Source organism: Azonexus hydrophilus (assembly GCF_001956855.1).
GTDB classification, from domain to species: Bacteria; Pseudomonadota; Gammaproteobacteria; order Burkholderiales; family Rhodocyclaceae; genus Azonexus; species Azonexus hydrophilus_A.
This window is the reverse complement of the sequence record NZ_MTHD01000002.1, coordinates 454,256-511,926: the sequence shown is the minus strand read 5'-3', so window position 1 is coordinate 511,926 and position 57,671 is coordinate 454,256. Positions and strand designations below refer to the sequence as shown.

At 61.0% G+C, this 57,671-nt stretch carries 48 protein-coding genes and 2 tRNA genes (2 of these 50 running past the window's edge); 14 read left to right on the top strand and 36 right to left on the bottom strand.

Features of this window, described 5'->3' with window-relative positions; all coding sequences use genetic code 11:
• Positions 1-1,837, top strand: partial view of a CHASE2 domain-containing protein gene (locus BJN45_RS06975; RefSeq protein WP_076093410.1) — the 3' portion only. Its footprint begins 290 nt before the window's first position; 1,837 of the gene's 2,127 nt are visible here — the last part of the coding sequence; its start codon lies off the left edge, out of view; the stop codon is at positions 1,835-1,837.
• Here BJN45_RS06975 and BJN45_RS06970 read toward each other — a convergent pair.
• Positions 1,824-2,408: an OmpA family protein gene (locus BJN45_RS06970; RefSeq protein WP_170873044.1), complete on the bottom strand. Its 585-nt coding sequence runs from the start codon at positions 2,406-2,408 to the stop codon at positions 1,824-1,826. The two genes, BJN45_RS06975 and BJN45_RS06970, sit on opposite strands and share 14 nt — an antisense overlap.
• On the bottom strand, positions 2,401-2,859 hold the full coding sequence (locus tag BJN45_RS06965; protein ID WP_076093406.1) for a FecR family protein: 459 nt from the start codon (positions 2,857-2,859) through the stop codon (positions 2,401-2,403). Before BJN45_RS06965 ends, BJN45_RS06970 begins: the two co-directional genes overlap by 8 nt.
• Positions 2,860-2,882: 23 nt before the next feature.
• Between BJN45_RS06965 and BJN45_RS06960 the strand changes: the two genes are divergently transcribed.
• Positions 2,883-3,293, top strand: a complete 411-nt coding sequence (locus tag BJN45_RS06960; protein WP_076093404.1) for an ATP-binding protein — start codon at positions 2,883-2,885, stop codon at positions 3,291-3,293.
• 48 nt (positions 3,294-3,341) lie between these two features.
• Here the strand turns inward: BJN45_RS06960 and BJN45_RS06955 are convergent, their stop codons facing one another.
• From BJN45_RS06955 to BJN45_RS06940, 4 genes are read right to left on the bottom strand one after another with little or no spacing between them, the layout of a single operon-like run.
• The gene (locus BJN45_RS06955) at positions 3,342-5,822 is read right to left on the bottom strand and encodes an ABC transporter permease (RefSeq protein ID WP_076093401.1); all 2,481 of its coding nucleotides are present in this window, start codon (positions 5,820-5,822) and stop codon (positions 3,342-3,344) included.
• Positions 5,819-7,177, bottom strand: coding sequence for a DNA repair protein RadA (radA, locus tag BJN45_RS06950; RefSeq protein WP_076093399.1), 1,359 nt, complete (start codon positions 7,175-7,177; stop codon positions 5,819-5,821). Before radA ends, BJN45_RS06955 begins: the two co-directional genes overlap by 4 nt.
• Positions 7,178-8,272, bottom strand: coding sequence for an alanine racemase (gene alr, locus BJN45_RS06945; RefSeq protein ID WP_076093396.1), 1,095 nt, complete (start codon positions 8,270-8,272; stop codon positions 7,178-7,180). It abuts the gene before it with no gap.
• A complete protein-coding gene (locus tag BJN45_RS06940; protein ID WP_076093394.1) occupies positions 8,269-9,171 on the bottom strand; it encodes a LysR family transcriptional regulator in 903 nt (300 codons plus the stop codon). The genes alr and BJN45_RS06940 overlap by 4 nt, the downstream gene beginning before the upstream one ends.
• Positions 9,172-9,377: 206 nt before the next feature.
• On the opposite strand from BJN45_RS06940, the gene lplT reads away from it, so the two are divergent.
• Complete coding sequence (gene lplT, locus BJN45_RS06935) at positions 9,378-10,640, top strand: lysophospholipid transporter LplT (protein WP_076093392.1); 1,263 nt, start codon at positions 9,378-9,380, stop codon at positions 10,638-10,640.
• Between the two features lie 47 nt (positions 10,641-10,687).
• Here the strand turns inward: lplT and BJN45_RS06930 are convergent, their stop codons facing one another.
• Genes BJN45_RS06930 through BJN45_RS06920 form a run of 3 tightly spaced genes read right to left on the bottom strand, consistent with a single transcriptional unit; the run spans position 10,688 to position 15,478 of the window.
• A complete protein-coding gene (locus BJN45_RS06930; RefSeq protein ID WP_076093389.1) occupies positions 10,688-13,828 on the bottom strand; it encodes a DUF3427 domain-containing protein in 3,141 nt (1,046 codons plus the stop codon).
• Between the two features lie 37 nt (positions 13,829-13,865).
• A complete protein-coding gene (locus BJN45_RS06925) occupies positions 13,866-15,155 on the bottom strand; it encodes a type II toxin-antitoxin system HipA family toxin (RefSeq protein WP_076093387.1) in 1,290 nt (429 codons plus the stop codon).
• Complete coding sequence (locus BJN45_RS06920; RefSeq protein ID WP_076094188.1) at positions 15,155-15,478, bottom strand: helix-turn-helix domain-containing protein; 324 nt, start codon at positions 15,476-15,478, stop codon at positions 15,155-15,157. Before BJN45_RS06920 ends, BJN45_RS06925 begins: the two co-directional genes overlap by 1 nt.
• A 254-nt stretch (positions 15,479-15,732) precedes the next feature.
• On the opposite strand from BJN45_RS06920, the gene mutS reads away from it, so the two are divergent.
• Complete coding sequence (gene mutS / locus BJN45_RS06915; protein WP_076093385.1) at positions 15,733-18,312, top strand: DNA mismatch repair protein MutS; 2,580 nt, start codon at positions 15,733-15,735, stop codon at positions 18,310-18,312.
• A complete protein-coding gene (locus tag BJN45_RS06910) occupies positions 18,309-19,271 on the top strand; it encodes a metallophosphoesterase (protein WP_076093383.1) in 963 nt (320 codons plus the stop codon). Before mutS ends, BJN45_RS06910 begins: the two co-directional genes overlap by 4 nt.
• Before the next feature lie 18 nt (positions 19,272-19,289).
• Here BJN45_RS06910 and BJN45_RS06905 read toward each other — a convergent pair whose 3' ends face one another.
• From BJN45_RS06905 to BJN45_RS06880, 6 genes are all read right to left on the bottom strand, one after another.
• Positions 19,290-19,790 (bottom strand): FKBP-type peptidyl-prolyl cis-trans isomerase, encoded by a 501-nt coding sequence (locus BJN45_RS06905; protein WP_083650971.1) that lies wholly within the window; start codon positions 19,788-19,790, stop codon positions 19,290-19,292.
• The gene (locus tag BJN45_RS06900) at positions 19,787-20,257 is read right to left on the bottom strand and encodes a peroxiredoxin (protein WP_076094183.1); all 471 of its coding nucleotides are present in this window, start codon (positions 20,255-20,257) and stop codon (positions 19,787-19,789) included. The genes BJN45_RS06905 and BJN45_RS06900 overlap by 4 nt, the downstream gene beginning before the upstream one ends.
• A 90-nt stretch (positions 20,258-20,347) precedes the next feature.
• Positions 20,348-20,638: a cell division protein FtsB gene (gene ftsB, locus BJN45_RS06895; RefSeq protein ID WP_076093381.1), complete on the bottom strand. Its 291-nt coding sequence runs from the start codon at positions 20,636-20,638 to the stop codon at positions 20,348-20,350.
• Between the two features lie 7 nt (positions 20,639-20,645).
• Entirely contained in the window at positions 20,646-21,929 is a 1,284-nt protein-coding gene (gene eno / locus BJN45_RS06890; RefSeq protein ID WP_076093379.1) for a phosphopyruvate hydratase, read from the bottom strand.
• 49 nt (positions 21,930-21,978) lie between these two features.
• Positions 21,979-22,818 carry a 3-deoxy-8-phosphooctulonate synthase gene (gene kdsA / locus BJN45_RS06885; protein ID WP_076093377.1) on the bottom strand — a complete coding sequence of 280 codons (840 nt, stop codon included), beginning with the start codon at positions 22,816-22,818 and terminating at the stop codon, positions 21,979-21,981.
• Positions 22,818-24,455 (bottom strand): CTP synthase, encoded by a 1,638-nt coding sequence (locus tag BJN45_RS06880; protein ID WP_076093375.1) that lies wholly within the window; start codon positions 24,453-24,455, stop codon positions 22,818-22,820. The genes kdsA and BJN45_RS06880 overlap by 1 nt, the downstream gene beginning before the upstream one ends.
• A 123-nt stretch (positions 24,456-24,578) precedes the next feature.
• Between BJN45_RS06880 and BJN45_RS06875 the strand changes: the two genes are divergently transcribed.
• Genes BJN45_RS06875 through BJN45_RS06865 form a run of 3 tightly spaced genes read left to right on the top strand, consistent with a single transcriptional unit; the run spans position 24,579 to position 27,880 of the window.
• A complete protein-coding gene (locus BJN45_RS06875) occupies positions 24,579-25,439 on the top strand; it encodes a tetratricopeptide repeat protein (RefSeq protein WP_076093373.1) in 861 nt (286 codons plus the stop codon).
• 17 nt (positions 25,440-25,456) lie between these two features.
• On the top strand, positions 25,457-26,356 hold the full coding sequence (locus tag BJN45_RS06870) for a histone deacetylase family protein (RefSeq protein WP_076093371.1): 900 nt from the start codon (positions 25,457-25,459) through the stop codon (positions 26,354-26,356).
• Positions 26,357-26,365: 9 nt separating this feature from the next.
• Complete coding sequence (locus tag BJN45_RS06865) at positions 26,366-27,880, top strand: bifunctional ADP-dependent NAD(P)H-hydrate dehydratase/NAD(P)H-hydrate epimerase (protein ID WP_076093368.1); 1,515 nt, start codon at positions 26,366-26,368, stop codon at positions 27,878-27,880.
• On the opposite strand, the gene BJN45_RS06860 is transcribed toward BJN45_RS06865, so the two are convergent.
• Entirely contained in the window at positions 27,846-29,327 is a 1,482-nt protein-coding gene (locus BJN45_RS06860; protein ID WP_076093366.1) for an FMN-binding glutamate synthase family protein, read from the bottom strand. The genes BJN45_RS06865 and BJN45_RS06860 overlap by 35 nt on opposite strands.
• Positions 29,328-29,381: 54 nt before the next feature.
• Between BJN45_RS06860 and nadC the strand changes: the two genes are divergently transcribed.
• Positions 29,382-30,245, top strand: coding sequence for a carboxylating nicotinate-nucleotide diphosphorylase (gene nadC, locus BJN45_RS06855; protein ID WP_076093364.1), 864 nt, complete (start codon positions 29,382-29,384; stop codon positions 30,243-30,245).
• 13 nt (positions 30,246-30,258) lie between these two features.
• Positions 30,259-31,602, top strand: a complete 1,344-nt coding sequence (locus BJN45_RS06850) for a sensor domain-containing diguanylate cyclase (RefSeq protein WP_076093362.1) — start codon at positions 30,259-30,261, stop codon at positions 31,600-31,602.
• 9 nt (positions 31,603-31,611) lie between these two features.
• Here BJN45_RS06850 and thrC read toward each other — a convergent pair whose 3' ends face one another.
• From thrC to BJN45_RS06825, 5 genes are all read right to left on the bottom strand, one after another.
• Positions 31,612-33,039, bottom strand: coding sequence for a threonine synthase (thrC, locus tag BJN45_RS06845; protein WP_076093359.1), 1,428 nt, complete (start codon positions 33,037-33,039; stop codon positions 31,612-31,614).
• A gap of 33 nt (positions 33,040-33,072) precedes the next feature.
• Positions 33,073-34,197, bottom strand: a complete 1,125-nt coding sequence (locus BJN45_RS06840; protein WP_083650968.1) for a hypothetical protein — start codon at positions 34,195-34,197, stop codon at positions 33,073-33,075.
• A 1-nt stretch (position 34,198) separates the two neighbouring features.
• Entirely contained in the window at positions 34,199-34,468 is a 270-nt protein-coding gene (locus BJN45_RS06835) for a DUF2249 domain-containing protein (RefSeq protein ID WP_076094179.1), read from the bottom strand.
• Positions 34,469-34,607: 139 nt separating this feature from the next.
• On the bottom strand, positions 34,608-35,918 hold the full coding sequence (locus BJN45_RS06830) for a homoserine dehydrogenase (protein ID WP_076093357.1): 1,311 nt from the start codon (positions 35,916-35,918) through the stop codon (positions 34,608-34,610).
• A 2-nt stretch (positions 35,919-35,920) separates the two neighbouring features.
• Positions 35,921-37,168 carry a pyridoxal phosphate-dependent aminotransferase gene (locus BJN45_RS06825; RefSeq protein WP_076093354.1) on the bottom strand — a complete coding sequence of 416 codons (1,248 nt, stop codon included), beginning with the start codon at positions 37,166-37,168 and terminating at the stop codon, positions 35,921-35,923.
• A 69-nt stretch (positions 37,169-37,237) separates the two neighbouring features.
• Here BJN45_RS06825 and BJN45_RS06820 point away from each other — a divergent pair, with 69 nt between their 5' ends.
• Entirely contained in the window at positions 37,238-37,609 is a 372-nt protein-coding gene (locus tag BJN45_RS06820; protein WP_076094177.1) for an Mth938-like domain-containing protein, read from the top strand.
• Positions 37,610-37,614: 5 nt separating this feature from the next.
• Here the strand turns inward: BJN45_RS06820 and BJN45_RS06815 are convergent, their stop codons facing one another.
• The 4 genes from BJN45_RS06815 to BJN45_RS06800 form a co-directional block, all read right to left on the bottom strand.
• On the bottom strand, positions 37,615-39,570 hold the full coding sequence (locus BJN45_RS06815) for a bifunctional diguanylate cyclase/phosphodiesterase (RefSeq protein WP_083650967.1): 1,956 nt from the start codon (positions 39,568-39,570) through the stop codon (positions 37,615-37,617).
• 58 nt (positions 39,571-39,628) lie between these two features.
• Entirely contained in the window at positions 39,629-40,135 is a 507-nt protein-coding gene (locus BJN45_RS06810) for a hypothetical protein (RefSeq protein ID WP_076093349.1), read from the bottom strand.
• Positions 40,136-40,309: 174 nt separating this feature from the next.
• Positions 40,310-42,379, bottom strand: a complete 2,070-nt coding sequence (locus BJN45_RS06805; RefSeq protein ID WP_076093347.1) for an EAL domain-containing response regulator — start codon at positions 42,377-42,379, stop codon at positions 40,310-40,312.
• 7 nt (positions 42,380-42,386) lie between these two features.
• Positions 42,387-43,580, bottom strand: coding sequence for a transglycosylase SLT domain-containing protein (locus BJN45_RS06800; protein ID WP_076093345.1), 1,194 nt, complete (start codon positions 43,578-43,580; stop codon positions 42,387-42,389).
• A gap of 247 nt (positions 43,581-43,827) precedes the next feature.
• On the opposite strand from BJN45_RS06800, the gene BJN45_RS06795 reads away from it, so the two are divergent.
• Entirely contained in the window at positions 43,828-44,517 is a 690-nt protein-coding gene (locus BJN45_RS06795; protein WP_076093343.1) for a transglutaminase-like cysteine peptidase, read from the top strand.
• A gap of 7 nt (positions 44,518-44,524) precedes the next feature.
• Here BJN45_RS06795 and BJN45_RS06790 read toward each other — a convergent pair whose 3' ends face one another.
• From BJN45_RS06790 to BJN45_RS06755, 8 genes are all read right to left on the bottom strand, one after another.
• Positions 44,525-45,184 (bottom strand): hypothetical protein, encoded by a 660-nt coding sequence (locus BJN45_RS06790; protein ID WP_076093341.1) that lies wholly within the window; start codon positions 45,182-45,184, stop codon positions 44,525-44,527.
• Positions 45,177-45,902 (bottom strand): tyrosine-protein phosphatase, encoded by a 726-nt coding sequence (locus BJN45_RS06785; protein WP_076093339.1) that lies wholly within the window; start codon positions 45,900-45,902, stop codon positions 45,177-45,179. Before BJN45_RS06785 ends, BJN45_RS06790 begins: the two co-directional genes overlap by 8 nt.
• 29 nt (positions 45,903-45,931) lie before the next feature.
• Complete coding sequence (locus BJN45_RS06780; protein WP_076094174.1) at positions 45,932-48,178, bottom strand: GumC family protein; 2,247 nt, start codon at positions 48,176-48,178, stop codon at positions 45,932-45,934.
• Positions 48,179-48,245: 67 nt separating this feature from the next.
• Positions 48,246-48,794: a polysaccharide biosynthesis/export family protein gene (locus BJN45_RS06775; protein WP_205750553.1), complete on the bottom strand. Its 549-nt coding sequence runs from the start codon at positions 48,792-48,794 to the stop codon at positions 48,246-48,248.
• A gap of 53 nt (positions 48,795-48,847) precedes the next feature.
• The gene (locus BJN45_RS06770) at positions 48,848-50,266 is read right to left on the bottom strand and encodes an outer membrane beta-barrel protein (RefSeq protein WP_240494526.1); all 1,419 of its coding nucleotides are present in this window, start codon (positions 50,264-50,266) and stop codon (positions 48,848-48,850) included.
• A gap of 264 nt (positions 50,267-50,530) precedes the next feature.
• Positions 50,531-51,541, bottom strand: a complete 1,011-nt coding sequence (gene galE / locus BJN45_RS06765) for a UDP-glucose 4-epimerase GalE (RefSeq protein WP_076093332.1) — start codon at positions 51,539-51,541, stop codon at positions 50,531-50,533.
• Between the two features lie 67 nt (positions 51,542-51,608).
• The gene (locus BJN45_RS06760; protein ID WP_083650953.1) at positions 51,609-54,215 is read right to left on the bottom strand and encodes a hybrid sensor histidine kinase/response regulator; all 2,607 of its coding nucleotides are present in this window, start codon (positions 54,213-54,215) and stop codon (positions 51,609-51,611) included.
• Positions 54,216-54,289: 74 nt separating this feature from the next.
• Positions 54,290-54,922 carry an arylesterase gene (locus tag BJN45_RS06755; RefSeq protein WP_076093328.1) on the bottom strand — a complete coding sequence of 211 codons (633 nt, stop codon included), beginning with the start codon at positions 54,920-54,922 and terminating at the stop codon, positions 54,290-54,292.
• Between the two features lie 59 nt (positions 54,923-54,981).
• On the opposite strand from BJN45_RS06755, the gene BJN45_RS06750 reads away from it, so the two are divergent.
• Positions 54,982-55,686 carry a hypothetical protein gene (locus tag BJN45_RS06750; RefSeq protein WP_076093326.1) on the top strand — a complete coding sequence of 235 codons (705 nt, stop codon included), beginning with the start codon at positions 54,982-54,984 and terminating at the stop codon, positions 55,684-55,686.
• A 33-nt stretch (positions 55,687-55,719) separates the two neighbouring features.
• Here the strand turns inward: BJN45_RS06750 and BJN45_RS06745 are convergent.
• Both BJN45_RS06745 and BJN45_RS06740 read right to left on the bottom strand, forming a co-directional pair.
• Positions 55,720-55,796, bottom strand: a tRNA-Arg gene (locus BJN45_RS06745).
• 34 nt (positions 55,797-55,830) lie between these two features.
• Positions 55,831-55,907: transfer RNA gene (locus BJN45_RS06740), tRNA-Pro, on the bottom strand.
• A gap of 166 nt (positions 55,908-56,073) precedes the next feature.
• Between BJN45_RS06740 and dksA the strand changes: the two genes are divergently transcribed.
• Positions 56,074-56,499, top strand: coding sequence for an RNA polymerase-binding protein DksA (dksA, locus tag BJN45_RS06735; RefSeq protein WP_076093324.1), 426 nt, complete (start codon positions 56,074-56,076; stop codon positions 56,497-56,499).
• Positions 56,500-56,589: 90 nt separating this feature from the next.
• Here dksA and pnp read toward each other — a convergent pair whose 3' ends face one another.
• Positions 56,590-57,671: the 3' portion of a polyribonucleotide nucleotidyltransferase gene (gene pnp, locus BJN45_RS06730; protein ID WP_076093322.1), read on the bottom strand. Its footprint extends 1,045 nt past the window's final position; the window shows 1,082 of its 2,127 coding nt (coding positions 1,046-2,127); its start codon lies beyond the right edge, outside the window; the stop codon is at positions 56,590-56,592.

The window sequence follows — 57,671 nt, the reverse complement described above, 5'->3', positions numbered from 1 at the left end:
CGGGCCGCTGGCGGTCGGCCTCGACTTCGTCTTTGCCGAGCGCGACCAGCACGCGCCGGACCTGATCGCCCGCCGCCTGCCCGCCGCTTCCGCCGAGCTTCTGCACAAGTTGCCGGACCCGGATCGTGCGCTGGCCAATGTCATCGCCCAGGCCCCCACGGCGCTCGCAGTGGTCGGACTGAGCCGCGAGCTGCCCGGCGCCCGTAACCCGATTCACCCGCTGCCCACACTGCACATCGACCCGGATGCAGACACCGCCCTGCCCCGTTTTGCCAGCGCCTTGTCCAGCCGTCCGGAGCTGCAGCTCGCCGCCGCCGGCGAAGGCTTCATCAATGCCAGCCCGGACGGCCTGATCTCGCACAGCGAGCGTGGCATCCTGCGCCGGGTACCGACGCTGGCCCATATCCAAGACCAGCCCTATCTGTCGCTACCGCTGGAAATGTTCCGCCTGGCCCTGGGTGGCGGCCAGGTTGTTGTCGAAGGCGGCGCGTCCGGCATGCAGGCGATCCGCATCGGCGACTACCGCCTGCCAACGCAGAAAAACGGGGAGTTGCTGCTGCATTTCGGCAAGGCCAGCGCGAACTACTACCTGTCAGCCGCCGATGTCCTGGCCGGCGTGCATCCGCCGGAAATATTCGCCTCACGGTTCGTCATCGTCGGCTTCAACGGCATCGGGCTGCAGGACCGGGTCATCAGCCCGCTCGGCGACAGCCTGCCCGGCGCCGACATCCACGCCCAGGTCATCGAAAGCCTGCTCGAACAGACGGCATTGCGGCGTCCGCACTGGATGCCGCTGCTGGAAATGACGGCGCTGCTCGCCGGTGGATTGCTGCTGATCAGTGCCGTGCCGGCGCTACGCCCGCGTTATGCCGTGTTCACCTTTGCCGGTGTCGGCGCAGTGCTGGTCGGTACCGGCTACCTCGCCTTCGTCACCGGCCGCTGGCTGTTCGACGGGCCATCGCTGACGCTGCTGCTCAGTCCGGTTTTCATGTCGCTGCTCGGCAATACGCTGATCGTTGCCGACGGTCGCCGGCGCTTAGCCGAACAACAGTTGCAGGCCAGCCGTGAAGACGCTGCGCGGGTCGCTGGCGAACTCGACGCCGCCCGACGCATCCAGATGGGCCTGCTACCAGATCCCGGGAAAATCTTTGCCGGCGAGACGCGTTTCGCCATCGCCGCCATCCTCGAACCGGCCCGCGCTGTCGGCGGCGATTATTACGATTGTTTCATGCTCGACGCCAGCCACCTGTGCATCGCCATCGGCGACGTCTCGGGCAAGGGCCTGCCGGCCAGCCTGTTCATGGCCATCGCGAAAACCCTCAGCGGCACGCTGACCCGCCGCCATGACGATCTGGCCGCTGCGGTCTGCGACATCGAACGCGAACTCAGCCGGGAAAATCCAGGCTTCCTGTTCGTCACCGCTTTTATCGCCATTCTCGATGTCGACCGAGGCACGCTCGACTACGTCTGTGCCGGCCACGATGCCCCCTTGATCAAACGCCAGGGCACAGTCATGCGCATCGAAACCGCCGATATCGCCGGCCCGCCGCTGTGTGCGCTCGGTGATTACCCCTACCCGAGCGGCCGGACCCAGTTGCAGGCGGGTGACCTGCTGTGCCTGTTTACTGACGGCGTCAGCGAAGCCTGCCACGGCGAACAGCTGTTCGGCAGCGAGCGGCTGATCGCCTGCCTGGCCGATTTGCCGCTGGCACCGGTAGACACCCTGTGCCGGCAGATCCGCGATGAAGTCCGCCGTTTCGAAGCCGGCGAAGCACCCGCCGACGACCTGACGCTACTGCTGCTGAGCTGGCCGGGACCGAAGCTCAGCGAACGTTGATCTCGACACGACGGTTGCGCGGCTCATCGACCTCGTCGGCGGTCGGCACCAGCGGCTCGCGCTCACCGCGCCCGGCCACTTCGAGCTTCTCCGCCGGAATCCCCTCGCCGATCAACAATTCACGCACCGCTTCCGCCCGCTTCGCAGACAAGGCATCGTTGGCGGCCAGCGAACCGACACGGTCGGTATGGCCGATGACCATGATTTCAGATGCCTGCCAGTTGGCAATCTGCTGGCGCAAGGCGGAGAGCTCTGCCAACGACGCCTGGGTCAGGCGATCGCCGCCGGTCTCGAAATAAAGCACATGGCTGACCGCACCGCGCGGCAAAGCCTGCAAGACCGCTGCATAGCGCGTTTCGACATATTCGGGATTGGCACGAAAATCGAAGGGTGCCGCCAGGGCTTGGGTATTGGTTGCGGCATATGGCCGGTCAAGCACCCGCTCGCCCGATGCGTCGCGGACCACCAGTGCCGTCTCTGCGCCATCGGGCGACGGCAGCAGGACGACACGGTCGCTGACGCAACCACTGAGCAAACCCACCAGCAGCAGGAGATGGCCTGGCTTAATCATCGCGACCATTTTCCACTTCGACGATGAATTCCGTGCCGCGTACGCCGAGCACCGAGGTCGGCGTATGGAAATCCACCGATTCCGGCGTGCGTTTGGCAATCTTGCCGGTCGCCACGGACAGCGTTCCCTTGCGCACACCGACCGACATGTTGCCGTCGTGCGTCGAGCTGTTGAAGGCGAACTTTTCGATGACGATCAGCGAATTCGGACCGGCCGACAGACGGGTGTTATCGCGCAAGGTCACGCCGACTGCGCCATCACCACCGGTACGCAACTTGTCGGCCACCAGCACACGGGTGCCTACGGTAGCCGCGAGTTTCTCGCCGTTGCGTTCGATGACAGCCTGGCCGCTGCTGGTCTTGATCATGCCGGCGACTTCGGCCGCCCAGGCTGGATAGCAAAAAGCCATGCCGGCGAGCATGAAAGCGGTGACGCGATGTGATTTAATCATTGCCGTACTTTCCCTCCGATGTCATGACTCAGCATTCTACGGAAATTTCTGTCACAGCGTGCCACAGCGCACTGGCGGACCTGTTCGCAGGTCTGGTCGTTGCCTGCGCGCAACTCTCGGTCAGCGACGGCGACAGCCTGCGTCTGCAACTGCTGGCGGAAGAATTGTTCATCAATACGGTCGACCACGGCTTTTCCGGAAAAACCGGCGCGCCGGTCCATCTCCGGCTAACCCGCGACAAGCGCGGACTGACGCTGCATTACGAAGATACCGCCCTCGCCTTCGATCCACGCCAGCCACCACCAGCCACGGACGACAACACAATCGGCGGCCTCGGGCTGGCCCTGTTGCAGGGCATGAGCCAGGAAATCGGCTACCGCCGCGATGGCAACCGCAACATCATCGAACTGCTGCTGCAGGAAACTGCTGATTGACCCGACACCAACGTCATTGCGAGCGCAGCGCGACAATCCAGCATTTCCCTAAGCGCCCTGGCGCAAGGCCTCCAGTGGCGGCACGCCGAGCAGGCGGCGCATGCCCAGCCAACCGGCAAAGGTCGTCGCCACGGCACAGCCGGCGGCAGCCAGCAACGGCGACGTCAGCGAGAACGCCGGTTCGATCTGGAACACCTGACGCGCCAGCAACTGGCCGACCCCGGCCGCGCCCAAAGCGGCAATCAGGCCGGCCAGACCGCCGATCGCCGCCAGTTCGACCAGCAAGGCGGCGCGCAACTGCTCGCGGCGGGCGCCGAGCGCGCGCATCACCGCCAGTTCGAAGCGGCGCTCGTCAATCGCCGACAGGAAAGCCGCGTAGAGCACCACCGCCCCCGCCGCCAGCGTGAACAGGAAGACGAACTGGACAGCGCCGACCACCTGCCCGACCACCGACTGGATCTGCGCCAGGATGGCGTCGATGTCGATCACCGTCAGATTGGGAAAAGCTTCGACCATTTGCCCGGCCGCCGCGCGCTTTTCTGCCGGCAGATGGAAGCTGGTGATGTAGCTGGCCGGCGCATCGTCGAGCACGCCGGGCGGTGTCAGCACGAAGAAATTGACGCGCATCGAATCCCAGTCCAGCTTGCGCAGGCTGGTCACGGTGACATTTTTTTCCATACCGGCGACCGAAAACACCAGCCGGTCACCGAGCGTCACGCCGAGCGTCTGCGCCAGACCGACCTCGACCGAGGCCTCACCCGGCTTGCCGGAAAACCAGCGGCCATCGACCACCTCGTTGCCGGTTGGCAATTCCGCGCGCCACGACAGGTTGAACTCGCGCTCGACCAGGCGCTGCGCCCGGTCATCGTCCGGAAAATCGGCGGCACTGACTGCGCGGTCGTTGATCCGCAGCAGCCGCGCCCGCACCATCGGTGCCAGCTCGGCGGCAATCTGGCGAGCGGCCAGCCAGTCGGCGACCGCCTGCCGCTGCTCCGGCTGGATGTTGATGACGAAGCGGTTCGGTGCATCGACCGGCACCGATTTCTGCCAGGCATCAACCAGTTCCAGGCGGGTCACGCCAAGCAGCAGCAAGGCCATCAGGCCAATGCCCAGGGCCACGATCTTCAGCGTGTTGGCCGTACCGTGACGGGCCAGCGTCGCCAGTCCCTGGCGCCAGCCAAAACCGGCACCGCCGCGCAGGCGGCCGGCCAGACGAACAGACAGCCAGGCCAACAGCCAGAACAGCGCCAGCGCCGCAGAAAAACCGGCCACCGCCAGCCCGCCCAGGCGCAGGTCGCCGGCGGCCCGGACGATCAGGCCGCACAACAGCAGGAAACCGACAACGTAGCCGATGACAGCAAGCGGCGCCGGTGGCCCGAGTTCGCGCCGGAGCACGCGCAGCGTCGGCACCCGGGCCAGTTGCAGCAAGGGCGGCATGGCGAAACCGAACAGCAGCACGCCGGCCACCAGCGCGCCTTCTAAAGCCGGCCCGGCACCGGGCAGCGGCAGATCCGCCGTCACCAGCCCGGCCATTGCCGAAACCAGCACGAAATGCGCGGCAAAACCGAGCAGCGCGCCAAGCACGGCGGCCAGCAGCGCCATGATCAGGAAGGACAGCGCATGCAGGCGCAGCAGGCGGCCCTGTGTCGTGCCCAGGCAGCGCAGCACGGCGCAGGCGTCGAGATGGCGCTGCATGTAGCGGCGGGCAGCCAGCGCCACGGCAATCGCCGACAAAATCACGGTCAACAGCGTCGCCAGCCCGAGAAAACGCTGCGCCTTGTCGAGCGCATTGCGGATTTCCGGCCGGGCATTTTCGATGCCTTCAAGGCGTTGACCGCGATCGAGCCGGGTTTCAACCCAGCCGCGCCAATCGGCGAGCGCCTGGTCGGGGCCGGCGAGCAGCAGGCGGTAACGGACGCGGGCGCCGAACTGGATCAGGCCGCTGGCCGGCACGTCGTCGATGTGCATCAGCAGACGCGGCGCCACCGAAAACAGGTTCAGGCTGCGATCCGGCTCGCGCGTCAGCAGCGCCGTCACCGGCAGGTGCAACTGGCCGACGCCGAGCGGCATCGACGGTTTCAGGTCGAGACTGCTGAACAGGCGCTCGTCGCCCCACGCGGTTTTTGCCGCCGGACCGCCGTCGACCGCAACATCCGCTGCATCCAGCCCCGGCGCCGTGCGCAACTGGCCGCGCAAGGGATATTCGCTGCTGACCGCCTTGATTTCGACCAGCTGGGCCCGGCCGTCGGCGAACACCATGCTCGGAAAAATCATTGTCCGTGCCGTGCGCAAACCGAGCCGATGCGCTTCTTCGACGAATGCATCGGACAACGGCTGGTCGGCGACAACCACCAGATCGGCGCCGAGCATCTGCCGCGCCTCCAGTTCCAGCGCCCGGCCGACCCGGTCGGCGAGAAAACCGACCGCCGACACTGCCGCCACGGCGATCAGCAGCGCCACGAACAGCAGGCGCAATTCGCCGGCCTGCAGTTCGCGCCGGAGCATGCGCCAGGCCATGGTGAACATCATTGCAGATCCCGGATGCGCGTGACGGCTTCCTCGACGCGCTTGACGGCAATCACTTCCATGCCCGGGATCGGTTGCCGCGGCCGGTTGGCTTCCGGAATCAGCGCGCGGGTGAAACCGAGCTTGGCGGCTTCCTTCAAACGCTCCTGACCACGCGGTGCCGGGCGGATCTCGCCGGCCAGACCAACTTCACCAAACACTATAAGTTTCTCTGGCAATGCCTTGTTTTTCAAGGACGATGTAATTGCCAGAAGCACCGCCAGATCACCGGCCGGCTCGCCGATCTTGACGCCGCCGACAGCATTGACGAAGACATCCTGATCGAAGCAGACGATGCCGGCGTGACGATGCAGCACCGCCAGCAACATCGCCAGGCGTTGCGCATCCAGCCCGACCGTCAGCCGGCGCGGATTGCCGTGCGCTGTGTCGACCAGCGCCTGGATTTCCACCAGCAGCGGCCGCGTCCCTTCCTGCGTCACCATCACGCAGGAACCGGCAACCTCCTGCCCGTGCTGCGACAGGAACAGCGCCGACGGATTGCTGACGCCCTTCAAGCCGGTTTCGGTCATCGCGAAAACGCCCAACTCGTTGACTGCGCCAAAACGGTTCTTCACCGCCCGCACCAAACGGAAGCTGGAATGCGTGTCGCCTTCGAAATAGAGCACGGTATCGACGATGTGTTCGAGCACGCGTGGCCCGGCCAGCGCGCCTTCCTTGGTCACGTGGCCAACCAGCACGACGGTGATGCCGGCCTGCTTGGCCAGCCGCGTCAGCTGCGCCGCGCATTCGCGCACTTGCGCCACCGACCCCGGCGCGCTCGACAATTGATCGGACCACAGCGTCTGGATCGAATCGATCACCGCCACCTGCGGCCTTTCCGCCTGCAGCGTCGACAGGATACGTTCCAGGTTGATCTCGGCCATCAGCGGCAGCGAGCCGGTCTCCAGGTTCAGCCGGCGGGCGCGCAGCGCAACCTGTTCGCCGGATTCCTCGCCGGTCACGTAAAGCACCTTGTGTCCCTGCGCCAGATACGCCAGCGCCTGCAACAGCAGCGTGCTCTTGCCGATGCCCGGATCGCCGCCGATCAGCACGACGCCGCCGGGCACCAGCCCGCCGCCGAGCGCCCGGTCAAACTCGCCGATGCCGGTCGGAATGCGATCGGTCTCGCGCGCCTCGATATCGGCCAGGTTCTGCAAGCGGACCGTCGGCGCCAGCGATTCGAAACGATGCCCGCCCGGCTTCTCGGCCACCGTTTCGACCAGCGTGTTCCAGGCATTGCAGCCGGGACACTGGCCCTGCCATTTCGGGCTGGTCGCACCGCATTCGGTGCAACTGTACTGAGTCTTGGTTTTTGCCATTTATTGCCCGTCGACCGCAACAGGCACGCGCGGCGCCAGTGCACAGAACAGTTCGTAGGCGATGGTCCCGGCAGCGGCAGCGACTTCGTCGGCCGGCACGTAACCGGCGGCGCCGCGTCCCCACAAGGTCACCGGCGCGCCGATGCCGGCCTCGGGCAGATCGTTGAGATCGCAGGCCAGCATGTCCATCGAGACCCGGCCGAGGGTACGCGTCATCTGGCCGGCAACGGCAATCGGCGTGCCGGTCGGCGCCGAGCGCGGATAGCCGTCGGCGTAACCGCAGGCGACGATGCCGATACGCATCGGCCGTTCCGCCGTGTAAGTGCCGCCATAACCGATGCGGTCACCGGTCTTCACCGTCTGCACGCCGATGATCCGGCTCTCCAGCGCCATCGCCGGCTGCAGGCCGAAACTGTCGGCCGATTGATCGGCAAAGGGACTGGCACCGTAGAGCATGATCCCGGGGCGCACCCAGTCGCCGTGCGCCAATGGATGGCGCAGGATGGCGGCGGAATTGCCCAGGCTGACCGGGCCGTGCCATTCGCCGGCCAGCGCCTGGAAGCGCTCCAGTTGCCAGAGCACGCCGCGCTCGCCGTCGGCTTCGGCAAAATGTGTCATCAAGGTCAGGTTGACCGCAGGAATGCGCTTGAGCCGCTCCCAGGCCAGTGGCAGCGTGGCTTCATCGAAACCGAGCCGGTTCATGCCGGTGTTCAACTTGAGATAGATGCTCAGCGGCCGGTCGGCGCGCGCGTGGGCGACCAGCATGTCGATCTGTTCCAGGCAATGGACGGCGCTGTGCAGGCCGTGCTTGACCACCTGCTGGGCATCGCGCTCGCTGAAGATGCCTTCGAGCAGCAGGATCGGCTGGCGCACGCCGCTTTCGCGCAGGGCGACGGCGTTTTCGCATTCGAGCAGGGCAAAACCATCGGCCTCGCCCTGCAGCGCTTCGACAGCGCGCAACTGGCCGTGACCATAGGCATCGGCCTTGACCACCGCCCACGCCCAGGCATCCGGGGCACTAGCCTTGGCCTGGCGGTAATTGTGCAGAATGGCCGCGGGCGAAATGCGCGCGCGAATGGGCCGGGAGGTATTCATACTGCCCGCTCCTTGAGCTTGCGCCGGGCAAAGTCGATGAAGGTAACGAGCAGGCGCGACTGGAAGCGCTCCTGCGGATGCACCAGATAAAGGCTGCGCTTGAGCGGCGGGTCGAGCGGAATGCTCAGCAATTCACCGAGCTGCTTTTCCTTGGCAGCAACCGCCCGCGACACGATGGCAAAACCGAGCCCGGTGGATACCACCCCCTTCAACGCCTCCGGGCTACCCAGTTCCATCTGCGTCTTCAGCGATTCCGGCGCGATGCCGTGATTGCGGAAATAGGCATCAGTTATTTCGCGCGTACCGGAACCGGGCTCACGCGAGATGAATTCATAGTCGGCCAGATCAGCCGGCCGCAACACAGCGAACTCGGCCAGCGGATAATCCGGCACGCAGATGACCTCCAGTTCGTCCTCGCAGCAGATCTGGCTGTTCAGACCGGAGACTTTGGCCGGCGCTTCGATCAGGCCGACATCAAGCGTGTGCTCGGCAACCCGGTTCTCGATGCTTTCCGAATTGGCGACGATCAGCCGCGCCCGCACCTGCGGATAAAGCGCGTTGAACTCGCCGAGCACGCGCGGCAGCATGAATTCGGCGATGGTCGTGCTGGCGCCAACCAGCAAGGGGCCGCGCATCTCGCCAGTCATCTCGCCGATGCGGATATCCATCTCATCGGACAGGGCGAGGATCTTCTCGGCGTATTCAAGCACCAGTTCGCCGGCCGGCGTCAGCGCGATGCTGCCGTGCCGGCGTTCGAACAGGCGGGTACTGTACTGCTCTTCCAGTTGCTTGATCTGGAAGGTCACCGCCGGCTGTGTCATGAACAAGGCATCGGCGGCGCGCGTAAAGCTGAGCTGTTTGGCTACGGCATGAAAAACCTGCAAACGCCGGTCAGCCATGGGAAATCTCCAGTATGCGGAAGAGCGATATTCAACCACACTCAAGCCTGCCGCCACGTAACGGCGTGTATTTTTTGCAGATTTTCCCGGTCGACCGCGTCATCGGCGCGTAAACTGCCTGCTGCAGACTGCACCAACCCGATTCACCAACGGCAATCCGTGGTATAAACCACGCCCAAAGTAATACAAAAAAGAGACATCGCTTCGTGCCGTTCGGCTTCTACATCATCATGGCCGCGCAGTTTTTCTCCGCGCTGGCCGACAACGCCCTGCTCATTGCCGCCATCGCCGCGTTGCGCGAGATGCAGGCACCGGCCGAATACGAACCCCTGCTCAAGACCTGCTTCACCCTTTCCTACGTCGTCCTGGCCGCCTTCGTCGGCGCCTTTGCCGATTCGATGGCCAAGGGTCGGGTCATGCTGATCAGCAACACGATCAAGATATTCGGCTGCAGCCTGATGTTCTTTGACGTACACCCGCTGATTGCCTACGCCGTCGTCGGCCTCGGCGCCGCCGCCTATTCGCCGGCCAAATATGGCATCCTCACCGAATACCTGCCACCTCGCCTGCTCGTCGTCGCCAACGGCTGGATCGAGGGACTGACGGTCGGCGCCATCATCATCGGCGTGGTCGTCGGCGGCCTGTTGATCCAGCCCGCCGTCGCCTACAACCTGCTCGCCTTCGACTTCCCGTTGATCGATACCGGCATCGACACCTCCGGCGAAATGGCGGTCGCCATCATCGCCGTCCTCTACCTGACGGCTGCACTGTTCAATCTCTATGTCCCGAATACCGGCGTGGATCACAAGCCGCTGAAGAAGAATCCCTTCTACCTGCTGCACGAATTCAACCACTGCCTGGCGCTGCTCTGGCGCGACCGCCTCGGCCAGATCTCGCTGGCCGTCACCACGCTGTTCTGGGGTGCCGGTGCAACGCTGCAATTCATCGTCATCAAATGGTCCGAAGTCGCCCTCGGCCTCGACCTGTCCAAATCCTCAATGCTCCAGGGCGTCGTCGCCTTTGGCGTCGCCGGCGGCGCGATCGTTGCCGCCAAGTTCATCACGCTGCGCAAATCGGTGAAGGTCATCCCGCTCGGCATCGCCATGGGCGTCATCGTGCTGATCATGAATTTCGTGCACGACATGTGGCTGGCTGTCCCGCTGCTGATCCTGATCGGCGGCCTGTCCGGCTTCTTCGTCGTGCCGATGAACGCGCTACTGCAACATCGCGGCCACATCCTGATGGGCGCCGGCCACTCGATCGCCGTGCAGAACTTCAACGAGAACCTGTCGATCCTCGTGATGACCGGCCTCTACTACGTGATGATCCGCGCCGACATGTCGATCTACTGGGTCCTCACGCTATTCGGCCTGTTCGTCAGCGGCATCATGTACCTGATCCGCGAACGCCACTTCGCCAACCAGCGCGACCGCGACGATGTGAAGCATCTGGACGATACGGCGCACTGATCTAGGCGCCTAGATAGGCACCAGCAAAGCCACAAGCCAACCTCCAATTACTCCCCGCGCAGAATACTGAATTCCCGGAACAAGCTTCCCGGCAATGGCACCGACAGACGCCACTGAATATTCATCGGTTTCTGCCCTTCCGCACGCTCCAGCATGACCGGGCCACAAGCGCGATAGGGTGTCCCTTTCGTCGTCCGGACAAAAAGCTGGAAACGCCAGCCGTTATCGGGGCTTTCCAGGTAGCGCCGCCCCGCCATCGTGTTCGGGCCGGCAGCATTCTGCGACTGCCAATGGAACAAATCAGCGCTGATGGCATAGTCGTGATAAGCGATCTGCGCGTGGTAGCCCTCGCTTTTATCGAGGGTTACAAACAGCAGTTCGACCTTGCGATCCTGTAGCGCAAGGACACCCGCCTGGAAAGGGGCGCGTTTGTTCGGTGTCAACCAGCCGACTGCGGTAAGGATTTCGCGGATTCCATAAGCCCCATGCAGACAGAGGGAAACATCTTCCAATCCAGGCACAGCGCGCTGCCTCAACACGCTTCTGGCTTGCAACACCTCGCCAATTTCCGCCAACTCGGCAAGATGCGCCGGGTGAGCCCGCAATCTTTCAAGAAACGCTTCGCCAGTACCCAGTTGCTGCTGTTGCGCATCCACCTGATAGGCAAGCATCTGCAGCAGGCGTTGCTCTCGTGCATCAACACATTGGTAAATCGCCGTCGGCTCGGCAATCCTGAAAAGCATGTCGGTACGCGCAGGATCATCCATGTGCAAAAGGTCGCTGAAACGACGGCCGAAATAATCGTCTTCGTCCCCCACCGGCATCGTCAGCAGGCCAGCATCGCGTTTGAGATTGGCCCACCCGGAACGACCGGTGCTGCGGTAGATGTCATCCAGTTCAATCCCCTGTTCCCTCAGAAAAGTGGCCAGGCGGATATTGCTGCGCCCGCGCAAAGCGGCGAAAGCCTGCAACTCGGTGCGCAGCCGGCGCCAGTTCTGCTGCACCAGCTTTCTCAGGCTGCGCAGCACTTGCTCTCGCGTCTGACGTTGCAACTGGATATGGCAGCCAGGCGGTAGTGTCCCGAAGCCTTTTTCGACCGATTCAACCAGTTGACCGCGCGAAAGCCCGGTAATCGTCGACAGCAGGCGATCGAAGCGGAACTCCTCCCGATGGCGTCCGACGAAATCGAGGATCAGGCAACTTTCCTTGCCTTTGGCCAAACGCAGCCCGCGGCCGATCTGTTGCTGGAACAGCACCGGGCTTTGGGTCGGACGAAGGAGCAACAGCGTATCGACCAGCGGCAGGTCCACGCCCTCGTTATAGAGGTCACAAGTAACGAGCGCCGCCACCTCGCCCCTGGCTAGCCTTTCCGGTGCGCGTCGCCGTTCTTCAAGGGGTGTATCGCCGACCACGCACAAGGACTTGATACCGGCTTGATTCAGCTTCGCCGTCATGAACTGCGCGTGAGCCACCGAAACGCAGAACAGCAGCGCCCGGCCACGGGTCAGATCGCCCGCCAGACGGCGCCATTCATTGAGCACCAAACGGGCGCGGGCGTCGTTACCGGTCACCAGCTTATCTACCGCCGCAAGTTCCCCGGGCTGCTGCCAAGGCACTTCGGAAAAGTCGGTCTCGTCATCACAGGCGTAGTACTCGAAGGGCGCCAGCAATTGTTGTTCGAGGGCATGCCAGAGCCGCAATTCAACGGCAGGTGAGCCATCCGGCCGATTGCTGAAATACCCAAGAATCGGCTTGCCATCGCTACGTTCCGGCGTCGCCGTCAGCCCCAGCAGGATGCGCGGCCGAACCGTGGTGACAAACGCGTCGAAACGGTCCGCCGCCAGGCGATGACACTCATCCACCACGACAACGTACCAGTGTTCAGCACCGCAACGCGCCAGCAAATCCCGCGCCGCTATGCTGTCGATGGTGGCAAAAAGGTGATCAAAACTTTGCGGAATCGCGCCACCGAGCAGCAACTCACCGAAAGCGTGATCGCGCAGCACCTCGCGGTAAGTCCGCAGGGCCTGCTTGAGGATTTCCTCGCGATGCGCGACGAACAGCAAGCGCGGCCGCCCGCCCTCCTGCTGACAGATGCGCCGGTAGTCGAAGGCGGCCACCACCGTCTTACCGGTACCCGTCGCCGCCACCACCAGATTGCGCCAGCGGTCGTGTTCCCGCTCGACGTACAGTTGATCGAGCATTTCCTGCTGATAGGCCTTGGGCTCAAGATCAAAATAGGTCGGACGGGCGACGATATCCTCGCCCGACTCGCGCTTGAGCGCCTCGCCCAGCGCCTGGCGGTGCGCCGGATTGGCCGGGTCATAGCGCTGGAATTCGCTGTCTTCCCAGAGCGTTTCAAAGTGTGCCCGGGCTCGTTCAAACAGGTCTGATTGCCCGCGCTCGGTGAATTTCACCGTCCATTCCAGACCGCCCATCAAGGCGGCGCCTGACAGATTGGCGCTACCCACATAGGCTGCACCAAAGCCGGTCCGACGTCGGAACAGCCACGCTTTGGCATGTAGCCGGGTCCGCCGGCCATCAAGGGAAACCCGGATTTCACAACCAGGCAGACGAGCCAGTTCATCGAGTGCCAGAATTTCCGTGGCGCCGGTGTAGGTCGTGGTCAACACCCGCAGACGAGTGCGCGGGAGACCGTCAGCGCCCTGAGCAGTGACCGACTGCAGGATGTCGAGCAGCTTGCGCACCCCGGAATGGGTAATGAAACTGACCAGGATATCCACCTGATCGCAAGCTGCCAGTTCCCGACGCAACTCGGTCAATAGCGAGGGAGAACCCTTGCCCGCCGTGAACAACCACGGTAGTGCCAGGCCGGTTGCCGGCATCTCGGGTGGCACCGACTGCCGATAGATGGCCCGCAGCACCTGCGGCGGAGTGGCCAACATATCCACCGCGGCGACGGCAGTTTCAGGCTCAAGACGCTGGCGCAAGCTGACGAGTAGGGAATTGACCAGATCCAGCTGACCGAGGAGTTTTTCTTTTCCCTCCCCTTGCATGTCTTCCAGAATTTTCTTGAGCTGGTGTGCCAAGGCATCGGTCAGGCAAGCAGGCGCATCTTGTGCCGTGAGCGAATCGAGCAGCCGGCTATCAGCGTCGGCCGTCCGGGAGAGCGTCTGCCATAGGGTCTCGGTAAGCAACTGATCATAGAGCCCCAGAGGTAGCGTCATGTCCGATTCCCGGATGATGAAAATGCCATTTTCACAATCATCGGAGCAAGCTGTCTACCAGAGTCATCTGCTCATGCTCGAAAGCCGGCGCGAAGTCATCGAGCTCCTCCTGCCGCAAGCCCACTTCCGCACTGAGTGCCACCTGCCGCCAGTTCGCCACTGCAGCATGTACTTCAGCCAGCACGGTGCGGGCCTGCGCTTCGTCCAGCCCGAAATAGGCGGCACGCGCCAGCAGCATGCCGACATCGGTGATCGGCCCATCCTGCTCGGACAGCCAGGTCTTAGATTCCCGGTCCTTTTCCGGAAACGGATTGATGTCGAAGGCCGGCGCCAAACGCCATTGGCCATGTGCCACATGCAGAAAGCCGTGGTTCTGCAGGTGGTCGTCCACATTGGTGATCAGTAGATTGAAAACCAGCCGGCGCCAGAGTTGCCGCACATCCTGCGTTGGAGCATGGCCGTGGGCGCGGATGGCGTCGGCGATCTCGGTGTAGCTGCGATCTTCGTCGCGCGAAGCCTGCAGTAGCGACGCGGCGGATTGATACGGGATGCGTCCATCCGCTTGGTCTCGATCGAATCGACCGATAACGGCCACCGGCACCTCGCCCAGCAAAACGACCCGTGCCGGTGCCGCATCAATGCCTGCCAATGCCGCCAGCTTCAAGGCCAGAACCTCACCACTGGTGACACTGCGAGCGTCGCCCACGCTCGGGAACTTGCCGATGGCGAGCCGGCCATCCTCGTCAATCAGTGTGCACTTGGGGCGCATGCCACCCAGTGACGTGCCCCTGCCTTGCAGATAGCGCAGATCTTCGGCAGTCTCATCACCGCGCTCCACAGCACGGCTGGCCAAAAATACCCGCTCCAGTTCGATCAACGGCGGTGTGCTGCGCTGCCCACTCATCGTCATCCGTTGCCAGGTGCCATTCGGGTCGCGCAGGCGCAGCGCGCCAACCCGGCTGAAGTCATCCACCGCAAGCAGGTAGTCCAGTTCCGTCAGGGCAGGCAGTCGCGGATCGTCCTTGCGCCGTTTGGCGTGATCTCGGGCGATGACGCGGCGGCCCCAGGCATCGGGCGCGGTGTCAGCGATAGCGCCGTGGAATACCGAATCATGGAGCGAGGCCGCCTTGTGTGACTGGTGCCCAGCCATCAGTTGCAGATCGGCCGAGACGTTGAAACGTGCCGTGCTCGCCAACCAGTCCTCGTCATAGGCAAAGGCACTGTTCTCGCGCCGTCCCTGGCGGACATAAACGAGCGAACCCACGGGCAGACCGACCTTACCGATACAGAGCTGTACCTGTCGGCGGATCGTGGCAACGACCGCCATCACAGCGCTCCCGACGAAGCTGGCTTGCTGCGCACTCGCTTGGGCAGGCGCTCATCCATCAGAGTCAGGCCGATATCGTCTTTAGCCGTATCCAGGAGGTTTTCCAACGCCTGGATTTCACCGAAGACATGCAGCGCGCGGGCGAAGAAGTGGATGGGCACTCGCACATCGCCTTTCTCCATGCGTCGTACGGTAGACACCGAGGCGCCCATGCGCTCGGCCAGCGAGACCTGGGAGATATGCCGGCGTCGACGCGCCAGGGAAATGTCGGCACCGAATTTCTGTATGGCCCGTTCGACGGGCAGCGGGATGTGGGAGTCCATGTCAGGCGTTCCGATGAGAGCGATCATGCTCCGTAAAAATTTTTTACAGGATCAATTCTATACAAGCAATGACGAACTTGAAACAACAACTCCTATCAGACTGCTTATTAAACAATAGAGACCTTATGGGAGCGTTATACGAAAACAAACCCTGATCTGTGCGGTCACCATGAACAAACCATAATCAACTCTCGCATGCGCTCACCGCTTAGTGCGCCCCTGTTAAAATCACCACCTTTTCCTCCCCTAGCACCATGAGCAAAACCGCCGACAGCCCCAAGCACACCCCGATGATGGTCCAGTATCTCGGGCTCAAGGCGAAGCATCCGAACACCCTGCTCTTCTACCGTATGGGCGACTTCTACGAGCTGTTCTACGAGGACGCCGAGAAGGCGGCGCGGCTGCTCGACATCACGCTGACCACGCGCGGGCAGTCGGCCGGGGTGCCGATCAAGATGTGCGGCGTGCCTTTCCATTCGCTGGAGCCTTACCTGGCGCGGCTGGTGAAGTTGGGCGAGTCGGCGGTGATCTGCGAGCAGATCGGCGATCCGGCGACCAGCAAGGGGCCGGTCGAGCGGGCGGTGGCGCGCATCGTCACGCCGGGCACGCTGACCGACGCGGCGCTGATCGACGACAAGCAGGACATCTGGCTGCTCGCCGTGACGACGCTGCGCAACACGGCCGGCATTGCCCGGCTGAATCTGGCCAGCGGTGAATTCATCCTGATCGAGGTGCCGGCCGAGCAAATCCCGGCGACGCTGGAGCGTATCCGCCCGGCGGAAATCCTCTACCCGGAAAGCTGGACGCCGAACTTTGGCGTCGATGTGGCACGTACACGCCAGCCGGACTGGTATTTCGATTTCGACTCGGCCCGGCGCCTGCTCTGCGACCAGTTCGAAGTCGCCTCACTTGCCGGTTTCGGTGCCGAAGGCCTGAAGCCGGCGATTGCCGCGGCCGGAGCCCTGCTCCAGTACGCGCAGGCAACGCAGTCGGGCAAATTGCCGCATTTGCGCGGGTTGACCGTAGAAATTGAAGGCGCTTACCTCGGCCTCGATCTCGCGACGCGGCGCAACCTGGAACTGACTGAAACCCTGCGCGGGCAGCCGTCACCGACGCTGTTCTCGCTTTTGGATAACTGCGTCACCAGCATGGGCTCGCGCCTCCTGCGCCACACGCTGCACCACCCGCTGCGCGACCGCGCCGTGCCGGCCGCCCGCCATGGTGCGGTCGAAGCGCTGCTCGACGATTACGGTCGACTGGCCGGCGAGACGAGAAAAGCCTTGCGCGGGATCGCCGACATTGAACGCATCGCCGGCCGCATTGCCTTGCGCAACGCCCGCCCGCGCGACCTCGCCAGCCTGCGCGAATCGCTCGCCCGCCTGCCGGAACTGCGCGCGCCGCTGGCCGGCACGCCGTCGGCTTTGCTGCAGCAATCCTTCGCCGAACTCGAAACGCCGGCGGAAGCCCTCGATCTTCTGGTCCGCGCCATCGCCGCCGAACCGGGCGCCCAGGTGCGCGACGGCGGCGTCATCGCGCCAGGCTTCGACGCCGATCTGGATGAGCTGCGCTCGCTCAACGACAACTGCGGCGCCTTTCTGGTCGACATGGAAGTGCGCGAACGCGAGCGGACCGGTATCGGCAGCCTCAAGGTCGAATTCAACAAGGTTCATGGCTTCTACATCGAGGTCACGCACGCCCACGTCGACAAGATTCCCGACGACTACCGCCGCCGGCAGACGCTGAAGAACGCCGAGCGCTACATCACGCCGGAGCTGAAGGCTTTCGAGGACAAGGCGCTGTCGGCGCAGGAACGTTCGCTGGCGCGCGAGAAGCTGCTCTACGAACAGATCCTCGACGTGCTGCTGCCGGTGGTGCCGACGCTGCAGACCATCGCCCGCGCCGTCGCCCAGCTTGATCTGCTCGCCGGCTTTGCTGAATCCGCCTTGAAGCGCAACTGGTGCAAGCCGGAATTTGCCTTGGAAACGCAGTTGACCGTGGAGGGCGGCCGTCACCCGGTGGTCGAGAACGAACTGGCGCAAAGCGCCGAGACTTTCATCGCCAACGACTGCCTGTTGGCCGAAAGCCGGCGCCTGTTGCTGATCACCGGCCCGAACATGGGCGGTAAATCGACCTACATGCGCCAGGTCGCGCTGATCGCCCTGCTCGCCCACATCGGCAGCTTCGTGCCCGCCGACCGCTGCGTCCTCGGCCCGCTCGACCGCATCTTCACCCGCATCGGCGCTTCCGACGATCTGGCGTCCGGCCGCTCGACCTTCATGGTCGAGATGACCGAAGCCGCCGCCATCCTGCACCACGCGACGAACCAGAGCCTGGTGCTGATGGACGAAATCGGCCGCGGCACCTCGACCTTCGACGGCATGGCATTGGCCTTCGCCATCCTGCGCCACCTGATCGACAAGAACCGCAGCCTGACGCTGTTCGCCACGCATTATTTCGAGCTGACCCGGCTGTCGCACGAATACAGCGAACTGGCCAACGTGCATCTCGGCGCCGTCGAGCATAACGACCGCATCGTCTTCATGCACGCCGTCGAGGAAGGCCCGGCCAACCAGAGTTACGGGATTCAGGTCGCGGCGCTGGCGGGAATACCCGCCGCCGTCGTGCGGGCCGCGCGCAAGCAGTTGCGCGAATTCGAGCAGCGCGCCGTCGCCGACCCGTTGCAGCCGGACCTGTTCGCACAGGCACCGGAGCCGGAAATCATCGAGCCCGAACCACATCCCGTCGTCGAACACCTGGCCGCCATCGATCCGGACAGCCTGACGCCGCGCGAGGCGCTTGATGCCCTGTACGCGCTGAAAGGCCTGCTCAAGTGAAGCGCTGGCGCAATCCTGCGGTCGACCTGCTTTTTTGCCTGAAAACCGCGTTGACCGCAGCATGCCTCGTTTTCGTATTGCCGGCGGCTGCCGAAACCTGGCGCTTCGGCCTGATCGGCGACGTGCCCTACTCGGATCGCGAACGCGCCGAACTGCCGAAAATGCTCGACGCCATCGCCGACAGCAATGTCGATTTCGTTGCCCACATCGGCGATATCAAGCATGGCGCCGATCGTTGCGACGATGCGGTATTCGCGGACCGCTACCAGCTTTTCGAAAGCAGCCGGGTGCCTTTCGTCTTCCTGCCAGGCGACAACGAATGGACGGATTGCACGCGCCTGAACAACGGTTCCTACGATCCGCAGGAGCGCCTGAACAAATTGCGCAGCCTGTTCTGGCGGGACAATTTCTCGCTCGGTCAGCGCAAGCTGGCACTGGAACGCCAGTCAGACGCCTATCCCGAACATTCGCGCTTTCGCCTCGGACCGGTGCTGTTCGTCACCTTCAACCTGCCTGGTGGCAACAACAACTGGGGCATGACGAGCGAGCCACGGCCGGAGTTCCTCGCCCGCAATCCGATGGTACTGGCCTGGCTGAAGGACAGTTTCGCGCTGGCCCGGCGGGAAGAACTGCGCGGCATCGTGCTGATGTTCCAGGCCAACCCGGGTTTCATCCATCAGGCGCAGGGGTTTCCGCACAGCGGCTACCGGGATTTCCTGACCACGCTGCGTCATGAAACGCTGCACTTTGCCGGCCAGGTGGTCGCCGTTCATGGCGACACCCACATCAGCCGCATCGACCACCCACTGCGCGACGCCAAGGGCCAGCGGATCGCCAATTTCACCCGGGTCGAAACCTTTGGTTACCCGCTGATGGGGTGGACGCGCGGCATCATCGACAGCGATGCGCCGACGCTGTTCCGCTTCGAAACCAGCGCCTGGCCGCCGGCCGGACGCTGATTTCCTGTGGCTGCTGCCTTAGTGGCATCCTTCCTCGTCGTCTTCCGGATTGTGCACGTGGCCGTGTTCGAGTTCGTCGGCACTGGCCGGGCGAATTGCCGTCACGGTGCAGGTGAACACCAGCGCGCTGCCGGCCAGCGGATGATTGCCGTCGAGCACGACCTTGTCGCCTTCGATGTTGGTCACGCGGTAGATGATGAAATCATCGTCGCCGCCCTCTTCCGGACCGCCCTCGAACTGCATGCCGACCTGGAGTTCCTTGGGGAAGTCCTTGCGCGGCTCGACCTGGACCAGCTCCGGATCGTATTCGCCAAAGGCTTCGTCCGGCTGCAGCTTGACCTGCACGGATTCGCCGATGCCCTTGCCCTGCAGGGCTTCCTCGATCTTCGGAAAGATGTCGTCGTAACCGCCATGCAGATAAACGAGCGGATCGCGCCCTTCATCCACGACTTCGCCGTCGGGGTCGGTCACATGGTAGTCGAGCGTGATGACTGTGTTCTTGGCAACCTGCAGGTTCATGAATTGAGTTCCTTCACGAGGCCCAGCACTTCCTGTGCATGGCCCTTGTAATTGACGTTGTAAAGCGCATGGCGGATGACGCCGCTGCGATCGATGACGAAGGTTGAACGGACGATGCCGAACTTCTGCTGTCCATCCACCTCCCTGGCCTGCCAGACGCCGTACTGGCGGCAGACCTCGCCTTCGGCGTCGGACAGCAAACCGATGCCGATGCCTTCCTTGTCCCGGAAATCCTGGTGTTTCAGACAGTCTTCCCGGTTGATGCCAAGCAGGATGCAACCCTGCTTGCTGAAATCCCCCTCGTGATCGGCAAAGTCGGTGACTTCGCGGGTGCAGCACGGGGTGCCGTCCTTGGGATAGAAAAGCAGGACGACGTGTTTGTCGTTGAGACAATGCGCCAGATCGACAGTCTCCATATCGGCATCCGGCAATACAAACAATGGGGCCTTATCGCCATTCTTGAGCAGCATGATGTTCTCCTTGAGCGCTCGGGGCGGGACTGCTGAGAACGATTCTAGCTGACGAAAATGGTGATGACTACTGCGGTCGACAGGTATTTACGGGCGTTTTTCGACGGGCCGCTCGGGGATCTGGACGAAGGTTTCATCCTGCTTCACCATGCCCAGTTCGAAGCGCGCGCGCTCCTCGATGGCGTCGTAGCCCAGCTTCAGGTCGCGGACTTCGGCATCGAGGCCCGCGTTCCGGATTTCCAGCTTGCGTGTTTCTTCCTTCTGGTACTTCAGCTGCCGGTCGTACTCCCATACCTTCAGCCATCCTCCCTTGCCCAGCCACAACGGGTACTGGAGGAGGACGATCAAGGCGAGGAAGCCGACCGTCAGCCAGCGCATTCAGCGATCAGCGCAGGTTGTAGAAGGTTTCGCGACCGGGGTAGGAGGCGGTATCGCCGAGATCTTCCTCGATGCGCAGCAACTGGTTGTACTTGGCGATGCGGTCCGAGCGCGACAGCGAACCGGTCTTGATCTGGCCGGCATTGAGGCCGACGGCGATGTCGGCGATGGTGCTGTCTTCGGTTTCACCGGAGCGATGCGAAATCACTGCGGTGTAGCCGGCGCGCTTGGCCATTTCGATGGCGGCAAAGGTTTCCGACAGCGTGCCGATCTGGTTGATCTTGATCAGGATCGAGTTGCCGATGCCCTTCTGGATGCCTTCCTTGAAGATGCGGGTGTTGGTGACGAAAACGTCGTCGCCGACGATCTGCACCTTGTCGCCGAGGCGGTCGGTGAGCAGCTTCCAGCCGTCCCAGTCGGCTTCCGACATGCCGTCTTCGATCGAGACGATCGGGAACTGGTCGGCCAGGTTGGCCAGGTAGTCGGTGAACTGGGCCGAGGTCAGCTCCAGGCCTTCACCGGCCAGCTTGTACTTGCCGTCCTTGTAGAACTCGGAAGCGGCGCAGTCGAGCGCCAGCAGCACGTCCTGGCCCGGCACGTAACCAGCAGCCTCGATTGCCTGCATGATCAGTTGCAGCGCTTCGGCATGGCTGCCGAGGTTCGGGGCAAAACCGCCTTCGTCGCCGACGGCGGTCGAGTGACCGGCCTTGTCCAGCAGCTTCTTCAGCGCGTGGAAGATTTCGGCGCCACAACGCAGGGCTTCGCGGAAGGTATTGGCACCGACCGGCATCACCATGAATTCCTGGATATCCAGGCTGTTGTTGGCGTGCTCGCCACCATTGATGATGTTCATCATCGGCACCGGCATCTGCATCGGGCTCATGCCGCCGAAGTAGCGGTACAGCGGCAGGCCGGATTCTTCGGCAGCAGCCTTGGCGACAGCCATCGAGACGGCCAGGATGGCGTTGGCGCCGAGACGCGACTTGTTGTCGGTACCGTCGAGTTCGATCATGGTCTGATCGATGAAAGCCTGTTCCTGGGCGTCGAGGCCGATGATCGCCTCGGAGATTTCGGTATTGATGTTCTCGACGGCCTGCATCACACCCTTGCCGAGGTAACGGCTCTTGTCGCCGTCACGCAGCTCGATGGCTTCGCGCGAACCGGTGGAGGCACCGGACGGCACAGCCGCACGGCCCATGACACCGGACTCCAGCAGCACGTCGGCTTCGACCGTGGGATTGCCGCGGGAATCCAGGATTTCGCGGGCAACGACATCAACGATAGAACTCATGTCTCTTCCTTGTAATCAAAAGGTTGAAATGGATTTTTAAAGCAGATTATTAAAACTTCAATTCTTCAAAACCAGCGGCTTTTGCCGCGCGGTCGAGCGCCACCAGCGTCGCCAGCAGGCTTTCCATGCGCTCCAGCGGCCAGGAATTCGGGCCGTCGGAGAAGGCCTTTTCCGGGCAGGGATGGGTTTCCATGAACAGGCCGGAAATGCCCACCGCCACCGCCGCCCGCGCCAGCACCGGAACGAATTCGCGCTGCCCGCCGGAAACCGTGCCCTGCCCGCCCGGCAACTGCACCGAGTGGGTGGCATCGAAAACCACCGGGCAACCGGTCTCGCGCATGATCGCCAGCGAGCGCATGTCGGAAACAAGGTTGTTGTAGCCGAAGCTGGCACCGCGTTCGCAGACCATGATGTTGTCGGCGCCGCCATTGACTTCACGCGCCTTGTCGACGACGTTCTTCATGTCGCCCGGCGCCAGGAACTGGCCCTTCTTGATGTTCACCGGCTTGCCGCAGGACGCCACGGCATGGATGAAATCGGTCTGCCGGCACAGGAAGGCCGGCGTCTGCAGCACGTCGACGACGCTGGCGACCTGCGCCACGTCGTTACCGTCATGGACATCGGTCAGCACCGGCACACCGACCTGGGCACGCACGCTGTCGAGGATCTTCAGGCCGCCGTCGAGGCCGGGGCCGCGCACCGACTTGCCGGAGCTGCGGTTGGCCTTGTCGTAGGACGCCTTGAAAATGTAATGAATGCCGAGTCGACCGCAGACTTCCTTCATGTGCGCGGCAACATCGACGCACAACTGTTCGGATTCTGCGGTACACGGGCCGGCGATGAGGAAAAAAGGCTGGTCAAGACCAGCCTCGAAACCGCAGAGTTTCATCAGTTCTTGCCCTGCTTGCTGGCCAGCGCAGCCTTCACATACGACGTGAACAGCGGGTGGCCCTGACGCGGGTTGGAGGTGAATTCCGGATGGAACTGGCAACCGACGAACCACGGATGGACGTCGGCCGGCAGTTCGACCATCTCGCACAGATCGGTACCCGGTGCCCGGCCGGCGACGACAAGGCCCTTTTCTTCCAGCTGGGCCAGCAGCGTGTTGTTCACTTCGTAGCGATGACGGTGACGCTCGGTGATTTCCGGCGCACCGTAGATCTGGCGGGCCAGCGAACCTTCCTTCAACTGGCAGACCTGGGCGCCGAGACGCATGGTGCCGCCGATGTCGGAATCCTCGCTGCGCTTCTCGATCTTGCCGGAAGCATCCAGCCACTCGGTGATCAGGCCGATCACCGGGTACGGCGTGTCGGCGGCGAATTCGGTCGAGTGCGCAGCGGTCATGCCGGCAACGTCACGGGCGAACTCGACGACGGCGAGCTGCATGCCGAGGCAGATGCCAAGGTACGGCACCTTGTTTTCGCGGGCATAACGGATCGCGGCAATCTTGCCTTCCGTGCCACGCCGGCCGAAACCGCCCGGCACCAGGATGGCGTCGAGGTCTTCGAGGACGCCGGTACCGTTCTTCTCGATGTCTTCCGAGTCGAGATAGACGATGTTCACTTCGCTGCGTGTATGGATGCCGGCATGCTTGATGGCTTCGATCAGCGACTTGTAGGACTCGGTCAGATCGACGTACTTGCCGACGAAGGCGATCTTCACCTGGTGCAGCGGATGCTCCAAGGCGACGATCAGGTTCTCCCAGACGGTCAGGTCGGCGGCCTTGGCCAGGATGCCGAGCTTGTGGCAGACGATCTCGTCGAGCATCTGTTCGTGCAGCATGCCCGGGATCTTGTAGATCGAATCGGCGTCCAGGCACTCGATGACGGCTTCCGGCATGACGTTGCAGAACAACGCGATCTTGCGCCGTTCCTCGACCGGAATCGAGCGGTCGGCACGGCACAGCAGGATGTCCGGCTGGATGCCGATCTGGCGCAGTTCCTTGACCGAGTGCTGGGTCGGCTTGGTCTTCAGTTCGCCGGCGGTCGGAATGTAGGGCAGCAGCGTCAGATGCATGTAGCAGACGTTGTTGCGGCCTTCCTCGATGCCCATCTGGCGGATCGCTTCCAGGAAAGGCAGCGATTCGATGTCGCCCACCGTACCACCGACCTCGACGATGGCCACGTCGGCACCTTCGGCGCCAGCCTTGACCTTGTCCTTGATCTCGTCGGTGATGTGCGGAATGACCTGCACGGTCTTGCCGAGATACTCGCCGCGCCGCTCTTTCTTGAGCACGGTGTCGTAGATCTGGCCGGTCGTGAAGTTGTTGCGCTTGGTCATGCGGGCGCTGGTGAAACGCTCGTAATGCCCCAGATCGAGATCGGTCTCGGCGCCATCCTCGGTGACGAAGACCTCTCCGTGCTGGAAGGGACTCATCGTGCCGGGGTCGACGTTGATGTAGGGGTCAAGCTTGAGGTGGGTAACCTTGATGCCGCGGGATTCCAGAATGGCCCCCAGCGACGCGGCGGCGATGCCTTTGCCCAGAGAGGACACGACACCACCTGTAACGAAAACGTATTTGGTCATGGAAAGACAGGCTGCGGGAAAGCAGAATGATAGCCGAAAACATGCTGGAAGCGAAAGCCATCCGCCGCGCGCCCGACTCTCCGTTAAAATGATCAGCTACTGAAACACACCGGAAAATCGCTCATGTCCCAATTCTCTTTTGACGTCTCCATCGAAGAATTCGAAGCCAAGGTCCTGCAGGCATCGCTCCAGGTGCCGGTGGTGGTCGATTTCTGGGCACCGTGGTGCGAGCCCTGCAAGGTACTCAAGCCGATGCTGGAAAAACTGGCCGAGGAATACAAGGGCCGTTTCCTGCTCGCCAAGGTCAATTCCGACGAAAACCCGGAACTCGCCGGCCATTTCGGCGTGCGCAGCATTCCGTCGGTGAAGGTGGTGTTCCAGGGACAACTGGTCGACGAATTCAACGGCGCGCTGCCGGAAGGACAGGTCCGTGAATTCCTCGAGCGCATCGCGCTGCCCGCCGGCGAAGATGAAGGCGGCAACCTGCGCGAGGAAGCCGCAGCGCTGATCGGCGAAGGCAAGCTGGAGGAAGCGCTGGCCAAGCTGGTTGAAGCCAGTCAGGCCAATCCGCAGGACCAGGCAGTGCAGCTCGACGCCATCGATGTGCTGATGTTGCTTGGTCGCAACGACGAAGCCGCGCAGTTGCTGGCCGGCGAATACAAGGACGAACCGGATCGCGCCACCGCCCTGCGCGCCCGCCTGGCGCTGGCCCAGGGCGCGGCCGACTGCGAACCGCTGGAAGAAAAGCTTGCCGCCAATCCGGATGACCATGCCACCCGCCTCGAACTGGCCCGCGCCTACGCCGCCCAAAGCCGTTTCCGCGAAGCCCTCGAAGCCGCGCTGGAAGTCGTCCGGCGCGACCGCTTCTTCGACGAAGGCGCCGGCCGCAAGGCATTGCTGCAACTGTTCGAAGCACTGGCCGGCGATCAGTACGACGACCTCGTCCGCGAATTCCGCCGCAAGCTGTCCGCTGCACTGAACTGATCCTCCGGGCGTCGGGCGTGCGCCTTTTCTACACCGACATCTTCGTCCTGCCGCTACCGCCGGGCCATCGTTTTCCGATGGAAAAATACGCCCGGCTGCGTCAGGCATTGCTCGCCAGCGGCGATTTTTCGGCCAGCGATTTCCATCTGCCGCCGGCCGCCAGCGACGAAGAATTGCTGCGCGCCCATGACGCCGACTACCTCCATCGTGTCTGTTGCGGTCAACTCGACGAAAAGGCACAAAAAGCCATCGGTTTCCCGTGGACCGCAGCAATGGTTGAACGCTCGCGGCGCTCGGCGGGCGCGACCATCAGCGCCTGCCGGGCTGCCTTCACCGACGGCGTCGCCGCCAATCTCGCCGGTGGTACGCACCATGCGTTCCGCGATCATGGCGAAGGCTTCTGCGTGTTCAACGACGCTGCCGTCGCCGCACGGGCGATGCAGGCCGAAGGCCGCGCCGGACGCGTGCTGATCGTCGACTGCGACGTGCATCAGGGCAACGGCACTGCCGCCATCCTCCGCGGCGACGACAGCATCTTCACTTTCTCCATCCACGGCGCCCGCAACTATCCCTTCACCAAGGAAGAAAGCGATCTCGACATCGAACTGCCGGACGGCTGCACCGACGACGCCTACCTGCTGCAACTGGCGCACGGCCTGGATACCGCCTTCGACCTCGCCCGACCGGAACTCGTCATCTACCTGGCCGGTGCCGATCCTTATCACGACGACCGCCTGGGGCGCCTCGGGCTGAGTTTTGCCGGCCTGCGCGAGCGCGACCGGCAGGTGTTTGGCCGCTGCCGGGCAAGCGGCGTGCCGGTGGCCCTGGCCATGGCCGGCGGCTATGCGCGCAACATCGACGACACCGTCGCCATCCATGGCGCAACCATCGCTCTCGCCCGCGCCATGTGGCGCTAGAATGAGGCGATGCCGAACACGCCCCCTTACCACCTTCACCACCTTCATCTCAGTCCGTCGCTGCGCCGCATCGAGGCGCGCCACGCCGGGCAGCCGCTGATGCAGCGCGCCGGCCTGGCGGCCGCCGATTTCGCCTGCGAACTGGTCAGCGAACTCAACCGGCCAGTACTGGTGCTGGCCGGCCCCGGCAACAACGGTGGCGATGCCTTCGAAGCGGCACGCCTGCTGCGCGAGCGCTTCTTCGACGTGACCGTCGTCTTTGCCGACGACGCCGGCAAGCTGCCCGCGGATGCGGCGGCGGCCCACGCCCGTTTCACCGCCGCCGGCGGCAGCACCCGCTGCGATATTCCGGCGGATGCGCACTGGGGGCTGATCATCGACGGCTTGTTCGGCATCGGCCTGACCCGCCCGCCGACCGGGCATCACGCCGACTGGATCAGCACCGCCAACCGACTGGCGCAGCGCGACAACTGCCCGCTGCTGGCCCTCGACTGCCCCTCCGGACTGAACGCCGATACCGGCAACCGCCCCGGCCCCTGCATCGAAGCGACGCACACGATCACCTTCATTTCCGGCAAACCCGGCCTGTTGACCGCAGAAGGCCCCGACCACTGCGGCCGGGTCCGCGTCGCATCGCTGGATCTCGCAAGTGACCCGGCAATATCGGCCGACGGTCATGTCGTTTCGCGCGGCGATTTCTCGGCCTGGCTGCAGCCGCGCCGGCACAATTCGCACAAGGGCAGTTTCGGCAGTACCGGCATTCTCGGCGGCGCGCCGTCGATGACTGGTGCCGCGCTGCTGGCCGGCCGCGCCGCGCTCAAGCTCGGCGCCGGCCGCGTCTATCTCGGGCTGCTCGACCCGGCTGGCCCGAGCGTCGATGCCAACCAGCCCGAACTGATGCTGCGCCCGGTCGCCACACTCTTCGACGCCGGCCTGCAGGCGCTCGCCTGTGGTCCCGGCCTGGGCCAGTCGGATGAAGCCGTGCGCCATCTCGAACAGGCGCTGGTGTCAGCGCTGCCGCTGGTGCTCGATGCCGATGCCTTGAACATTCTTGCGGTCGACGGGCGTCTGGCCGGCATTTTGTCCAGCCGCTCCGCGCCGGCCGTGCTCACGCCTCACCCGGCTGAAGCCGCGCGCCTGCTCGGCAGTACGGTGGCCGACGTGCAGGCGGACCGCATCGCCGCCGCCGGCGCACTGGCCCGCCGCTACGCCTGTCCGGTGGCGCTGAAGGGTTGCGGCACGGTGATTGCTGCGGTCGACGGCCGCTGGTGGATCAATACCACCGGCAATCCCGGCATGGCGACGGCCGGCATGGGCGACGTATTGAGCGGCTTTACCGCCACCCTGCTGGCCCAGCAATGGCCGGCCAAAGCGGCGTTGCTCGCCGCCGTCCACCTGCACGGCGCCGCCGCCGACCGCCTGGTCGCCGCCGGCATCGGTCCGGCCGGCCTGACCGCCGGCGAAGTCATCGACGCCGCCCGGCTACTGTTCAACGAATGGGCGGGTACGGGTAGAGGATGTTGAGCGCCGCGCTCTGGCCGTTCGGCTGAACGATGCGCACATGCTCGCGACGCAGCTCGCGGGCGTGCTTGACGCCGCAGGCGTGGGCGATCATTTCCACCTCCTTGTTCAGGTTGCGCGTGTAATGGGCAACGCGTTCGGCCTTGTCCTCGACAACCAGGCCGCGCTGCAGCTTGGGATTGTGCGTCGTGATGCCGGTCGGGCAGGTGTTCTGATGGCAACGCAGCGACTGGATGCAGCCGAGCGCAAACATGTAGCCGCGCGCCGAATTGACCAGGTCCGCGCCGCAGGCCAGCGCCCAGGCCACCTTGGCCGGCGTCAGCAGCTTGCCCGAGGCAATCACCTTGATGCGCTCGCGCAGCCCGTTTTCGATCAATGCATCGATGACGCGCGGCAACGATTCGTTGATCGACAACGCCATGTGATCGGCCAGCGCCGGCGGTGCCGCGCCGGAACCGCCCTCGCCGCCGTCGATCGTCAGGAAATCCGGGGCGCTCCACAGGCCGCGCCGATGCACCGCGTCGGCCAACTCGTGCATGAACTGCCAGCCGCCAATCGCCGTCTTGATGCCGACCGGCTTGCCGGTGACTTCGCGGACGTGAATCACCATGTCGAGCAACTCTTCCATGTTGCTGGTTTCCGGGTGGCGGTTCGGCGACAGCGAATCCTGCCCCATCGGAATGCCGCGAATGACGGAGATTTCCGCAGTCACCTTGGCCGCCGGCAGAACGCCGCCCTTGCCCGGCTTGGCGCCTTGCGACAGCTTGATCTCGAAGGCGCGCACATGTTCCAGTGCCGCCAGTTCCTGCAGCCGCAGATCGCTCAGCTTGCCGTGCTCGTCGCGCACGCCGTACTTGGCCGTGCCGATCTGGAAAATGACATCGCACTTGCCTTCCAGATGATGCGGGCTCAGGCCGCCCTCGCCGGTATCCATGTAGCAACCCGCCAGTGCTGCGCCGTGCGACAGCGCCCGCACCGCCGGCTTCGAGATTGCGCCGAAACTCATGCCGCTGATGTTGATCAGCGAACGCGCGGCAAAGGGCTTGTCGCACCAGCCATCGCCGATGAGCACAGGGGGCGACGGCTGATGTTCGCCTTCGAGCACCGGAAAGGCGGCATTGACGAAGACCAGCGCGCCGGATTGCGACAGGTCGTAGGTCGAACCGAAGCCGATCATGCCGGCTTCGTTCTTGGCCAGACGATAGACCCAGGCGCGCGTGGCCCGGTTGAAGGGCATTTCCTCACGATCGCCCAGGAAAAAGTATTGGCGGAAGTATTCACCCAGGTTTTCGAAAAAGAAGCGCAGATGCCCGACGATGGGAAAATTGCGCAATACCGTGTGCCGCTTCTGCGTGATGTCGCGCAGGTACCAGAAAACCAGCAGCAGCCCGATGGCCATTGCCACCAGCACCCCCAGGCTGACATGAAAAACCCCGACAAGCTCGGACATCCGCATTCCCCAGACGGTACAATTCGGGCCCTAGCATGCCGACTGAACACTGATATGTCCATCGAATTCGCCTACCCGCTCGCCGCAGAAATCACCCGCAACGTCGACGCCGCCCTGACCGAGGATATCGGCCCCGGCGACCTGACTGCCTCGCTGGTGCCCGGCGATCGCCAGGCCCAGGCCACGGTCATTTCCCGCGAGCCGGGCGTGCTTTGCGGTACGGCCTGGTTCGACGCATGCGTGCACCGCCTCGACCCAGCAGCCATCGTCACCTGGCAGGCTGCCGACGGCGACCGCATCGCCGCCGACCAGTTGCTGTGCACCATCGACGGCAACGGCCGCGCGCTGCTGACCGCCGAACGCAGTGCACTGAATTTCCTGCAACTGCTGTCGGCCGTCGCCAGCAAGGTGCGCATCTACGCCGATGCGATTGCCGGCACCGGGGCGCAGGTGGTCGATACGCGCAAGACCCTGCCCGGCCTGCGCATCGCCCAGAAATACGCAGTACGCGCCGGCGGCGGCGGCAATCACCGGCTGGCGCTGTGGGATGCGATCCTGATCAAGGAAAACCATATCCACGCCGCCGGCGGCATCGCCCAGGCCATGGCGGCCGCGCAAAAAGTCGCCAGTACGGCGGCAGACCGCTGCCAGTTCATCCAGGTCGAAGTGGAAAGCCTGGCCGAGTTACGTCAGGCACTGGACGCCGGCGCAAAAATGATCCTGCTCGACAACTTCACACCCGAGCTGATGCGCCAGGCCGTCGCCATCAATACCGGCCGGGCCGTACTCGAAGCGTCCGGCAACGTCAGTCTGGAAACCATTCGCGGCATTGCCGAAACCGGCGTCGATCGCATCTCGGTCGGCGCGCTGACCAAGGACGTCAAGGCGCTCGACCTGTCGATGCGCTTCATCGGCTGACCGGCCGGCCGGCATGGAACACCTACCCGCCGGCCTCGACAAGCTGACCCGTGTCTACGTGCGCCTGCTGCACGTACTGTTCGCGCTCTCGCCGAGCGTCGCCATCTGGTATCTGGCGCAATACCAGGACCCGGCGCTGCGCTACGAAAGTCACGCTTTCCACGAAATCGCCATCGGCGTGGCCATCCTGGCCAGCCTTTTCGTTACCTGGATCACCTGGCGCTGCTACCGCGATGCCGGCGACCCGATGCTGCGCTGGCTGACACTGGGATTTCTCGGCTTCGCCATCGTTTATGCCCCGCACGGCCTGTTCACCGGCCATGCCCATGACCATCCGATGCTGTTCCTGCTGTACGGGCCGGCATCGCGCCTGATCCTCAATGCCTGCCTGCTGCTTGCCGTGCTGCAGCACGGCCGTCCTGCCGACAATCCGGAAAAGCGGGGATCGAAGCGTTTCTGGCTGGGCTGGCTGGCGATCTTTCTCGTCATCGACGTGGCTGTCGGCCTGCTCGCCCTGTCACCGATCGCCGACCGCCCCGAACTCCGGCTGGGCCTGGAATGGATCGCCTTCTTCCTGGCATTGGCCGGCTTGCTGCGGATGCGGCGGCACGGCACCGACCTGCCCCTGCTGGCGATCTATTCGCTGTCGCTGGCGATGTTTGCCCAGTCATCGCTGGCCTTCATCATCGCCGGCGCGTGGAATCATCAATGGTGGCTGGCGCACGCGATCAGCGCCTCCGGCTTCCTGCTGCTCAGCTACGGCGTCATCCGCGCCTTCCAGACCACGCGCTCGTTTTCAACGGTCTACAGTCAGGAAGTCATCATGCGTCAACTCGAAAATGCCAACGAGCAGCTGACGCTGATGGCAACTACCGATTCGCTGACCGGCGTCGCCAACCGGCGTCATTTCCTCGACCGCGCGGGGGAAGAACTGGCCCGCTGCCAGCGCTCGGAAACGCCGCTCTGCCTGGTGCTGCTCGATATCGATCATTTCAAGCTGGTCAACGACAACCACGGACACCAGGCCGGCGATGCCGTGCTGCGTCAACTGGCCCGCAGCATCGACGACATGCTGCGCGGCTCCGACGTTTTCGGCCGGCTGGGCGGTGAGGAATTCGCCATCCTGCTGCCCGACACCGGCATGAGCGAGGCCATCGCCATTGCCGAACGCGTCCGCCGGCAAATTTCCGAGCGGGAAATGCGCCATGGCGATCTGTGCCTGCGCATCACCATCAGCCTTGGCATCGCGGATTTTCCGGCCGATGGCGAGCGTGTCGATGCGCTGTACGCCGAAGCCGACCGCCGGCTCTATGCCGCCAAGGAAGGCGGCCGCAACCGCGTCTCCCCGGCAGTCTGAGGTCCAAACTCAGGCGTGTTCGGCAACGAAGGCCTTGATTGCGGCCAGATCCGGGTCCATGACCACGACGTGTTGCGGCAGGTTCTCGATGCCCTGCAGGCTGGCCGGACGCACCGGCTCGGAGCCCAGCGCTTCGCGGATGGTTTCCTCGAACTTGGCCGGCTGGGCGGTTTCCAGCACGATCATCGTCTGCCCCGGCTGACGGTTTTCCAGCGCAACCTTGAGGCCATCGGCGGTATGCGTGTCGAGCATGACGTTGTAGCGGCCCTGGGCGAAGCGGATGGTGTTGATGCGGTCGACATGCGTGCTGCGGCCGGAAATGAAACCGAATTTCGGCTTGTTTTTCCAGTAGACCGTAGTACTCAGGTCGAAGGCCTCGCCCTTGTCGACCTTGGACCACAATTCGCGGATGATCACCGGGTCGCGGCCGACCAGATCGAAGACGAAGCGTTCGAAGTTGGACGCCTTGGAAATGTCCATCGACGGGCTGGAGGTGACGCTGGTTTCGACCGAGGTGCGCGGGCGATAGACGCCGGTGCGGAAGAATTCGTCGAGCACGTCGTTCTCGTTGGTAGCCAGCACCAGATGCTTGATCGGCAGCCCCATCATGCGCGCGATGTGGCCGGCGCAGATGTTGCCGAAATTGCCCGACGGCACGGTGAAGGACACTTCTTCGTCGTTGCTGGCAGTGGCCAGGAAATAGCCCTGGAAGTAATAGACGATCTGCGCCGCAACCCGGGCCCAGTTGATCGAATTGACGGCGCCGATCTTGTACTGCTTCTTGAACGCGGCGTCGTTGGAAACCGCCTTGACGATGTCCTGGGCGTCGTCGAACATGCCGCGCACGGCGATGTTGAAGATGTTGGCATCGGTCAGCGAATACATCTGGGCGCGCTGGAAGGCGCTCATCTTGCCGTCCGGCGACAGCATGAAGACCTTGACGTTGTGCTTGCCGCGCATCGCGTATTCGGCCGCCGAGCCGGTATCGCCGGAAGTGGCGCCAAGGATGTTGATCGATTCGCCGCGCTTGTCGAGCACGTACTCGAACAGGTTGCCGAGCAACTGCATCGCCATGTCCTTGAAGGCCAGCGTCGGGCCGTTCGACAGTTCCTGCGTGTACAGCCCGTCTTCCAGTTTGGTCAGCGGCGTGATCTGCGCCGCGTCACCGCCGTTGCGCAGATGACAGTAGACATCGGCGGTGTAGGTCCGGGCGACCAGCGACTTCAAATCGTCAGCCGGGATGTCGGTGATGAACCTGGCCAGGATTTCGTAGGCCAGATCGGCGTAGGACAGCTGGCGCCAGGCGTCGAGGTCGGCGCGGGTGACTTGCGGATAGCTCTCCGGCAGGTAGAGTCCGCCGTCCGGGGCCAGACCGCCGAGGAGGATGTCGCAGAAAGCCTGGGGTGCGGACTGGCCGCGGGTCGAGATGTAGCGCATGGCGAAAACCTGGAAAGCGGGAAAACCGCGATTTTACCGCGTCGACCGTGAGATTCGCATCGCCCGCAGCAGACTTGACGCAAAGATCACCATTCCGGCCAGCAGAAATGCCGCGCCGGGCGTACCCTGATCAGCGATGAAAGCGACACCGGCGGCAACAAACGCCAGCGCCCGCCATGATCCCCCGGCAACCAGTTGCCGCCGCATCGCGTCGCGTTCCGGCGTACGGGCACCGGGCCAGCGCCAGACCGGCAGCAGTTGGCTCAAGGCACCGGTGACCAGCGGCAACAGGAATGCGGCAGCCCATGCCGACAAGGTCGGCCGGGCCGGAATCAGGCCGGCCGCGTGCAACGTACCGGCCAGCAGGCACAGCGACCAGCCGGTCACGGCGGCGAGCAGCGCGCAGGCTGCACCGTCAGCGAGCAGCGGGCGCGGGCCGAAACGCCGCAGCCATTGCGCCACCAGGCCAAGCGCCAGCACCAGCAGGATCGCCGCCCCGGCGACCGAAACCGGCCAGTAAAAAGCCGCGCCCGTCGCCAGCAGGACGACCGCCAGGAACATCGACCAGAAACGCCGCTTCAGCCAGCCGGTAGCTTCCGGATCGGCCTGCCCGAGCGCTGTCGGCAAGAGCACCGGCAAGGTGCCGAACGCCGCCAGCCCGACCAGGCCGAGCGTATTCAAATGCAGGTGCAGGCGCCGCCAGGCTGCCCATTCGGCCGGCAGCACCGCCGTCGCCAGGATGGCCAGCAACGCCAGCATCAACAAGGCCAGCGCCCCGGCATACCAGCGCCAACCGGGATGCGGCTTGCCCAGCGTGGCGCTGGCCCGGCGCACGATCCAGCGCAGCAAAATTGCCGCCAGAACGAAGTCGACCGCAGCAGCAGCGTACACGATGTAGTAAGGCAGCCAGCCCTGCAGGCCGAGGACTGCGGTCAACCCGGCAAACTGAGCAAAAAACGGCAGCCGTCGGATGGCTGCGGAAGGGTCACCGGTACGCGTCAGTACCGGCACGAAATGCGTCATTGCCGCCAGGATCAACGGCACGATGCCCACGGCAAACGCCAGATGGGCGACCGCCGCCGGCGTCCCGGCCCCGGCCAGCGCCAGCAAGGCGGCGGCCAGCAGGGCAAGGAGCGTCAGCGCGGCGGTGCTCAGCACCTCAACCGACGACCGTGAAGTCGATAACGATGGCGCCCGGTTCGCGCTGGACGTACTGGATATCCACCTTGTCGCCGTAGCGTTGCTGCATCTGGCCAAGCAGTGGCAGCGGATCGTGATCGTTGCAGAAGCGCATCGTTTCGCCCGGCATCAGCGACTCCAGGGCACCAAAAATGGCGGCATGGCGAAAACGCTTGGCAACACCGCGGGCATCGAAGGGGTACAGGGCCTCGGCGGTGGGACGGTCACAGGCATGGATGGCATGATTCATGGGGATTTCCTTGTAAAAAGCTGCCGCGAGCAGCAAGAGCCCTGATTCTGCCGAGCCTGGCCGTGCGTTTCCTTGATCTGCATCGCCCTGAACGACAAAGGGGGCCGCAGCCCCCTTCTCCATGCGCAGACCGTCAGATTTACTGCAACTCTTCCAGACGAATGCGCTTGACCTTGCCCTTTTGCGCGGCCAGCGCTTCGATGCTGGCAACCGCGGCCAGGGCGGCGCTTTCCTTGCAGACATGCGTCAGGATGATGATGTCGGTCTCGCCCTCGCCCTCTTCCGGCTCGCGCTGCAGCATGGCATCGATGGAAATGCCCTGGTCGGCCAGGATACGGGTGATGTCGGCGAGCACGCCGGCCTTGTCCTCGACGCGCAGGCGCAGGTAGTTACCGGTCTCGATCTCGCTCATCGGCAGGATCGGCAGGTTGGACATGGCATCCGGCTGGAACGCCAGGTGCGGCACGCGGTGCGCGGCATCGGCGGTGGCCAGGCGGGTGACGTCGACGAGGTCGGCGATCACTGCGGAAGCTGTCGGTTCGGCACCGGCACCCTTGCCGTAGTACAGCGTGATGCCGACTGCATCGCCCTTGACCATGACAGCGTTCATCGCGCCTTCGACGTTGGCCAGCAGACGCTTGGCCGGGATCAGCGTCGGATGGACGCGCAGTTCGACACCGTTGTCGCGGCGCTTGGCAATGCCGAGCAGCTTGATGCGGTAGCCGAGTTGTTCGGCGTACTTGATGTCGGAGGCTTCGAGCTGGGTAATGCCTTCGACGTAGGCCTTGTCGAACTGCACCGGGATGCCGTAGGCGATAGAGGCGATCAGCGTTGCCTTGTGCGCCGCATCGACGCCTTCGATGTCGAAGGTCGGATCAGCTTCGGCGTAGCCCAGGCGTTGCGCTTCAGCCAGGACGTCGGCGAACGGCAGGCCCTTGTCGCGCATTTCGGACAGGATGAAGTTGGTCGTGCCGTTGATGATGCCGGCGGCCCACTCGATGCGGTTGGCGGTCAGGCCTTCGCGCAGCGCCTTGATGATCGGGATGCCACCGGCGACGGCGGCTTCGAAGGCAACCATGACGCCCTGCTGCTGCGCGGCGGTGAAGATTTCGGTGCCGTGCACGGCGAGCAGCGCCTTGTTGGCAGTGACCACGTGCTTGCCGCTGGCGATGGCCTGCATCACCAGTTCCTTGGCCACACCATAGCCGCCGATCAGCTCGACGATGATGTCGATTTCCGGATCATTGACCAGCGCGAAGGCGTCATCGGTGACGCGGGCTGCACCACCGGTGATCTGGCGTGCCAGTTCCACATTCTTGTCAGCGACAGCCGTGATGCAGATCGGACGACCGGCGCGACGGGTGATTTCTTCCGCATTGCGCTTGAGAACGGTCCAGGTGCCACCGCCGACGGTGCCGATGCCGATGAGGCCAACATTGATGGGTTTCATGTTCAGTCTTTGTTGATGAGATGGTTGGTGTTGTGACGTTTGCGATAGTTTTCGAGGAAGCGGGCAACGCGGCCGATGGCTTCCTTGAGGTCGTCCTCGTGCGGCAGGAAAACCAGCCGGAAATGATCCGGATGCGGCCAGTTGAAGCCCGTCCCCTGGACCAGCAGCACTTTTTCTTCCTGCAGCAGTTCGGCGATAAAGGCCTGGTCATTCTTGATCGGATAAATTTCCGGATCCAGCCGCGGGAACATGTACAGCGCCGCTTTCGGCTTGACGCAGCTGACGCCGGGAATGGCATTGATCAGTTCATGGGCGATGTCGCGCTGACGACGCAGGCGGCCGCCATCGGTGACCAGGTCATCGATGCTCTGGTAACCGCCGAGCGCGGTCTGGATGCCGTGCTGGCCCGGTGCGTTGGCGCACAGGCGCATCGACGCCAGCATGTCGAGCCCTTCGATGTAATCCTTGGCGTGGCGCTTGTCGCCGGAAACCACCATCCAGCCGGCGCGATAGCCGCAGGAACGATAGTTCTTCGACAGGCCGTTGAAGGTGATGGTCAGCACATCTTCGGACAGCGAGGCAATCGACGTGTGCGTCACACCTTCGTAAAGCACCTTGTCGTACACCTCGTCGGCGTAGATGATCAGATGATGCTGACGCGCGATATCGATGATTTCGTGCAGCAGGTCATCCGGATACAGCGCGCCGGTCGGATTGTTCGGATTGATGATGACGATGGCGCGCGTGTTCTTGTTGATCTTGCTGCGGATGTCGTTCAGATCCGGCAACCAGCCCTTGGCCTCGTCGCACAGGTAATGCACCGGCTTGCCACCAGACAGGCTGATGGCTGCCGTCCACAGCGGATAATCCGGCGCCGGCACGAGCACTTCGTCACCGGCGTCGAGCAGCGCGTTCATCGCCATGACGATTAACTCGGAAACACCGTTGCCGACGTAGATGTCTTCCAGCGTGACACCCTTGATGTGCTTCTGCTGGGTGTAATGCATGATCGCCTTGCGCGCCGCGAAGATGCCTTTCGAATCCGTGTAACCAGCCGCGTTCGGCAGGTTGCGGATGATGTCCTGCTGGATTTCTTCGGGCGAATCGAAGCCGAACGCGGCCAGGTTGCCGATGTTCAGCTTGATGATCTTGTGGCCCTCTTCCTCCATCTGCTTGGCCATCTGCAGTACGGGACCGCGGATGTCGTAACAGACGTTGGCGAGCTTGGCTGACTTCTTGACGTGCTTCATGTGAATGTCCAGATTGGCGGGGTTTGGGCCAAAGGTATAATCCTACTTTATCGTCTGGTGCACCGCAAAGTGAAACTCCATACATCGAACACTGCCGGCCTCAACCTGTTCACCGCCTACGGCGATGACTATGTTGCGGTCAACCATGAAAAACACGAAAAAAACCTCATCGTGCTGCCGGAAAAGCTGGTTTCCGACTGGTCGACCGCAAACATCGAAACACTGAGCGAAACCGACATGCAGACCTTGCTGGCGCTGGGGGTCGAAGTGGTCCTGCTTGGTACCGGCAAGCGCCTGCGCTTCCCAGCCGCCACGCTGATGCGGCCGTTTGCGCCGGCCGGCATCGGCCTGGAGATCATGGATCTGCAGGCCGCCTGCCGGACCTACAACATCCTTGCCTCCGAAGGACGCAAGGTCGCTGCCGCGCTGCTCTTCGACTGACCCCGTCAGATTCGATCAGCCGACGGGGCGCCGAAATGGTAGCCCTGGCCGCCCTTGACTGAATCACTGAGCAGCATCTCGACCTGGGCCAGCGTCTCGACTCCCTGGGCGATGACCTCCACTTCAAGCGTCGAGGCCAGCGAAACAATGGAACGCAACAAGGCGCGCGCCGCTTCATTCTCCGGCGCCTCTGCCACCAGACCGGCGTCAAGCTTGACATAATCCGGCGGCAACTCGCGCAGCAACTGCAGGGATGTCGGCGTCAAACCGAAATGATCGATACCGAAGCGAACCTGGTTGGTACGCAACATGTCGGCAAACTGGCGACTCGACTCCATATCCAGGGAGCAGCCATATTCGGTCAATTCAAAAGACAACTGGACACCACGACGGCTCAGCCGGGACAGACGACCTGACAGCCAGGCCAGAAATTCACGATTCTCCAGGCTCTGATTCGAGAGATTGACCGCCAGATTGACGACTTCACCCTCCCCACGCTCTTCCAGGCGCCGAAAAACCAGTGATAGCAGTGCCTGGTCGATATCCGGCATCAGCTTGTGACGCATTGCCATTGGTAGAAAAACGGACGCTGGAACAAGATTTCCGTCATTGCCAATCAGGCGCGTCATGATTTCCTGCTGCATGACCTGGCCGCTGGACAACGAGACAACCGGCTGACCAAGCAGTGTCCAGCGATTCTCGGCGAGGGCATTGCGAATCAACTCACGCCAGGCCATCGAGCCAAGCCCGCTTTCCGAAGAATTGACATCGACAACGTATTGCAAGGCATTACGCCCTGACTGGCGGGCACTTTCAATCGCCAGATCAAGTCGGGACATCAGGCGTGCCCGCTTTTCGCCGTGACGGAAATGCACCATGCCAATGCTGAACGAGAAATCGGCATCCCCCTCCTGCTCAGGAAACACCTGCTGCAAACTGTCCCGCAACTGGCGCCCCAGATCGGCGAGCATCGCCGGATCACGGTCAAACAGGACAAAGCCGAAGGAACTGCCACTGGTCCTGCACAGGATGGCCGCCTGGTCACCCAGAATGCTGCGGGCAGCGGTCGCAACCGACACCAGAAACTGGTCACCTTGCCGATAACTGGCTTCGGTATTGAAGCTCTTGAGGTTATTGACTTCAACACCAATCAGCGCGGCATCCGAGAACGGGATGTCACCGTCCAACGCCTGGGTCAAGCGTAATTCGAAACTGCGCCGGTTATCGAGGCCGGTCAGATCATCCTGATAGGCCTCACGACGAAATTGCTCGGCCCTTCTGGATTCGGCATCAAGGAACTCTGAAATCTTGCGCGACATTTCATTCATCGCGCCGACTACGCGCGAAAGCTCCAGCGCCTTGGGCTTGATGGCAATCTGTCCAAAATGTTTTTGCTGGATTTCCATCGCCGAGCGCTCAATCTCCGACAGCGGATTCAATATCCAGTGCAGCACCATACGCGTCATCCACAGCGCCAGCAAATAAGCAAGAAGCATCCAGCCCGAAATCTCCAGCGCTGATTTCCACAGGTATTGATACGCATGTGTCGGCTGGGAAACCACCACTACCTTGCCCAACTGACGCCAGCCAGCAATCAGAAAAGCCTCACCAGGTGGAGCATCCAGCGTAACGCGTGAAGAAAACCACAACGGTACGCCATCAATTTTGGCTGGCAACTCACGACCAAGCACAACAGCACCATCTGTTCCAAGAACGGCAATCCGCTGGAAATATCCCCGATCGAAGAGCGTTGCCACCTGTGTATCGGCAAGTATCCGATCACCAGCGCCAATCGATTGCGAAAGCGGGTGCACCAGCGAAGACGCGGCATCCTGAGCGTGCGACCCGAGTTGCTCCTCAAGGTAGGTGCGAGTACCTGAAACCCCGAGAATGGCCAAGCCAATGAAAACCCCCAGGAAAATCACCGAAATCCCGAGGAACAACTGCCTTCTCAAGGTCATTGAAAAACTCTCAAAAAAAAAGGCAGCCTGCGGCTGCCATTTTCAGGAAAAAGGTAAATCAGGAGCCGCTGACGCTACCAGGCGTGGTACCGCCACCGCCACCGCCACCCGAAAAGGTCGGGCTAGGCGAGGTGCCAAAATTTCCCGGACCACCGGCAATCCCCTGCCCGCCAGCATCACCGGCACCTGCTGCAGTTGCTTCGGTCAATGTCGTCGGATCAGCCCCACCGGCAATTGCGCATGAAATCATTTCGCTGGCCTTGGCGCCATTTGCAGCAGCAGCCTTGATGACGTCATTTGCATCGTAGCCGGCAGCCACGGTTGCCGTCACCACATCACAAGCCACCTGCCCCTGGCTGATCAGGGACGAAACCAGCAAACCCGATGCAACACCAGCAGTCTTTGCATTCCCGGAAATACTCGAAAGCGTGTCATTGCGCTTGAGGCTGGTCATGACCTCGTTGTCAATCTGGCTGAGGGACATGCCGGGAGCGAACGCAGCAACAGCTGCAAAACTGGACAGGGTGAATCCGGCCACAGCTGCAATTCTGGTAACGGTCTTCATGCGAACCTCGACACAATTGAATATGTCTTCAGGGTAACACCCAAGCACCCGATCGTCAACAACAAAACATCATAATTTTCAGCAAAAACACTTTGAATACAAAGGATTTCATCATGCGAAACCATTGCACCAGATGATCCGCACAACCGGCGACGCCCTCCCCGCACGGATTCCTCACAAAGCACTACCGAACAAGTCCTTCTGCATTCCTGAACGATTGCGCCATTCATCAAAACTGATCGGCCGACCAAACAGATATCCCTGCGCAGCATCACAACCGATGTCACGAAGTATCTCGAGTTGCGCCTGGGTTTCCACCCCCTCGGCAACCGCACGGACACCAAGACGCTGTGCAAACGCGACGAGTGCAGCCACCAGTTCCCGCATTTGCGGATTGTGGACAATTTCACCGGTGAAGGAACGGTCTATCTTTATGGAACTCATGGGCAACTGGCTCAGAAGGCTGAACGAGCAGTAACCGGCGCCGAAATCATCCAGAGAGAACTTGCATCCTGACTCCGCCAGTCGCAACAAGGTCTTCATTGCCCTTTCATTGCCGGTCAATGCAGCCTCGGTGCACTCGAAAGTAATGCGCGTGGTCGGAACTCCTGCGTGCCCCAGAGTGTCGAGCAGATGCGAAACAGCATCGGGTGCCGACAACTGTCGCGCAGAAAGATCAATCACCAGCCCCAGATCACCATTGATCGAGGTCAATTCACTTGCCGCCTGTCCCAGGGCCTTGCGCCCAAGTTCCGGCATGATCCCGATTTCCTCGGCAATTTCAAGAAACCGTCCGGCATCAAGCAAACCGAACTCGGGGTGCTGAAACCTCAGCAAAGCCTCGATATATTCTGCCTTCCCGGTCAATAATGAAACCTCGGGAAGATATCTGAGAGTGTACCGCCAGTTATCCAGCCCAGCCCGCAACTCGCGCTCCATGTCGAGCCTGCCCCGAAAACCCGGCTGTGATTTCGAACAAAAGAAACGGAACCGCCCCCGACCATCAGCCTTGGCTTCGTATAGCGCCACGTCGGCAGCAGCGAGAAGTTCATCAGGCTCCTCCGCATCATCCGGATAGATTGCCACACCGATACTGGCATCAATTTGCAGGCCGAAAGAATTGAAAGTTATTGTTTTCGAAATTTCCGCAAGCAATTTTTGGCAAATATTACCCACCCCCTCCGGATAATCATTCTGTTCAACAATCAGAACAAACTCATCTCCACCGCGTCGACTGACCGTATCGCTCAGACGCAACGCCTGAACCATGCGCGCAGCCGAGACCCGCAACACCTCGTCGCCAGCCGCGTGACCCCAGGTATCGTTGATATGTTTGAAATGATCGAGATCGAGGTAAAGCACGGCCAGCTTGTGGCGATAACGCCGCGCCCTGGCAATCGATCGTTGGAGGCGGTCCAGAAAAAGAACCCTGTTCGGCAGTCCCGTAAGACTGTCAATATGGGCCAAGCGCCTTATCCGTTCTTCTTCCCGCTTGCGTTCGGTAATATCGGAGACAAGTCCGACGTAGCGCCTTGGCGTTCCCACGTCACCATCGACGGCAGCTATTGACAGCCATTGTTCATAGAGGCTGCCATCCTTGCGTCGATTGGTAAGCTCTCCTTCCCATCGGCCATGAGTCAGCAGCGTTTCCCACATGGAACGATAAAAATCGGGGCCATGGATACCTGAAGACAGTACGCTCGTCCGCTGCCCAACCACTTCATTGGGACGATAACCGGTTAACAGGGAAAAAGCCGGGTTGACCGCAAGAATTCGCGCCCGATCATCGGTGATGAGAATACCCTCGTTGGCCACTTCAAACACCATGCTGGCCATTTTCAGGTCAAGAACTCGCTGACGATCACGCATGCAGCGGGTCAGCAAATCAATCAGCAGAATGCGATCAATCGGCTTGACGATATGCGCGTCAATCCCGAGGTGAATTATCCGGTGAAGAAAATCGATTTCGGCAGAGTCGGAAATGACCATGATCACTGCGTCCGGATCCAGCGCGCGAATCCTCTCGCTCATCACCAGACCATCGAAATCCGAAAGGCTGAACCCCGTCAGTACGATATCCGGCTCATCCCTGCACCACCGATCCAGCCCACTTTCGCCGTCCCTCGCCAGAATAATTTCCTGAACGTGCGGAGAGAGCAAACTCTTCAGAGTATGGAGCAGAACCTCGTCGCTTTCGACAACGAGGACGCGGGCAAGCGAAAGCAGCTTCAGCGACTCTGTCATTCGGCGCTCATCGACGCGGCAAGCCATTGATCGTAGACGGTGGCACTACCCGCGCATCATCGCCGATGCAGGACTGCAGGACCATGCACTCCGACGACGCCCGGGTCAGCAGAACAGCACGTTGAGCCTGAGCGGAATCAATACCGCCATGACGTCCAGCGGGCAGCAAAAGGGTGGAGCCGATTTCGTAATAGTGTCCTTCCGGTAGCGGATTGGCCTGCAGCACGACATTCAGGGGCAATTTGTTTCGCTGCGCTATTTCCGCAGGCGTTGCCGCGCGGGTAATCCGGAGCATTCGCCAGGTCACCCAGGGGCCAGCATGCCTTGGCATGTTCTCAGCAAGCTGCACAGCCGCCTGGTGAGGCAACAACAAGCGGATATTGTGTCGCCCGAGGATCACTGGCGCACTCAGCGAGGGATTCAATTTCAGCAAGGACTCGGAACGCAGGCCGGACAGCTTCGCCAGCAGAGCAACATCGATATCACGATGGACTTCAACGACTGTGTACTGTGGTGCATTTTCCAGCGCGGGAAGCACAACCTTGTAGCCCCCCGGATTTGCGATCAGCTTTCGGATGGCGAGGATACGAGGAACGTAATCGCGTGTTTCCTGCGGAAGAAAGCTGGCGATGTCACGAAAATCCGGCTCTTTCACCCCCCGTCGCTTCGCTCGCTCAAGTTCATTTTGAACACGTCGTTCACCGCAGTTATATGCGGCCAGTGCCAGGGGCCAGTTCTCAAACATCGCATGCAGCGCTTCCAGATAATCCAGTGCAGCCCGTGTCGACGAAACAAGGTTACGCCGATCATCGCGAAACCTGTCAATCCCGATTGCGTAATTTTTGGCCGTGCTTTCGATGAACTGCCAGGCACCATGGGCCTCAGCGTGTGAAGCAGCCTGCAAAGAATAGCCAGATTCCACGAATGGAACCAGCACCAGTTCCATTGGCAAGGCCCGTTGTTCGACCGAATCAACGACGTAATAAAGGAAACCACCTGAACGTTCTGCGATACGCTCAACCAGTCCCGAGGATGCAAAACGCTTTGCAATGCGTTCCACGGCGGGATCGGCATCCATTTCGCCGACACCCAGACCGGCGCGGATACGAGCCCATATATCGGCATACTGCGTCACCTGCACCCCCTCGGTGGCGAGCAAACCATCCGGCTCGATCTCGAGTTCGGGAATGTTCTGCGCCACAGGTGTTTCCTCAACCTCTTCGTAGGGAGCATCGAATACGGACGCACAACCACAAAGGAGAAGTGGCAGGAAACAGACGAGCAATGGGCGATGAATTTTTATCAAGAGCAGACCGATACCGATGGCATGTTGAATAACCTTTCGACTTTACCCTTGAATCCTGGATAAACAAATACAACCAAGGTCATAGGGCACTTTTTCCTTGCTCTGCCTGTACAATGCAAAAATTCAAAGTACATGTGCGTAAATGCAGTTTCCGAGCGCCCGGCGCAAATACATCGCCTCTGCAATTCTCCTGCTCGTCATCGCCGCACCGGTGACGGCGAGCCTTGTGGCATTCTCGGAAAACCTCCTCAAATACGTCTCGCGGACCTTCTCCCCGGACGCGCCAAAGCGACTGATGATCTGGCAAAAGCTGGTCAACGACATGCGCAATGCTGAAGCAAATGGCGCAATACAGCGCGAGAGCAAAGCCGAATCATTGACCCTCCGCAAGATCAACAGTTTTTTCAATCAGATCCCGTACTACAGCGACAGCAGACACTGGCGCCAGGAAGATTACTGGGCCACACCTGTTGAAATGCTTTCTTCATACGGCGGTGACTGTGAGGATTACTCGATTGCCAAATACCTTTCGCTGAAGGAACTTGGCATCCCGATCGAACGGTTGCGAATTACTTATGTACGCGCGAAGGAACTCAACGAGTCGCATATGGTATTGGCGTACTATCCGACACCGGATGCCGAGCCCTTGATCATGGACAATCTGATTCCCGAGTTACGACCAGCATCGCAACGCCCAGACCTAGAACCGGTTTACAGTTTCAATGACGACGATCTCTGGCTGCCAACGGGCGCTTCACGTAAGGGAGGTGCATCCAATGTCCGCCTTTGGCGTGAATTGCTGGAAAAACTGGCCAAAGAGCAACGAATGTAGGAAAAATTCAGCCAGGCAGGTAAGCCAACTCTTCCGGTTGGCCAGCGGCCTCGACGATTTTCCTCAGATCCCCGGCAACGCGACCACGACTCGTGGACAGAATTTCACGGAACGCTGCCCGCCTGGAGTCTCCCGCCTCTTCCCAGCGTCGGAAAACAACCTCGGCCAGACGTATCTGGACACCTGCCTCGCGTTGACCGTATAGAAGCGCCCGGTCAACGGCAATCCAGATTTCCGGCAAATCGGCATTTTTCCTATGCAAGACAAGCGCGATGTTAGCCCAAGCATACGCTGACATTGGACGTCTCGCGACTGCACTTCGATAGGCGACAAGCACTTCATCAAGCATGGCATGCTCAAGCTCCGGCAGGTTGCGCGCAATGTTCGCTCGCAGACCGTAGAGGTAGCCTATCCCTTCAATCAAAACGGGGTCCCCGGGAAGCCAGCGCGCGCCAGAATTCAGGCTGTTCAAAGCTTTGCCGATCTCACCGACTCTCGGAAAACTGGCTGTTTGGCGCTGCCAGGCGTTTATCTGCGAACGCGCCTGCAGCGTCAGAATATCTCCTATAGCGTACCCCGTCGCAATATATATCGATGTCATCATGCCCATGAGCAGCACAACAACCGCCAGGTCAAGCAGGTAATTCCTCTTTATCCGCTCAAGCATTATTCAAACCGAGTATTTCTGCAGGCCGTTCACTGACCATTTTCCAGGCCATCCCCTCTCCAACCAGAGCGGCTGCGGCCTTGAATCCCTCCTGCAACAAGGGAGGACGATGCTGCAGGTTGTGTGCGTCTGTCGCAATGACATGAGCCCAGTTGTTCCGCAGAATCAGATTTGCCACCCGACTGGAAGCTGCACCAAAACGACCGGTGATCGATCCTGCGGTCAACTGCAACCAGCAACCAGATTCCAGAAACGGCACCAAGCGCTCTGGATGCATCATGATTGCCTTGTTGCGCTCAGGATGAGCGATCAAAGGACGAATCTTCATCTGGAGCAGCTTGTCGACAAACTGCTGACTGCCAACAGGCAGTGTCTGGTGTGGAAATTCAAGCAGCATGATGCGATAGCCATCGACGGTACCGAGAAACGGCACCTCGCCTGCCAGCAACAATTCCAGTGATTCAATACCGATACGAACTTCGCCAGCCAGCCTGATTTCCAGGGGCAGCCCTGCCTGGGCAAGCGCTTGCCGGAAAATCTCGAAACGAGGCAACAAGCCAGCGTGATGATTTTCGTAACGCCCGGGATGAATATGCGGCGTCAGGACAGACACCCGGATACCGTCTTCAACAGCTGCACGCGCAAGTGCCAGCGCCTCGTCCAGCGTTTGTGCGCCATCGTCGACACCATGCAGAAAATGGGAATGCAGATCGATCATCCTGCTTGTTGCCCGTTGCTCAGGAGAGTTCAGGTTTTACTGCTTTCTTCGCCATACGCGGGACCATAGCCACCTTCATAGCCAGCCTGTCCGTAACCGTACTTGCCATAACCCGAATAATCACCGTAATACTTTTCCGCCTTGGCCACGTCAAACTGGCTGAGAACAACCCCCAGGATCTGACCACCGGTACGGCGAATGCGTTGTATCCCCTTGCGGGCTATTTGATAGGGAGTCGATTCCGCCTTGGTGACATAAATGGTTCCATCCGCTACTGCAGCAATGACCAATGCGTCGGAAACCAGTTCAACCGGTGGTGAATCGATGATGATCACCTCGAAATGCTTGCCAAGATGTTCCAGGGTGTCCTTGAAGCGCTGGGACAGCAAAAGCTCCAGTGGATTCGGGGGGACGCTACCAGCCGGCATCAGCATCAGCGTCGAACCTTCCACAGGTATCATGCATTCCTGCAGGGTTGCCGAACCAGAAACAAAATTGGAAAGCCCCTTGGCCCCCGGTTGCATCTCCAGCCCCTTGGAAATCGCCGGGCGGCGCATATCGGCATCAATCAGCAACGTTTTTTTGGTATGTGCATGTGCAATCGCCAGATTGATCGAAAAAGTCGTCTTGCCTTCACCAGGGACACTCGAGGTAACCAGCAGGGTCCGACGTGGCAAGTCAATGCCGGATAGCAGGACGCCGGTTCTCGCTGTCCGGATCGCTTCTGCATAGACTGATTTCGGCTGATCCAGGAAAATCCGTGCGGTTTGCGTACGCCCAACCTCTTCCCTGCTAAGTAGCGGCAAAGTTGTCAGAATCGGCTGCTTGAGGCGCAACTCGACGTCTTCGGTGGTTTTCAGGGTATTGTCCAGACGATCGCGCAACAGTGCTGCCAGCATGCCGAGAAAGATGCCAAGAACAAAGGCAATCACGACGATCTGTGCCTTCTTTGGCTTGACCGGCGCCGCCTGCACCACGGCCGGATCAACCACCCGGGCAATGGCGGTTTGCAAATCGCCGGCCACGTTGGTTTCCTTTGTGCGTTTTATGAACATGTCGTACATCTGGCGACTGGCCTCGACTTCACGTTCATAAATGCTGAGTTCCCCTTCCTTGCGGTTAAGTGTCTGAACAGACCCCTTGGCTGAATTCAACACGCCTTCTAGCGTACTTTCCGTTCCCCGTGCCACTTCATACTCGCGAATCACGCTGGCAATGACCGAGTCGACCTGACGGCGCAGATTATCCCTGGCTGACTCCAGCTCACCCTCGGCCTGAACGTAGCGAGGATGCTCTTTGCCATAACGCTGGCTGACTTCGGAAAGCTTGCGTTCAGCTATCCCCTCTGCCCGCTTGGCATCAGCAACAATCGGATTACGCAGCACCGCTGGCAGGGAAGTGAGATCAGCACCCTTCGGGGCCGATTTGATCTGTTTGTAGGAGTTTTCTGCCTCCGCACGTTTCATTCGTGCTTCAACCAGACGCCCCATGACCTCTTCGATCTGGCGACCAGCACCACTCTGCGTGACGCTCTTCAGATCGACGATACCTTCGCGCTCGCGAAATTCCTGCAAGGTTTTTTCGGACTCGTTCAGTTTCTTGCGCAAATCAGTCAATTGATCCTGCAACCAACTGGTAGCCTGACGAGTCAGCCTGAAACGAGCCTCAAGATCATTTTCGATATATACCTCGGCCGCAGCATTCGCCGCACGCGCAGCCAACTCCGCATCGCTCGATTCAAAACTGACCCTGGCCAACTGACTCAGACGGATGGGTTCAACCGAAAGCCGTCTGGAAAAATTGTCGTAGACTGCTTCAGCCAGGAGCTTCTCGGTCCACTCCTTCGGCTCGTCACTGAATCCTATCGATGCGCGCCAGGAATCTCCCTTCGCTCTCGGGTCAAATTCTTCGTGTTCCCATAACTTGAGCTTCCCGATGGTCTTGATCGCCACTTCACGCGACTTGATGATCTCGACCTGGGTCTGAAAGTGTTCGCGATTCTGTGAAATCCCGGAATAGACATCCTCGATTGAAAGCAGGTTTGCCTTGTTCGATTCGATCAATACGGTCGCCGTAGACCGATAAACCGGTGTCATGACAAAAACGATCACTGCTGCCAGCAAAGCAACCACCAGGCCAAACCCGATAATCTGCTTCTTGCGCTTGACGATACTTCGCCAGTATTCAAGCAACTCCAGCTTTTCTTCAAGATCATCCGGATCATGAAGAAAAAGCGACTTGTGGTTTTCGGATTCCGAAGAGGATTGCTGAGTCATGGCGCTCACTTGCGTCACTACCTTATATTTTCAGTGGAATGATTACGAAAGCCGGGAACCCCCGGAATCAGAAGAAGCTCTCGTCGACGGTAAGAATGTCGCCAGGCAAAACAAACGTATTGAGGTCTACCCGTTGTGAACGTTGTGCAGGGTCACTCTCACGAATGATGTATATCTTTGACAGCGATGCGCGCTCCCGGAAGCCTCCAGCCAGCGATGCGGCCTTGCGCACGGTGAGTCCTGGCTGATATGGATAGCCACCAGGCTTTTCGACCATACCGTTGATATAAAACGGACGATATTCCTCGATCGACACCGACACTTTCGGGTTGACCAGATAACGGCCGCGCAGACCGTCTTCCACCGCACGCTCAAGTTCGCCAGTAGTCAATCCGAGGGCACGGACCTCACCCAGGGCAGGCAGCGACAGGGTCCCGGCGTCGGTCAGGCGTACTTTTTCCTTGCTGAGTTCTTCTTCGCCGAGAACCCGGATGTTCAGCACATCGCCGGCATAAAGACGATAGATCGATAAACCTGACGGCAGGATTACCGCCGGCTCCCCAGAAACAAGCGCGGGTACCGACTCGGTCTGTGCCCACGCCATGTTTGACAACATGACCAACGCCAACAAGCAACGAATGAACAACACCGACACAATTTTCCTCACTGTCAAAGAACCGTTTCAAGCGTCAGCATCGTGACATTGCGTCTGAAATCCAGAGTATTGATGCTGGAGTCACGCTTTGTATGACTCCAGCTCACACCGACCCGGAAATTGTTCCCAACCTCGCGATAAACGCCGACCCCGAAATTCCTGGTATTGTCCTCACGGCTGATGCCGTCATAGTCTGCACGTACCATGCCGGCATTGACGTTGGAGGTCATGAACGACCCCCACTTGTGATCCCAGTTCAACGAATACCCACGGTTATCGGTAAAGTTGCCGGCGCCGGTGGAGTCCGAAATATTCTGTTCGGTTTGCAACTTGACGACGGAATAGGTCAGCGGTGACCAGACCAGCGTTGCTTCCCATGTACCAGCCGACGGATCGCGGCGATCCCTACGGTCAAAATCCTTGTAGCCGCGACCCAATTTGACGATGCCTGTCGTCTTGGCGGTCATGTCCCAGGTCACACCTGCCAGCAACTTGCGATAGCGGTTGTCATGCGGCGATGTGTTCAGGGTGTAGTCACTCCAGGTATCACGCATTTCAAATATCAGGGAGGTCTTGGGCATGACACGGAAGAAGAAGCGCCCCGCGACCATCGTCATGTCGACATCCGAGCCCCGCGTACTGAGCCTGTTGTTCGTATAGCGCTTCTGCATCCAGGAAGCCTCGAGTTCGAGGCGACCGGGCGCCTTCGGCGCACCGTAAATGCCGATGACACGGGCAACCGGTGCACGCCAGCGGTCCGGCGAATCACTGGCGCCCGCTCGATCGGTTGAACCACGGGCATCCGAGCGCCGTTGATAACCAACCCCCCAGCCCATGCGGGCGCGGGTGGTGAAATAATTATCGCCAGCCAGCCAGAGATCGTGATGCGTGAAATCGTCTTCGGACGAGCTTTGATACTGCCCGTAATTGCCCGCATAACTCAAGGTGTAACGATCCCCCCGACGCTTGAGTTCGGCAACGGCCTCCGGGCGCAAGACAAACAGGTTGGATGATTTTTCGTTGGTTGAGGTACCGCCGACATTGTCGTTATGGCCGATACCGGCAGTAACGGCCGGATAAACGAATATTCCGTTCTGGAAGCGAATGGCACGCCCCCTGCCGGTACTCGTCAGGATCACCCCTTGCTCGGGGATGCTGGCGCTACCAATGCCTGCACCTGTCAATTCATAGCCTGCGGTGGCCGAGCGCTGTACCGGACCAGTCGATGCGTCGCCGCCGAAAATCTGTGCAGCGGATCCGGAGGCGCTGAGCGAGGGAACGCTCTCGACCGCCTCTCCCCCGGCTTGTGCCAGAAGAATCACGGAATCGTCAGCGGGCAGTGCCCGGACAGACGCATCGGAACCATCAGCTGCCACCACATGCGTGGCACTACCAACTGCAAGAATCAGGGCAATCGCCGAGCGAGTTTGCATCGTGCGCAAGATACACCTCCGGATAGCATTCAAAATGGGCATGACTATCCCATAACGTCAGGCGCGATGATACTCCAGTGACATAGCGCGAGTCCACCGGATGGTGCACTGCAAAAACACCAAAAACCCTTTATTTATCAGCGCAATTCCAGCAAACATGACAGAGCGAAAACCGATGCCATTTTTGCCATATATATTATGCTGAAAAAGGGTTCCTGGTTTTCACCCTGCTTCGAACGTTGCTATCGCTCATGGGGAAAAATGCTACAGGCCTTCAGGATTTCCGGCTTGCCAGCGCCAGGTGTCGGCGCACATTTCCCCGATGCTCCGCTTCGCCCGCCACCCCAGGATTTTTTCTGCGAGAACCGGATCTGCATAGCAACTGGCAATATCACCGGGACGGCGATCAACCAGCCGGTATGGTACCGAGCGACCGGAGGCTTGTTCAAAAGCGCGCACCATATCAAGAACGCTATAGCCCTGCCCGGTTCCAAGATTGACCGTCAGCGTACCCGACGAGCGAGCCAGTTCATCCAATGCCGCCAGATGACCGAGCGCCAGATCAACGACGTGAATGTAATCGCGCACCCCCGTACCGTCCGAAGTCGGATAATCGCTGCCAAAAACCGACAGCTCCGTCCGCCGGCCGAGTGCCACCTGGGCAACAAAAGGCATCAGGTTGTTCGGCACGCCATTCGGGCTCTCTCCGATCAGACCGCTGGCGTGAGCACCGACCGGATTGAAGTAGCGCAGGATTGCAATTCGCCAGGTCGGGTCGGAAAGCGCCAGGTCCCGCAGCATTTCCTCGATCATCAGTTTCGTGCGTCCGTAGGGATTCGTCGCATGCAGCGGAAAATCCTCACGAATCGGCACGGTATGAGGATCGCCATAAACCGTTGCGGAAGAACTGAAAACCAGCCGCCTGACACCGGCTTCCGCCATCACCTGCAACAGATTTGCCGTGCCGGAGACATTGTTGTCGTAATAAGCCAGCGGCTGCGCCACCGACTCCCCTACAGCCTTCAGCCCGGCGAAGTGCACTACTGAGCCGATCCGGTGTTCATTGAATACCGCCTGTAACGCATCCTTGTCGCGAATATCAGCCTTGACGAATCCCGGCCGCTTGCCAGTGATCGATTCGATCCGCTCGAGTACCTTCAGGCTGCTGTTGCAAAGGTTATCCAGAATCAGCACCTGCTCGCCCCGGGCAAGCAGTTCAACCACCGTATGCGAACCAATATAACCCGTACCGCCTGTCACCAGAATCATGGTCATCCTCATAAATTGCTGTTTCCTGCGGTCGACCGCAGGAAACGACATAAAAGAAATTGTCCGATAGCACTCATTGTTCGCGAACGGCCTGCTTCTCCAGCCATCTGAGCAAGGCCTCGAACAGTTGCTCCGGGTGTATCGGCTTGCCGATATGCTCGTTCATGCCAGCCTCGTAGCAAGCCTTGCGGTCTTCGTCATAAGCATTCGCAGTCATCGCCAGAATCGGTGTGTGCATGTTCAGCGAATCAGCACGGATTGCCCGTGTGGCATCGACACCATTGAGATTCGGCATCTGCATGTCCATCAGGATCGCTGCATAGCGGTTGCCTCTGGCCATCGCCACTGCCTCGGCACCATCAACAGCCAGATCGACGACAAGCCCGACATCTTCCAGCAGGCAGCAAGAAACCTCGCTGCTGATCGGTTCATCTTCGACCAGCAGAACCCGACTACCCGAAAATGTCCGGTGCAGAAGCAACTCGATAGATTCATGCCCGATGACATGCGAACTTCCGTCAGGCGATGCCAGTTCCTTACCAAGGCGCACAACGAACCAGAAGGAACTCCCCTCTCCGGGCGCACTCTTGACCCCGATCTCACCTCCCATCAGTTCGACCAGGCGCTTGCTGATCGCCAACCCCAAGCCGGTTCCGCCGTACTTCCGGGTCGTTGAACTGTCGGCCTGTTCAAAGGCCGTAAACAGACGTGGCTGATCCGCCGGAAGGATACCGATCCCCGTATCGGCAACTTCGCAACGCAGCAACAAATCCGATGGATTGTCCTCGAGTATGGCAACGCGTACCGTCACTGAGCCCTGCCCGGTAAATTTGACCGCATTGCCGGCAAGATTGAGCAGCACCTGCCCCAGTCGCAGCGGATCGCCCAACAGGGACTGGTCCGCCAGTCCCTGTGCTGCGTCGATCTGTAGCACAAGTCCCTTTTCCTGCGCCCTGTGACTCAGGAGATCCTCCAGATTATCAAGCACATCCTGGAATCTGAAGGATGTCTCCTCAAGCACCATTCGCTGCGCCTCGATCTTTGAAATATCCAGGATGTCGTTGATCAGTTCAAGCAAATGCCGGGACGACTGCTTGGCTTTCGCCAATTGCTCGCGCCCCTTGGGATCGGTCATTTTCCGCCAGACCAGATCGATCATTCCCATGATGCCGTTCATCGGCGTCCGCAGTTCGTGACTCATGTTGGCCAGGAAGGCACTCTTGGCCCGGCTTGCCTCCTCGGCAGCATCCTTGGCCTGGGCCAGCTGTACGGTCCGTTCAGCGACGAGGGCTTCCAGGTTGTCGCGATGCGACTGCAGTTCGTCCTGAATCCGCTTGAGTTCGGTGACATCCGTAATGCCGCCGATCAAGCCGGCAATGCTGCCATCTGCATGCTGAAAGCTGGCCTTGTGAAAGATCACATGACGAATTTCACCATGGCTCTGAATCACCCAGTCGTAGGTCTGGTTACCCGGATGCTCGAACAGTTCGGCATCCTTTTCGTGATAGCGACGGGCAATCTCCGGCGGCGCCATCTCGAATACCGACTTGCCGATGATTTCGTCACGCGACTTGCCCAGCAAGGCCTCGAAGGCCTGATTGCAACCCAGGTAGCGACCCGCGGTATCCTTGTAAAAAAAAGGCACCGGCGTACTTTCGATCAGTGTATTGAGAAACAACGCCTGATTGCGGATCTGCCACCAGTAACGTCGCAGCATCCAGGCAGCAAAAACGGTGGCAGCGAAGAAAACCAGCAACAGGATGATGGTGTTGCGGATTTCACGCTGCCAATCGGCAAGAAAATCCGCCGGCGCCATGGCCACAGTCAGGACAAACGGTGTGTGCTGAATCTGGCGATAGGCATTGAAGCGCACGATGCCATCAAGCTCCGACTGGAACGTTCCGCTAGCCACTCCAGATGCCAGCAATGCCTTGAAACCGTCGGGAATATCCTTGTAGCCCGGCTGACCGACCTCACCTTCGATCGCCGGATAGCGGGTGAGCAAAGCCTGGTTACGGTGATGGATTGCTGCGACGCCGTGCGTACCCAATTTGAGTGGTGACAACAGGCGCGTGAAATAATCAAGGGTTACGGCAGCGGTCACCACACCGGCAAACGAACCGTCAGGCTTGCGATAGGAGCGGGTGAAGGCAACAACCCAAATTTTCGAAACCCGTCCGAGAACCGGCTCCGCAACAATCAATTGCTGTCCGGGATGCGCCTGATGTTTAGCGAAAAAAGGCCGATCCGCGAGAGAAACCGGAGCTGCCCGGTCAACACCCCGTCCCCAGATCAGTTCCCCCCGCTGGTTGCTGACACGAAAAGCGTCGACCGCAGGATGGCGCTCCAGATGTAACTGGAGAAGACGCTCGATCACTTCGTCGCTGAGCAACGCCTCTTCGGACAGGGACTCCAGGACATCGACGATGCTGAGCAAACCGAGATCGATGCGTTTCACGGAATCGGCAACATTGAGTTCAAGCAACGCCGCAAGATTGCCCGCGTTGCCACGGACCTGATCAATGCTGCGCTCCCGGCTGGCCAGCAGGCTCTGGACACCGACGGTGATCATCACGACATTGAGCACCAGCACACCAATGACCAGCCAGCTCTGGAACCTTGAACCGAGCCGGAACGACGCGGCATGGCCGGAAGATGGAGAAGTGGCGTCTGGCGACATCGTGAAGACCGGAATATCAGGCAATTTGAACGAGATGCCGGATTATGGCATTTCCAATGGCATTCATGCTTGCCTCACCGCGACAAACCAAGCGCCTTCAGGTCTTTCAGGATACCGTCGGCCAGGTAACGATAGCCCTCGGCATTCGGATGAATCCTGTCTGCACAAAGCTCAGGCCGGCCAAGCACATCGGAAAACACCTCGCCGATCACCGGCACCCCTTCCTCTTTACCCAAAGCTTCATAAACAGGAGAGTCCGTGGGTCGTCCGGACACCACCGCCAGCAGCGACAACTCCGGGACACCAACCAGCACAACCTGCGCACCGGCAGCCTTCGCCGCTCTTATCAGCTCCCGGATATCCTCCTTGACCTGCCCCGGCGGCCGCCGTCGCAGGAAATCGTTCCCGCCGATTTCAATGATGACCAATGCCGGCCGGTGTTCATCCAGCAATCCCTGCATCCGCGACTTGCCCGCCTGCGCGGTATCGCCTGGCACGCCGGCGTTGATCACCTGCCAGCCAGTCTGTGCGGCAAGCAAGGCAGGCCAGTCCTCTCCCGCAGCAGCCCCGGTACCGTAAGTCACACTGTCGCCAAAGGCCAGCACACGCTGCCCGGCTGGAACAGCTGCCAGTTTTTCCTCACTGCCGCCACAGGCTACAAGCGCAACAACAAAACACAAGATTCCAAAGAAGCTACGATGTCTCATGATTCAGGCAATCCATATTGATGTGAATGGGGGCGCTTCCCCCCGGAGGCTGACAGACAATGTATTTCACTGACGGAAAAAAGGACAGGCTGCGCAATCAGGCGCGCGGATGCTTGCTGGCCTTGCTGACCAGTCTCACCCCGGCGGTGTTTGCCGCTTGCGCCGAACTGCCGCCCTCTTCCATCAGCGTTGTCCGCCTGGAAAGCCAGCCGACCAGGAACTTCGATTACAGCTACAAGACCCTTCGCAACCTGAGCGAGGACCACACCCGGCGCGATATCGAAGTCCTCGGCTTGACCCGTGGCCTGGCCGTTGCCCGTTTTGAAGTCAAGGGAACGGTGGCAAGAACTCCCGATGAGCGGCAGGAATGCGCCAGCTTTTCACTGCGGCTCGAATATGGCTTCAGTCCACTGACCATCTACGTGAGCAGGGAGTTTCCCCCCGGCAGCTGCGCACACGACGAGATCTACCGCCATGAATTGAGGCACGTCGACACCTACCGGGAGCACGCGAGGAAAATCGAAGCAGAAATCACCGAAGCACTGAAGCGCCGCTTCGAACGCGCCAACCCCTGGCGCAACAGCGCCGGCGAAAGCAGCACAAAACTGCAGAACGAGATAGACGAACGATGGATTCCCTACATCACCCGACTGCTCAACAAGGTCAATATTGAACATCGAGCGATCGACAGCGCTGAAGAGTACGCACGCGTGGCAGCAAGTTGCAACGGGGAAATCAGGCAAAGGATTACGGGCAAGCGCTGAGCAGCAGGAGCAGGTTCAACCGACAGGGTAGCCTGGCGCGCCCGGAGGGACTCGAACCCCCGACCTATTGCTTAGAAGGCAATTGCTCTATCCAGTTGAGCTACGGGCGCAGGAGATGCCACGAAAGTGCCACGAAAAAGGAAATGGTCGGGGCGGTGGGATTCGAACTCACGACCCTCTGCTCCCAAAGCAGATGCGCTACCAGACTGCGCTACGCCCCGACGAAGGTGCGCATTGTATCAGTGCCGACCGCGCTGCACCAGTCATCTTGCGCAATTCGACAAATTTCTCCGCCGCTTACATTGCGCTGCAACAAGGCTTTTCCTTGCCTGACGCACGGCTTTCTGATATTTAATCGGTTTTTTGGTCACTGGAAGCGCTCACAAAATGGCAGAAGAATTGCTTCACAAACATTTCGCACCTTACGAGCCGAAGGCTGGTGAGGAGTACATGAGCAACAAGCAGCTCACGCATTTCCGCAAGATCCTGGAAACGCTGAAGAAGGAACTGAGCGAAGACATCGACCGCACGGTACACACCATGCAGGACGAAGCGACAGTTTTTGCCGACCCCAACGACCGTGCCAGCCAGGAAACCGACATCGCAATCGAACTGCGCAACCGCGACCGCGAGCGCAAGCTGATCAAGAAGATCGAGGAAACGCTGACGCGCATCAACGATGGCGACTACGGCTTCTGCGACAAATGTGGCGTTGAAATCGGCATCAAGCGCCTGGAAGCGCGCCCGACGGCAACGCTGTGCATCGACTGCAAGACGCTCGATGAAATGAAGGAAAGGCAGATGGCGAAATAATTCGTCATTTTCCGGAATCCTGCGGTCGACTGCCTGCAGGAATGAAAAAAGGGCACCTTGCGGTGCCCTTTGCTTTTAGCGTGACAGCGATTACTGCTGTTCTTGCTGGACCGGAGCGGCAGCGGTGCCCTCTTCGGCGGCAACAGCCTTCATCGACAGCTTGACGCGGCCGCGGTCGTCGGTTTCGAGAACCTTGACGCGCACAATCTGGCCTTCCTTGACGTAATCCTCGACCTTGTTGACACGTTCCTGGGCGATCTGCGAGATGTGCAGCAGACCATCCTTGCCCGGCAGCACGGAAACGATCGCACCGAAATCAAGAATCTTCAGCACGGTACCTTCATAGATCTTGCCGATCTCGACTTCCGCCGTGATCGCATCGATGCGCGAACGGGCGGCAGCAGCAGCTTCGCCGCTGGTGGCAGCGATGGTGATCGTGCCGTCATCCTGGATGTCGATCGTGGTGCCGGTTTCTTCGGTCAGCGCACGGATGACGGCGCCGCCCTTGCCGATCACGTCACGGATCTTTTCCGGATTGATCTTGAAGGTGTACAGACGCGGGGCGTAAGCCGACATCTCTTCACGCGGGCCGGCAGCAGCTTCCTGCATCAGGTTCAGGATGTGCAGACGGGCTTCCTGGGCTTGCGCCAGTGCCACCTGCATGATTTCCTTGGTGATGCCCTGGATCTTGATGTCCATCTGCAGCGCGGTGATACCGGCGGTCGTGCCGGCCACCTTGAAGTCCATGTCGCCGAGGTGATCTTCGTCGCCGAGGATGTCGGTCAGCACAGCGAAGCGGTTGCCGTCCTTGATCAGGCCCATGGCGATGCCGGCAACGTGTGCCTTCAGCGGCACGCCGGCGTCGAGCAGCGCCAGACAGCCGCCGCAAACGGAAGCCATCGACGAGGAACCGTTGGATTCGGTGATTTCCGAAACCAGGCGCATCGAGTACGAGAAATCTTCCGGCTTCGGCAGCACCGCCAGCAGCGCGCGCTTGGCCAGACGACCGTGGCCGACTTCGCGACGCTTCGGCGTACCGACGCGACCGCATTCGCCGGTGGCGTACGGGGGCATGTTGTAGTGCAGCATGAAGCGGTCGCGGTATTCACCGGCCAGCGCATCGATGATCTGCTCGTCACGGTTGGTACCGAGCGTGGCAACAGCCAGCGCCT

What these genes read in the sequence shown, in the direction of transcription:
- BJN45_RS06970 (WP_170873044.1), bottom strand. Translation starts at nt 2,408, where the DNA reads ATGATTAAGCCAGGCCATCTCCTGCTGCTGGTGGGTTTGCTCAGTGGT.
- BJN45_RS06965 (WP_076093406.1), bottom strand. Translation starts at nt 2,859, where the DNA reads ATGATTAAATCACATCGCGTCACCGCTTTCATGCTCGCCGGCATGGCT.
- BJN45_RS06960 (WP_076093404.1), top strand. Translation starts at nt 2,883, where the DNA reads ATGACTCAGCATTCTACGGAAATTTCTGTCACAGCGTGCCACAGCGCA.
- BJN45_RS06955 (WP_076093401.1), bottom strand. Translation starts at nt 5,822, where the DNA reads ATGATGTTCACCATGGCCTGGCGCATGCTCCGGCGCGAACTGCAGGCC.
- radA (WP_076093399.1), bottom strand. Translation starts at nt 7,177, where the DNA reads ATGGCAAAAACCAAGACTCAGTACAGTTGCACCGAATGCGGTGCGACC.
- alr (WP_076093396.1), bottom strand. Translation starts at nt 8,272, where the DNA reads ATGAATACCTCCCGGCCCATTCGCGCGCGCATTTCGCCCGCGGCCATT.
- BJN45_RS06940 (WP_076093394.1), bottom strand. Translation starts at nt 9,171, where the DNA reads ATGGCTGACCGGCGTTTGCAGGTTTTTCATGCCGTAGCCAAACAGCTC.
- BJN45_RS06930 (WP_076093389.1), bottom strand. Translation starts at nt 13,828, where the DNA reads ATGACGCTACCTCTGGGGCTCTATGATCAGTTGCTTACCGAGACCCTA.
- BJN45_RS06925 (WP_076093387.1), bottom strand. Translation starts at nt 15,155, where the DNA reads ATGGCGGTCGTTGCCACGATCCGCCGACAGGTACAGCTCTGTATCGGT.
- BJN45_RS06920 (WP_076094188.1), bottom strand. Translation starts at nt 15,478, where the DNA reads ATGGACTCCCACATCCCGCTGCCCGTCGAACGGGCCATACAGAAATTC.
- mutS (WP_076093385.1), top strand. Translation starts at nt 15,733, where the DNA reads ATGAGCAAAACCGCCGACAGCCCCAAGCACACCCCGATGATGGTCCAG.
- BJN45_RS06905 (WP_083650971.1), bottom strand. Translation starts at nt 19,790, where the DNA reads ATGAACCTGCAGGTTGCCAAGAACACAGTCATCACGCTCGACTACCAT.
- ftsB (WP_076093381.1), bottom strand. Translation starts at nt 20,638, where the DNA reads ATGCGCTGGCTGACGGTCGGCTTCCTCGCCTTGATCGTCCTCCTCCAG.
- eno (WP_076093379.1), bottom strand. Translation starts at nt 21,929, where the DNA reads ATGAGTTCTATCGTTGATGTCGTTGCCCGCGAAATCCTGGATTCCCGC.
- kdsA (WP_076093377.1), bottom strand. Translation starts at nt 22,818, where the DNA reads ATGAAACTCTGCGGTTTCGAGGCTGGTCTTGACCAGCCTTTTTTCCTC.
- BJN45_RS06880 (WP_076093375.1), bottom strand. Translation starts at nt 24,455, where the DNA reads ATGACCAAATACGTTTTCGTTACAGGTGGTGTCGTGTCCTCTCTGGGC.
- BJN45_RS06875 (WP_076093373.1), top strand. Translation starts at nt 24,579, where the DNA reads ATGTCCCAATTCTCTTTTGACGTCTCCATCGAAGAATTCGAAGCCAAG.
- BJN45_RS06865 (WP_076093368.1), top strand. Translation starts at nt 26,366, where the DNA reads ATGCCGAACACGCCCCCTTACCACCTTCACCACCTTCATCTCAGTCCG.
- BJN45_RS06860 (WP_076093366.1), bottom strand. Translation starts at nt 29,327, where the DNA reads ATGTCCGAGCTTGTCGGGGTTTTTCATGTCAGCCTGGGGGTGCTGGTG.
- nadC (WP_076093364.1), top strand. Translation starts at nt 29,382, where the DNA reads ATGTCCATCGAATTCGCCTACCCGCTCGCCGCAGAAATCACCCGCAAC.
- BJN45_RS06850 (WP_076093362.1), top strand. Translation starts at nt 30,259, where the DNA reads ATGGAACACCTACCCGCCGGCCTCGACAAGCTGACCCGTGTCTACGTG.
- thrC (WP_076093359.1), bottom strand. Translation starts at nt 33,039, where the DNA reads ATGCGCTACATCTCGACCCGCGGCCAGTCCGCACCCCAGGCTTTCTGC.
- BJN45_RS06835 (WP_076094179.1), bottom strand. Translation starts at nt 34,468, where the DNA reads ATGAATCATGCCATCCATGCCTGTGACCGTCCCACCGCCGAGGCCCTG.
- BJN45_RS06830 (WP_076093357.1), bottom strand. Translation starts at nt 35,918, where the DNA reads ATGAAACCCATCAATGTTGGCCTCATCGGCATCGGCACCGTCGGCGGT.
- BJN45_RS06825 (WP_076093354.1), bottom strand. Translation starts at nt 37,168, where the DNA reads ATGAAGCACGTCAAGAAGTCAGCCAAGCTCGCCAACGTCTGTTACGAC.
- BJN45_RS06815 (WP_083650967.1), bottom strand. Translation starts at nt 39,570, where the DNA reads ATGACCTTGAGAAGGCAGTTGTTCCTCGGGATTTCGGTGATTTTCCTG.
- BJN45_RS06810 (WP_076093349.1), bottom strand. Translation starts at nt 40,135, where the DNA reads ATGAAGACCGTTACCAGAATTGCAGCTGTGGCCGGATTCACCCTGTCC.
- BJN45_RS06805 (WP_076093347.1), bottom strand. Translation starts at nt 42,379, where the DNA reads ATGACAGAGTCGCTGAAGCTGCTTTCGCTTGCCCGCGTCCTCGTTGTC.
- BJN45_RS06795 (WP_076093343.1), top strand. Translation starts at nt 43,828, where the DNA reads ATGCAGTTTCCGAGCGCCCGGCGCAAATACATCGCCTCTGCAATTCTC.
- BJN45_RS06790 (WP_076093341.1), bottom strand. Translation starts at nt 45,184, where the DNA reads ATGCTTGAGCGGATAAAGAGGAATTACCTGCTTGACCTGGCGGTTGTT.
- BJN45_RS06785 (WP_076093339.1), bottom strand. Translation starts at nt 45,902, where the DNA reads ATGATCGATCTGCATTCCCATTTTCTGCATGGTGTCGACGATGGCGCA.
- BJN45_RS06780 (WP_076094174.1), bottom strand. Translation starts at nt 48,178, where the DNA reads ATGACTCAGCAATCCTCTTCGGAATCCGAAAACCACAAGTCGCTTTTT.
- BJN45_RS06775 (WP_205750553.1), bottom strand. Translation starts at nt 48,794, where the DNA reads ATGTTGTCAAACATGGCGTGGGCACAGACCGAGTCGGTACCCGCGCTT.
- BJN45_RS06770 (WP_240494526.1), bottom strand. Translation starts at nt 50,266, where the DNA reads ATGCAAACTCGCTCGGCGATTGCCCTGATTCTTGCAGTTGGTAGTGCC.
- galE (WP_076093332.1), bottom strand. Translation starts at nt 51,541, where the DNA reads ATGACCATGATTCTGGTGACAGGCGGTACGGGTTATATTGGTTCGCAT.
- BJN45_RS06760 (WP_083650953.1), bottom strand. Translation starts at nt 54,215, where the DNA reads ATGTCGCCAGACGCCACTTCTCCATCTTCCGGCCATGCCGCGTCGTTC.
- BJN45_RS06755 (WP_076093328.1), bottom strand. Translation starts at nt 54,922, where the DNA reads ATGAGACATCGTAGCTTCTTTGGAATCTTGTGTTTTGTTGTTGCGCTT.
- BJN45_RS06750 (WP_076093326.1), top strand. Translation starts at nt 54,982, where the DNA reads ATGTATTTCACTGACGGAAAAAAGGACAGGCTGCGCAATCAGGCGCGC.
- dksA (WP_076093324.1), top strand. Translation starts at nt 56,074, where the DNA reads ATGGCAGAAGAATTGCTTCACAAACATTTCGCACCTTACGAGCCGAAG.